A 57,671-nucleotide genomic window follows, 5' to 3' on the forward strand; every position below is an offset into this window, starting at 1 on the left:
TACATTTACAAAGAAACGAAGAAAGACGAAAAAGGCAATACAACGCATGTATACCGTCAAGTCGTAACAAGTTATGTGAATGAAGTAGGCAAAGAAATCAGCCCTTCAGACAAAGGAACGAAGGATAAGAAAGACATTCCAGAGTACATTTACAAAGAAACTAAGAAAGACGAAAAAGGCAATACAACGCATGTATACCGTCAAGTCGTAACAAGTTATGTGAATGAAGAGGGCAAAGAAATCAGCCCTTCAGATAAAGGAACGAAGGATAAGAAAGATATTCCAGAGTACACATTCAAAGAAACGAAGAAAGATAAAGATGGAAATACAATCCATGTATATACTAAGAAATCTTCTTCAACACCTTCAACTCCAAGTAATGAAGAAAGTAAATCAACAGTTTGGAAAGATACTGAAGGTAATGTTCTAAAACCTCAAGAAGATGGTACAAAAGATAAGGGAACATTTACTGGCTATGAATATGTCAAGACTATTTTAGTTGGAAATGTAACAACTCATATCTTTAAGAAAGTGATTACTCCAAGTCATGATGGAACACCTTCTCATTCAGATGTTCCTGGACAATCAGATAAGCCAAATCATCCAGAAGTGCCTGGACAATCAGATATCCCAACTCATTCAGATGTAACAGTGACATCAGATAAATCAACTCAAATAGAGACTTCAAATGAATCAACATTTGTAGATGGTAAACGGGAACTTCCGAATACAGGTACTCAATCATCAACTTCATCTCTCCTTCTTGGAGCTCTAGCAGCAATAACTGGCTTAGGTTTAGTGTCCAGACGTCGTAAAGATGATAAGGAGTAAGAAATGGTATAAAGCGTAATAAGTCGCTTATCTATCATTCTGAAGTTTATGATAATCAAGAAAAGCCTTTCCTCTATTCTTAGGGGAAGGGCTTTTTGAAGTAGGATATGTAAGTAAGGTAAACCCCAATAACGAAGTATATTGAAAAATCTCCAGACTAGAGAACTCACTGACAGTTCCTAATCTGGAGATTATTTTTTTAATCTTCTTTCAACTTAGCCAATTCTTGGGCAAGGAGTTTAAGGGCAACTTGTGGGTTGGCTTGGCCTTTGGTTGCTTTCATAAGGAAACCTGTGAAGGCCTTGTCTGCGTTACGTTTGCCTGACTTGAAGTCGGCAACTGCAGTTTCGTTATCCGCAAAGACTTGGTGGATAATTGGAATCAAGATTTCTGGATCTGAGATTTGAACCATGCCTGCTTTTTCCACGTATTCACGCGCACTGCCGCCATTTTTAGCAAGGTGGACAAAGACTTTCTTGGCAATCTTAGATGAGATAGTACCGTCTTCGATGATGGCAATCATTTCAACCAAGTTTTCTGGTGTTAATTCGATTTGTTCAAGTGTCTTGCCTTCAGCGTTCAAGAACTGAGCGACTTCGCCTTGGAGCCAGTTAGAGACTTGTTTGGCATCGCCACCGAGGGCAACAGCTTTTTCAAAGAAGTCAGAAGTGACTTTGTTAGCAGTCAACTGGTTAGCATCGTAGTCTGACAAGCCAAGGTCAGCCACGTAACGAGCACGGCGTTCTTTTGGAAACTCTGGCAACTCTGTCCGCATTTTCTCGATCCACTCGTCTGAGATTTCAAAGAGAGGTAGGTCTGGTTCTGGGAAGTAGCGGTAGTCTGCAGCCCCTTCCTTGACACGCATGAGGATGGTTGCTTTGTTAGCTTCATCATAACGGCGTGTTTCTTGGCGGATTTGACCACCTGAGCGAAGGATTTCAGCTTGACGTTGGACTTCGTATTCAAGACCTTTACGAACGTTTGAGAAGGAGTTGAGGTTTTTCAACTCAGTTTTGGTACCGAATTTTTCTTGACCATAAGGACGAAGAGAAATATTGGCATCCACACGCATAGAACCTTCTTCCATCTTAACGTCAGAAATGCCAGCGTATTGGATAACTTCCTTGAGGGCTGTCAGATAAGCGTAGGCTTCTTCTGGAGAACGCATGTCAGCTTCAGATACAATCTCAATCAATGGCACCCCTTGGCGGTTGAGGTCAACGTAAGAGTAGCCGTCTGTACCGTGGGTGTTTTTACCAGCGTCTTCTTCTAGGTGGGCACGTTCGATACCGATTTTCTTAGTTGTACCATCTTCTAGCTCGACTTCAATCCAGCCATTATAGCCGATTGGTTCATCAAACTGAGAAATTTGGTAGGCTTTAGGATTATCAGGGTAGAAGTAGTTCTTGCGGTCAAAGTGCATCTTTTTATGGATGTCCATGTTGAGGGCAAGAGCAGCCTTGATACCGGCATCGACAACACCTTTATTGAGAACTGGCAGAACTCCTGGGAAGGACCAGTCAATCACGTTAGTGTTGGCATTTTGGTCATTTCCAAAGTGGGCAGAAGTAGGTGAGAAGATTTTTGAATTGGTGTTGAGCTCTACGTGGACTTCAAGTCCAATGACTGTTTCAAAGTTCATTAGTTATCACCTCCAAAAATCACGGGTTGTTGTTTGTGGTAGTCTGTTGTTGCTTCAAAAGCAGCAGCAGCTTGGTAAATGGTTTCTTCAGAATACTTAGGACCAATCAATTGAAGACCGACAGGTAGACCTTGAGAGAAGCCAGCAGGAATCGAAATTCCTGGGAGACCTGCCAAGTTGACTGGGATGGTCAAAAGGTCAGCCAAGTACATGGCAACTGGGTCGTGGTTGAGTGAATCCAAGTCATAGGCAACACTTGGAGCAGTTGGTCCCAAAATCAAGTCATAATCCGCAAAAACTTTTTCGAAATCTTGAATGATGAGGGTACGGACCTGACCAGCTTTCTTGTAGTAGGCATCGTAGTAACCTGATGAAAGACTGAAAGTACCTAGCATGATACGACGTTTCACTTCTTCACCAAAACCTTGGCTACGACTGTTTACATAGATTTCATCAAGGTTGCTTGCATCTTCTGCGCGGTAGCCGTAACGGATACCATCAAAACGTTGCAAGTTTGATGAAGCTTCTGATGAAGCGATGATGTAGTAAACGGCAACACCGTATTTAGAGTGAGGCAGGCTGACTTCTTCGACGATAGCACCAAGTTTTTCAAAGTGTTTGGCTGCGTTCAAGATTGTTTCCTTAACCTCTGGGTCAATCCCTTCGCCAAGATATTCTTTAGGTAAAGCAATTTTCATGCCCTTGATGTCTTGACCGATTTTTGAAGTAAAGTCGGCAATGCGGACAGGGGCAGAAGTAGAGTCTTTAGCATCTTCGCTGGCAATAGCGTTGAGCAAGAGGGCATTTTCCTTAACTGTTGGTGCAAAAGGTCCAATCTGGTCTAATGAGCTACCAAAGGCAATGAGACCGAAACGAGAAACCGTTCCGTAGGTTGGTTTGAGACCAACGATTCCGTTGAAGGCAGCAGGTTGGCGGATGGAACCACCAGTATCAGAACCAAGTGACAAGCGAACTTGTCCAGAAGCTACAGCTGCGGCAGAACCACTTGATGAACCACCAGGAACCTTGTTTTGGTCCCAAGCGTTTTTAGTCGCACCGTAGTGTGAAGTTTCACCTGAACCACCCATGGCAAACTCGTCCATGTTGGTTTTACCAACGACAATCATGCCTTTAGATTTTGCATTGGCAACCGCAGTCGCATCAAAGATCGGCTCGTAGTTGTAGAGCATTTTTGAGGCTGCAGTTGTGAGAATGCCGTCTGTAGAGATATTATCTTTAACTGCAAGTGGAATTCCTGAAAGGACATTATCAGTGTCAATTCCAGCTTCATCAATAGCTTTAGCTTGAGCAAGGGCTTGCTCCTCAGCGATGGTAACAAAAGCGTTGATAGCTGTCTCGCGAGACTTGATATCTTCAAGCGTAGCTTGTGTCAATTCTGTTGCTGAAATTTCCTTAGAAACAAGGAGATTGTGCAAGTCTTCAATGGTTTTATTGTTGAAAGTCATTAGGCATCTCCTCCATCGTCTAGGATAGCTGGTACCTTGATATAGTAGTTGTCTTTTTCAGGTACGTTTTTAAACAGGCGATCGCGGTTTGTTCCTTCTTCGGCCACATCAGGGCGGAGTACGGTCTTGCGGTCAGCCATAGTCGTAGTGGGTGCGATACCAGTTGTGTCGACTTCGCCCAGCAATTCAACCATGTCAACAATTTTAGACAAGGTAGTCGCAAAGGCAGCAGTTTCTTCTTCAGAGAATCTTAATTTTGAAAGATTGGCAACGTGTGTTACCTCTTCTTGCGTAATTTTCATCTTGCATCCTTTCGTGAAATGATGATTTTTAGTCTGTTCTATTTTACCATATTTTCCTATAAATAAGGGAGGTAAAGCTGAAAAAAGACATCTGGCAAGTCGAGAAAGAGATTTTTAAAGAGACAAAAAATAGCCGTCCTAACTTTGGCGAGTTAACGAGCTATTTTTAGTTATGTAATTACAGCTACCGTCTTAAACGGCTCTGTGGGGTGTTGTTGACGCAACACCTTTTTCTATATTCATTGCAATATTTACTTTAAAAATTACAAGGGGAGTAGGATGGTTAGTACCTAAGTGGGGCAATAGTTGAATAGTAGGCATTAAAATTGCTAGATAGTTTTTGTTTGTTGTTTATTAGCAAACTAAGATTTTTTGGTTTTAATATGCACTCTTTTGGTATTCATTCCATAAAGCCTGAAGTTCATCCTTGAATTGGTAAAAGAGACAAAAAAATAGCCGTCCTAACTTTGGCGAGTTAACGAGCTATTTTTTAGTTATGTAATTACAGCCACCGTCTTAAACGGCTCTGTGGGGTGTTGTTGACGCAACACCTTTTTCTATATTTATTGTAACATTTATTTTAAAAATTGCAAGGGGAATTGTTCTACTTTAGCAGTGTCTGACATAAAATAGAAATTGAAAAAAATGCTAAAATCCGATATAATGGAATGTTGAAAGGAATGGTAAAATCCAATGTAGAAATCATTCTTAGCTATTGAACCAACTAAAAATAGAGAATCAAAGAAAGAGAACTTATGAATATTCAAGAAGAAATTAAGAAACGTCGTACCTTTGCCATCATCTCCCACCCGGACGCGGGGAAGACTACCATTACTGAGCAGTTGCTCTACTTTGGGGGCGAGATTCGTGAGGCTGGTACCGTAAAAGGAAAGAAAACTGGGACTTTTGCCAAATCTGACTGGATGGATATTGAGAAGCAACGTGGGATTTCTGTTACTTCATCTGTTATGCAATTTGACTACGATGGCAAGCGCGTGAATATCCTAGACACGCCAGGGCACGAGGACTTCTCAGAAGATACCTATCGTACCTTGATGGCGGTGGATGCTGCGGTCATGGTTGTGGACTCTGCCAAGGGTATCGAGGCTCAAACCAAGAAACTGTTTGAGGTTGTGAAGCATCGTGGCATTCCAGTCTTTACCTTTATGAACAAGCTAGACCGTGATGGTCGTGAGCCGCTGGACCTCTTGCAAGAATTGGAAGAAATCTTGGGCATTGCTAGCTATCCGATGAACTGGCCAATCGGGATGGGGAAAGCCTTTGAGGGCTTGTATGACCTCTATAACCAACGTTTGGAACTCTATAAAGGGGATGAACGTTTTGCTAGTCTAGAAGATGGGGACAAGCTTTTTGGAAGTAATCCTTTCTACGAGCAAGTCAAGGATGATATTGAACTTTTAAATGAAGCTGGGAATGAGTTTTCAGAGGAAGCGATTCTGGCTGGAGAATTGACGCCAGTCTTCTTCGGTTCAGCTTTGACAAACTTTGGTGTGCAGACCTTCCTTGAAACCTTCCTTAAGTTTGCTCCAGAACCACATGGACACAAGAAAACGGACGGTGAAATTGTGGATCCTTATGACAAGGATTTCTCAGGATTTGTCTTTAAAATCCAAGCCAACATGGACCCTCGTCACCGTGACCGTATTGCCTTTGTCCGTATCGTATCAGGTGAATTTGAGCGTGGTATGAGTGTCAATCTGCCTCGTACGGGTAAAGGGGCTAAACTGTCGAATGTTACTCAGTTTATGGCGGAAAGTCGTGAGAATGTAACCAACGCTGTAGCAGGTGATATTATCGGGGTTTACGATACAGGTACTTATCAGGTTGGGGACACTTTAACAGTTGGAAAAAACAAGTTTGAATTTGAACCCCTACCAACCTTTACTCCTGAGATTTTCATGAAAGTATCTGCTAAGAACGTTATGAAGCAAAAATCCTTCCACAAGGGGATTGAGCAATTGGTGCAAGAGGGAGCCATTCAGCTTTATAAGAATTACCAAACAGGCGAGTACATGCTGGGTGCTGTTGGTCAACTTCAGTTTGAAGTCTTTAAGCACCGTATGGAAGGCGAGTACAACGCAGAAGTGGTCATGAGCCCAATGGGTAAAAAGACCGTTCGCTGGATCAAGCCTGAGGACTTGGATGAACGGATGTCATCAAGCCGAAATATCTTGGCCAAAGACCGTTTCGACCAGCCAGTCTTCCTCTTTGAAAATGACTTTGCCCTCCGCTGGTTTGCGGACAAGTATCCAGATGTAGAGTTGGAAGAGAAGATGTAAATCGTTACAAATGACTAGCAACATAAAGTTGCTGTCATTTGACGGTAACCGCTATGGCGGTCTACCTAAACGCTTCACTAGGAAAAATCCACGAATATTATCGATTCGTGGATTTTTCCGTCGTAATGGTAAGGGAGCAAACTAGCTACCTGCCTCATTAACTACGTTTGGCAAATAGAATCGATTTGCCAAACTCCGTGTCGTGGATAATGTGACAGTAAGGTATACTGTATCTTATCTCAATTTCCTATGGAAAAGATGCTAAATTATATAGCTTATTCGTCCTGTTACTAACCTTTATGGTACTAACCTATAAATAAAAGAAAACTTCAGATATTCACCTTTTGTGATTGGTCTGAAGTTTTCTTTTTTATACTCAATGAAAATCAAAGAGCAAACTAGGAAGCTAGCCGTAGGCTACTCAAAACACCGTTTTGAGGTTGTGGATAGAACTGACGAAGTCAGCTCAAAACACCGTTTTGAGGTTGTGGATAGAACTGACGAAGTCAGTAACCTATATACGGCAAGGCGACGCTGACGTAGTTTGAAGAGATTTTCGAAGAGTATTACTGTCCATATTTTTTGTAAAAATCAACTTTTACTTGGATGAAGGTTTTGGCTTCGCGTAGGAGTTGAAGAAGGGTGGCGCGGGTTTCAAATTCTTCTCTTGTCTTGGGTAGACTGCGGTTTCGGAAGACTTCTAGATAGCGTTCAATTTCATCTAGCAAATCAGAAGCAGGATTGGTCTGGCTCAGTTGGCCTGCAATTTTTGAAAAAAGTTGGGCCAGAATCAGGCTTTCACTGGCAGCAAGGTGACAGGTGTTGATCTGCTGGGCCATGTTTCGCAGGATACGACTTTGACGCTGTCTCATCTCAAAGTAGTGGATATGGTAGTCGGTCTGATGAAAGAGATGGTCAGAGTGATCTAAATAGACCAGTCTAAGTGCTTCTTCCAAAAGGATGTCTAATTCTTCCACCAATTGTGCTCGATTACGCCCGTCCCCTTTGGATAAATAATATTTGAAGCGCTGGAGGATATCTTTTAACTTTTCTTCTACCAGCGTGTGGTAGTGCTGGATTTCCTCTTCTCGGGAAGGCATGTAGAGATTGACCAGTAGGGCAAATCCTGTACCGATTGCAAAGAGAAGGAATTCATTGACTAGAAGGTCTGGAGAGGTTGATTCTTGCACCAAGAGATGGCTGACCAAAACAGTGCTTGGTGTGATGCCAATTTCCCAGCCCATCTTATAGGCTAGAGGCACGTAGAGGGCAAGATAGAGGCCAAGGCTCCAGATATGAAATCCGCTCAAGTGAAAAGCCAAAACTCCGATAACCAGAGCCAGAAGCATGGAAAAGAGCCGATTGCGGGCTAGTTTTAAAGTACTTCTACGTGTATCAGATAGGCTTAGGAGGGCGATGATTCCAGCCGAGACAGCTGAGGAAAGATTGAGAAAATAAGCAAGCAGGCAGGCAAGGCAGGTAGCTAAGATGAGCTTGGTCGTACGTTGGCTAATAGACATAAGAATTTCCTAATAAGTTAGAATAAAAGCGTAAAAGACAAGACCTGAGCAGGCTTGTCTTTATGGATTATTTTTTACGGGCTGCTGCGTATTCGGCAACGGCAGTAAAGAGGACGTCTGTAGACGAGTTGAGGGCTGTTTCACATGAGTCTTGGATGACCCCAATTACAAAACCAACCCCAACAACTTGCATGGCAATATCGTTAGAAATACCGAAAAGACTACAAGCAACTGGGATAAGAAGGAGGGAACCTCCCGCAATACCAGAAGCACCACAGGCTGAGATAGCTGCTACCACACTGAGGACAAAGGCTGTCGCAAAGTCAACAGGGATTCCAAGAGTATTTACTGCAGCAAGTGTCAAAATGTTAATGGTAATCGCTGCTCCGGCCATGTTGATAGTAGAACCAAGTGGGATAGAAACAGAATAGGTATCTGGATCCAGTCCAAGGTCGTGACAAAGTTTCATGTTGACAGGGATGTTAGCCGCAGAACTACGAGTGAAGAAGGCTGTCACACCGCTGACACGCAAACATTTCCAAACGAGGGGATAAGGATTTCTCTTCATAAAGAGGAAGGCAATCAATGGATTGACTACTAGGGCCACAAAGAACATAGTTGTCACCAGGAGGGCAAGCAAGATTCCGTAGTTGGCTAGGCTTCCGATTCCCTTATCAGAGATGGTTTTAAATACGAGTCCTAAGATCCCAAATGGAGCTAGGTTGATGATCCATTCGACGATCTTAGAAGTCACATCAGCCATAGTTTTCAGCAATTCTTTACTATTTTTGCTGGCCTCTCTCATGGCAATCCCGAAAACAACTGCCCATGATAGGATACCAATGTAGTTGGCTGTGACAAGGGCATTGACTGGATTGTCAACCAATTTGAGCAAGAGGTTGCTGAGAACCTGTCCAATCCCGTCTGGTGGAGCAATATCGGTATTAGCGCTATTTAGGGTAATTTCAACAGGTACGATGAAACTTGCTAGTACAGCGATAAGGGCAGCGGCAAAGGTTCCTACTAAGTAAAGGAAGATAACGGTTTTCATGTTGCTATCTTGCCCTTTTTGATGTTGGGAAAGGGCATTGGCAACGAGGGCAAATACTAGAATCGGTGCGATGGCTTTGAGGCCACCAACAAAGAGATCTCCCAGCAGGCCAATTCCTGAAACGTTAGGAAGTGTCAGTCCTAGGGTTCCTCCAATCAGCATGCCAATCAAGATACGTTTGATTAGGCTTGCCTTATTCCAAGCATGAATGATTTTTTTCATAACAATCTCCTTTGTTGTGTAATGTTTATGATTATAGTATAAATATGAACTAAAATCAAGAATTTTCTGTCTATTTTTGAAATTATTTTTGAATATTTATGGAGAATGACACTTTATGAAAGTATGGTATAATAAATGAAAGGAGTTTTCTATGCAAGAATTTATTCAAACCTATCTCAATAAGCTTGATGTTACAGCGATTATCGAGAATATCTTAACCAAGTTACTTTCTCTTTTATTCTTATTTTTACTCTTTTATATAGCTAAGAAATTGCTCCATACCATGGTGCAGAGAATTGTTAAACCATCTCTAAAAATGTCTCGTCATGATGTTGGGCGTCAGAAAACCATCTCACGTCTGTTAGAAAATGTGTTTAATTATACCCTTTATTTCTTTTTACTCTACTGCATTTTGTCGATTTTAGGTTTGCCAGTTTCTAGTTTGCTGGCAGGTGCTGGAATTGCTGGGGTGGCTATTGGTATGGGAGCCCAAGGTTTTCTGTCTGATGTCATCAATGGCTTTTTCATCCTTTTTGAACGTCAACTGGATGTGGGAGATGAGGTTGTTCTGACAAATGGTCCTATTACTGTATCGGGCAAGGTTGTCAGCGTTGGCATTCGAACAACGCAACTCAGAGGAGAAGACCAGGTTCTGCATTTCGTTCCCAATCGGAATATTACCGTTGTCAGCAATTTCTCTCGTACAGACCAGGCCTGAAATTTTAGCAGATTTATGGTACAATAGAAAGAGTTTAATAAAGGAGAAAAGATGGTTTTAGAAAAGCAGTTGGGCAATGGTTGTACCTGGATTAACCTAGATTTGGATAAGTTGAAAAAACTAGAGGACCTTTCTGAAATCTACGGTTTGGACAAGGAAACCATCGAATATGCGCTGGATAGAAATGAGCGTGCCCACATGGATTATCACCGTGAAAATGGGACTGTGACCTTTATCTACAATGTCTTGAATTTGAAAAAGGATAAGGCCTACTACGAAGCCTTTCCCATGACCTTTATCGTGGAACATCGTCGCCTGATTACCATTAGTAATACCAAGAACGCCTATGTCATTGAACAGATGACCCGTTATCTGGAGAGTCATGACACGCTTTCGATTTACAAGTTTCTCTTTGCCAGTCTGGAAATCATCAGCAATGCCTACTATCCTGTCATCGAGCAAATGGACAAGAGTAAAGATGAGGTCAATGGGCTCTTGCGCCAGCGGACAACTAAGAAAAACCTTTTTGCCCTTTCCGACTTGGAAACCGGTATGGTTTATCTTACTGCGGCTGCCAAGCAAAATCGTATGTTGCTGGAACATATCCAAGGGCATGCTCTCTATCGCAGTTTTAATGAGATTGAGAGAGAACAGTTTGATGATGCCATGATTGAGGCTCATCAGCTGGTATCCATGACAGACTTGATTTCTCAAGTCCTCCAACAACTATCAGCATCTTACAACAACATCCTAAACAATAATCTGAATGATAATTTGACAACCTTGACCATCATTTCAGTCTTGCTAGCCGTTCTGGCAGTCGTGACAGGCTTTTTCGGAATGAATGTTCCGCTGCCTTTAACAGATGAGCCCCATGCTTGGCTCTACATCAGCTTGGCCAGTGCAGGTTTGTGGATTATCCTGTCATTATTACTAAGGAAAATTGCGAAAAAAAGTTAAGAAAAGGAGCCAGAATGGCGATTGAAAATTACATGCCAGATTTTGCTGTGGAAGCAGTCTATGATCTGACAGTCCCAAGCCTGCAGGCGCAGGGAATCAAGGCTGTTTTGGTCGATTTGGACAATACCCTCATTGCTTGGAACAACCCTGACGGGACGCCAGAGATGAAGCAATGGCTACATGATCTTCAGGATGCGGGCATTGCTATTATCGTAGTCTCAAATAATACCAAAAAACGAGTTCAACGCGCAGTTGAGAAATTTGGGATTGATTACGTTTATTGGGCCTTGAAGCCCTTCACATTTGGGATTGACCGTGCCATGAAGGAATTCCACTATGAGAAAAGTGAAGTGGTCATGGTAGGCGACCAGCTCATGACAGATATTCGAGCAGCCCACCGTGCTGGCATTCGCTCGATTTTAGTCAAACCCTTGGTCCAACATGACTCGATCAAAACGCAGATTAACCGAGCTCGTGAGCGCCGTGTCATGCGAAAAATCACTGAAAAGTACGGACCGATTACATATAAAAAAGGAATTTAACTATGGAAGAAATTCTCTGTATTGGTTGTGGAGCAACCATTCAGACGACAGACAAGGCTGGACTTGGCTTTACCCCCCAGTCGGCACTAGAAAAAGGTTTGGAGACTGGCGAAGTCTATTGCCAACGCTGTTTCCGTCTCCGCCACTACAATGAAATCACGGATGTCCAGTTGACGGACGATGATTTCCTCAAGCTCTTGCACGAGGTGGGAGACAGTGATGCCTTAGTGGTCAATGTCATTGATATCTTTGATTTTAATGGCTCTGTCATCCCAGGTTTGCCACGTTTTGTCTCAGGCAATGATGTCCTCTTGGTAGGAAATAAAAAAGATATCTTGCCCAAGTCGGTTAAGCCGAGCAAGATTAGCCAGTGGCTCATGGAACGTGCCCACGAAGAAGGGCTTCGTCCTGTGGATGTCGTCCTAACTTCAGCCCAAAACAAACATGCTATTAAGGAAGTCATTGACAAGATTGAACACTACCGTAAGGGCCGCGATGTCTATGTGGTCGGTGTGACCAACGTTGGAAAATCAACTCTCATCAATGCTATTATCCAAGAAATCACGGGTGACCAGAATGTCATCACGACTTCGCGCTTCCCAGGGACAACCTTGGACAAGATTGAGATTCCGCTTGACGACGGATCTTATATCTACGATACGCCGGGGATCATCCACCGCCACCAGATGGCTCATTACTTAACGGCTAAAAACCTCAAGTATGTCAGCCCCAAAAAGGAAATTAAGCCTAAAACCTATCAGCTAAATCCTGAACAAACCCTGTTTTTAGGTGGTCTCGGACGCTTTGATTTCATTACGGGTGAAAAGCAAGGTTTCACTGCCTTCTTTGACAATGAATTGAAACTCCATCGTACCAAGCTTGAAGGTGCTGGTACTTTCTACGACAAGCACCTCGGAACTCTTCTGACACCACCAAATAGTAAGGAAAAAGAAGATTTTCCAAAATTAGTCCAACATGTATTTAACATCAAGGACAAGACAGACCTAGTCATCTCAGGCCTAGGCTGGATCCGTGTAACAGGCACAGCCAAAGTCGCCGTCTGGGCACCAGAAGGCGTCGCCGTCGTCACACGAAAAGCAATAATTTAAAATAAAATCGCTGAGCGAACAAAGTGAGCTCATAAAAAGATAGTTATTGCCGTGGTGTCTTGCCAATCGATAGATTGGCAAGGGGCACAATTGAGACCAAGGCTCAATTGTGAGGTCAGGAAATCCATTTTTCAAAGATGAGATCTTTGGAAAATTAGTTCCGACCGTCCCTCACCACCTAAAATAACTATCAAAAAACAAGGAAGAAAATTATGTCATTAACATCAAAACAACGTGCCTTCCTCAACAGCCAGGCACACACCCTCAAACCCATCATCCAAATTGGGAAAAATGGACTTAACGACCAAATCAAAACCAGCGTCCGTCAAGCTCTTGATGCTCGCGAATTGATTAAAGTAACACTCTTGCAAAACACAGATGAAAATATCCACGAAGTAGCTGAAATTTTGGAAGAAGAAATCGGTGTAGATACAGTCCAAAAAATCGGACGCATCTTGATTTTGTTTAAACAGTCTAGCAAGAAAGAGAATCGCAAGATTTCTAAAAAAGTCAAAGAAATCTAAAAAACTACTCCAAACAACTGTTTTTACAGAGAAATAAAGGAGACTAGCCTATGGCAATCGAACTATTGACTCCCTTTACCAAGGTAGAGTTGGAGCCAGAAATCAAGGAGAAAAAACGCAAACAAGTCGGGATTTTAGGGGGGAATTTTAACCCTGTTCACAATGCCCATCTGATCGTTGCGGACCAAGTGCGCCAGCAGTTGGGACTGGACCAGGTCTTGCTCATGCCTGAATACCAACCTCCTCATGTAGATAAAAAGGAAACCATTCCTGAACACCATCGTCTCAAAATGCTTGAGTTGGCGATTGAGGGAATCGAAGGCCTAGCCATTGAAACCATTGAGTTGGAGCGCAAGGGCATTTCCTACACCTACGACACCATGAAGATTTTGACAGAGCAACATCCTGATACGGATTATTACTTTATCATCGGTGCCGATATGGTGGACTATCTGCCTAAGTGGTACCGAATTGATGAGTTGGTTGATATGGTTCAGTTTGTGGGGGTTCAACGCCCACGCTACAAGGCAGGGACTTCCTATCCCGTTATCTGGGTGGATGTGCCTCTCATGGATATCTCATCCAGCATGGTGCGTGACTTCCTTGCCCAAGGACGAAAACCCAACTTTCTCCTACCTCAGCCGGTGCTAGCCTATATCGAGAAGGAGGGGCTTTACTGATGGCCTATCAAGACTATATCAACTGCTCCCGTGAGGCTTTGTTGGAAAAAATGGCAGAGCTTCTACCTGAAAAACGTTTAACCCATTGCTTGGGTGTGGAGCGTGCAGCCATAGAACTGGCTCAGCGATTTGGAGTCGATACCGAGAAAGCAGGACTAGCAGGACTTCTTCATGACTATGCTAAAAAGCTGTCAGATCAGGAATTTTTAGACTTGATTGACCGTTATCAGCTAGACCCTGACCTCAAAAACTGGGGCAATAATGTCTGGCATGGTATGGTTGGCATCTACAAGATTCAAGAAGATTTGAATTTGCATGATCCAGAAATCCTACGAGCCATTGAAATTCATACAGTCGGTGCTGGTCAGATGGCAGCCCTAGATAAAGTCATCTACGTCGCAGACTATATCGAGCACAATCGTGCCTTTCCTGGAGTAGATGTGGCACGTGAGATTGCAAGTCTATCGCTTAATAAGGCGGTGGCCTACGAAACAGCTCGCACTGTGGAGCATCTAGTTCATCAGGGATTCCCCATCTATCCCCAAACCCTTGAAACCTATAACGCCTTTGTGCACTATTTGAAAGAGGACTAAATGAAGACGGCTTTTATAATCATTGATGTTCAGAATATTTTAGTGGAAACCGGTTTTCAGACAAATAGTCTATTGGAAAAAATTTCTTATTTACAAAACCAGGCTAGAAGTAAGAATATCGAAATTATTTATGTTCAACATATTGAGAACGCTGAAGCTCAAACATCAGAAGATTGGCAGTTATCTGAGCTTTTAAACCGAAAACCTGATGAAAAGGTCTTTCAGAAGAAGTATAACAGTATTTTCAAAGAAACTGGTTTAAAAGAATACTTGGATAAACAGGGGATTGAAAAATTAGTTTTATGTGGTATGCAGACAGAATATTGTGTGGATACCTCTGTCAAGGTTGCTTTTGAATATGGCTATCAGCTTATTATTCCAGAAGGAACTTGCACAACGTTTGATGGGAAAGACATTCCAGCAGAAACGATAAATGAATTTTATGAGGGCATTTGGGAGGGGCGCTTTGCAGATGTCCTAGATTACAAACATATTTTCTAGAAAGAGGACTAAATGAACGAAAAAGAATTACTAGAACTAGTCGTGAAAGCGGCTGATGAGAAACGTGCTGAGGATATCCTTGCACTTGATGTACAAGATTTGACTAGCGTGACGGATTACTTTGTTATTACTAGTTCAATGAATAGCCGTCAGTTGGATGCTATCGCTGACAATATCCGTGAAAAAGTAGCGGAAGCTGGTTTTAAAGGCAGCCATATCGAAGGCGATGCAGCTGGAGGATGGGTCTTGCTAGACCTTGGTGGTGTCGTTGTGCATATCTTCTCAGAAGAAATGCGTGCCCACTATAACTTAGAAAAACTATGGCATGAGGCGAATTCAGTAGATATTTCAGAAGCTCTTGCTTAGAAGATGAACTCAGTTGTATTCAACTGGGTTTTATTTGCTTATTTTTAAAAGGAATGTGATAGAAAGGTATAGGGCAAGTGGTGTTTGCCATGGAAGCTCTTGGTATCATGATTATGGCAACTTATGAAACCTTTGCGGCGGTCTATGATGCAGTCATGGACGATAGTTTATACGACAAATGGACGGATTTTTCGCTTCGTCATTTGCCTAAGACTAAGGAGAGAAAGAAGCTCTTGGAATTGGCTTGTGGGACAGGTATCCAGTCTGTTCGCTTTTCTCATGCTGGTTTTGATGTGACTGGCCTGGACTTGAGTGCTGATATGTTGAAAATTGCCGAGAAGAGAGCTTCTTCAGCCAAACAAAAGATTGATTTTATGGAAGGCAATATGCTGGATTTGTCTAAGGCAGGTCAATACGACTTTGTCACGTGTTATTCGGACTCAATCTGCTACATGCAGGATGAGGTGGAAGTAGGGGACGTCTTTAAGGAAGTCTATAATGCTCTCAACGAAGATGGCATCTTCATCTTTGATGTGCATTCGACCTACCAGACAGACGAAGTTTTTCCAGGCTATTCTTACCATGAAAATGCAGAAGAGTTCGCCATGCTCTGGGATACCTACGAGGATGCAGCGCCTCACTCTATCGTTCATGAGTTGACTTTCTTTATCAAGGAAGAGGATGGGTCCTTTAGTCGCCACGATGAAGTGCATGAGGAGCGGACCTATGAAGTCTTGACCTATGATATTTTGCTGGAACAGGCTGGATTCAAGTCCTTCAAACTCTATGCGGACTTTGAGGACAAGGAGCCAACAGAAACTAGCACCCGTTGGTTTTTTGTCGCGCAGAAGTAGGAGATTACCATGATAAAAGGACAAGTTTGGCTATTAGTATTTATCTTATTTTATTTTGGCTTTTACTGCATAAAATTTAGAGATAATATTAGACTTAAACCGTTAGTAGATATTAAAACTGAGTTTCAGAGTGATCTTGATTTATTTTATGAACATATATCTTTTAAAAACTGGAAAAAAGCAATTGTGTCAATCCTCTTGATTATAATAGGGATTATTATCTTAGTATTTTTATCAATATTAGGTCTGTTTCTACTAATTTTAAAAATATCTTTATTATTTTTGAAGAAGATTGTAATTTATGAAGCTGACAATAAATTTGAAATATTTAAATATGTGTTACTCCCTATGATATTAGCGTATTTGTTTGGTGAATATGCTAAGACTGTTGAGATAAGCAATACATCTTTAAATATAATAATTATTTTTGGAGATAAAATTATACAATTGTTTGGTGAATATTCAATTATTCCATTGACTTTGTTGATTTCTGCAACTGTATGTTATACATTCAAATTTTTAGTAAAAAATGATACAGATTTTATTAAGGAATTGTTTGAATATTTTTGGAACTGGATTAAAGTTCTTATAGTTACTTTGCTATTTATTTTAATTATTGGATCTTACTTACTCCTTTTAGATGAAGTAAAAAATAGTATCTCTAGTAAGGATCCATATACGATTATACCGATATTTATTGCTAGTTGTATTGTTACATCCAAGATAATTGTTAGATTAATAGTTGTTAAAAGTAATAATGTGCCAATGAAGGCTAAACGACATCCCTTTAGAATAAAAAGGAAATATAGACGTAGGAGATTAGCATGACCATCACGGGTATTATTGCGGAGTTTAATCCTTTTCATAATGGGCATAAATACCTGCTGGATCAGGCTGAGGGACTGAAAATTGTTGCCATGTCTGGGAATTTCATGCAGAGAGGCGAGCCTGCTATTGTGGATAAGTGGACACGGGCCCAGATGGCACTGGAAAATGGTGCAGATTTGGTAGTAGAATTGCCCTTTTTAGTCAGTGTTCAGGCGGCGGATTTCTTCGGTCAAGGAGCTGTGGATATCTTGACACGCTTGGGCATTGATAGTCTAGTTTTTGGGACGGAGAAAGTTCTAGATTACCAGAAAATCGCTGACTTATATACAGAGCAGGCTACTAAGATGGAGAAATTTGTGGAAAATCTGCCTGACTCTCTCTCTTATCCTCAGAAAACTCAGGTCATGTGGAAGGAATTTGCTGGTCTTGATTTTTCTGGCAATACGCCCAACCATGTCCTTGCTCTGGCCTATGCCAAGGCGGTTGCTGGACGAAACATCAAGCTGCATCCGATTCAGCGTCAGGGGGCTGGCTATCATTCTGTGGATAAGGATGTGGACTTTGCTTCGGCGACAGCCCTTCGTCAGCACCAAAGGGACAAAAATTTCTTAGAACGTTTTATGCCTTCGGTTGACCTCTTTGAAAATGCTAATAAGGTGAGTTGGGACGACTATTTTCCCTTGCTCCGCTATCAAATCTTGTCAAATCCAGACCTAAACACTATCTATCAGGTCAATCAAGAAATGGCTGTGCGCATCAAGGATGCTATCAAGATAGCCCAATCTGTGGAAGACTTGGTTGAGGTGGTTGCGACCAAGCGTTACACCAAGGCGCGTGTCAGACGCCTTTTGACCTATATTTTGGTTCAAGTTAGAGAAAGTGACTTGCCAGAAGGCATCCATGTCCTTGGCTTTACCGAAAAAGGCAGACAACATCTCAAGTCTCTGAAAGGGCAGGTCAATCTAGTCAGCCGAATTGGTAAAGAACCCTGGGATGCCATGACTCAAAAGGCAGACCAGATTTACCAACTGGGAAATTCAAGTATAGCAGAGCAGAATTTTGGAAGAGTGCCGATTAGAATAGAAACAAACTAAGTCTACTGAAAGGTGGACTTTTTGAGATTTTTTACGAATAAATAGATAGAAAAGAAAATCTTGTACAAGTTCCTGACAATTTCTTTCTTTTCGTGTATAATAGTGGAAAAGAGGTAAAACGAGGTATGGTTATGGAAGCAGTTCTTTACTCAACATTCCGAAATCATTTAAAAGACTACATGAAAAAGGTAAACGATGAATTTGAACCTTTGACGGTGGTCAATAAAAATCCAGACGAGGACATTGTAGTCCTTTCCAAGAGCGAGTGGGATAGTATTCAGGAAACTTTGAGAATTGCTCAAAACAAGGAGTTATCTGACAAGATCTTGCGAGGAATGGCTCAAGTTCGTGCTGGAAGTACTCAGGTCCATGTTATTGAGGAGTAAGAAATGCTGCTCAAGTTTACAAAGGATGCCTGGGCAGATTATTGCTACTGGCAAACTCAGGACAAGAAAACACTAAAAAGAATCAATAAACTAATCAAGGATATTCAACGCGATCCATTTACAGGAATAGGAAAACCAGAACCACTCAAGTATGACTACCAAGGAGCTTGGTCACGTCGTATCGACGCAGAAAATCGCTTGATTTATATGATGGATGGAGATAGCGTGGCTTTCTTGTCTTTCAAAGATCATTACTAAGTCTACTGAAAGGTAGGCTTTTTCTCAAATCTTTACTAAACTAGGATTTCTAAGAAATAGAGATTGCACTAATAAATTATAGGTAATTAAACTCCAATTTCCCCAAAACATATTCTATTTTAGGTTTGTGAAAATCACTTTTTTATGGTAGAATGTAAAAGAATGTATGTCATTCGGAATAACAATAAAATGAGGTAAAAACATGGAAATCATGTCGCTTGCGATTGCTGTTTTTGCCGTCATCATTGGTTTAGTCATTGGATATGTCAGCATCTCAGCTAAGATGAAATCATCTCAGGAAGCTGCGGAGTTGATGCTTTTAAATGCTGAACAAGAAGCAACTAATTTACGTGGACAAGCTGAGCGTGAAGCAGATTTACTTGTTAATGAAGCCAAACGTGAAAGCAAGTCTCTTAAAAAAGAAGCACTATTGGAGGCCAAAGAAGAAGCCAGAAAATACCGTGAAGAAGTGGACGCTGAATTCAAATCAGAACGTCAAGAACTCAAACAAATCGAAAGTCGTTTGACAGAGAGAGCTACTAGCCTCGACCGTAAGGACGACAATTTGACGAGTAAAGAACAAACACTTGAACAAAAAGAACAAAGTATTTCTGATAGAGCGAAAAACCTTGATGCGCGTGAAGAGCAATTAGAGGAAGTCGAAAGACAAAAAGAAGCTGAACTAGAACGTATTGGTGCTCTGTCTCAGGCAGAAGCGCGAGATATTATCTTGGCTCAGACAGAGGAAAACTTGACCAAGGAGATTGCCAGTCGTATTCGCGAAGCTGAGCAAGAGGTCAAGGAACGTTCTGACAAAATGGCCAAGGACATTCTGGTTCAAGCTATGCAACGTATCGCTGGTGAATATGTGGCGGAGTCAACCAACTCAACAGTTCACTTACCAGATGATACTATGAAGGGACGCATTATTGGTCGTGAAGGTCGTAACATTCGTACCTTTGAAAGTTTGACAGGGGTCGATGTGATTATCGACGATACACCAGAAGTGGTGACCTTGTCAGGTTTTGATCCGATTCGTCGCGAAATTGCCCGCATGACCATGGAAATGTTGCTTAAGGATGGTCGTATTCATCCGGCTCGTATCGAAGAGTTGGTTGAGAAAAACCGTCAAGAGATTGATAATAAGATCCGTGAATACGGTGAGGCAGCAGCCTATGAGATTGGTGCGCCAAACCTTCATCCAGACTTGATGAAGATTATGGGACGTTTGCAGTTCCGTACTTCTTATGGACAAAATGTCTTGCGTCATTCGATTGAGGTTGCTAAGTTGGCTGGTATCATGGCGAGCGAACTTGGTGAAAATGCGGCTCTTGCCCGTCGTGCTGGATTCCTTCATGATATCGGAAAAGCTATTGACCGCGAGGTTGAAGGTAGCCACGTTGAAATCGGTATGGAATTGGCCCGTAAGTACAAGGAACATCCAGTTGTGGTTAATACGATTGCTAGCCACCACGGCGATGTTGAAGCAGAAAGCGTGATTGCAGTGATTGTTGCTGCGGCAGATGCCTTGAGTGCAGCTCGTCCAGGTGCTCGTAGTGAGTCTCTTGAAAGCTACATCAAGCGTCTCCATGATTTGGAAGAAATTGCTAACGGCTTTGAAGGGGTACAAAATAGCTTTGCCCTTCAAGCAGGACGTGAAATCCGCATCATGGTAAATCCAGGACAAATCAAGGACGACAAAGTCACAATCTTGGCTCACAAAGTTCGTGAGAAAATTGAAAACAATCTCGATTACCCAGGAAATATCAAGGTAACCGTGATTCGCGAGCTTCGTGCAGTAGATTATGCTAAATAATAAAAAACTGAGGTCAGAAGAGAATCTGACCTCAGTTTTTTGAATAAATTATTTGAAAATAATTCGTTATATTATCGAGGTGAAATCTCAATTGGGGATATATAGATTAAATCTTGAGTAGTGTTATAATTTCCGATTTTTGCTTTTATATGTATATTCTGTCCTATCTTAATATCGTCACCATTAAATGAATTAAATATAGGGTTTGATATTATAGTAATTTGAGGAATTTTGAAATTAGGACCTGAAGCTTCATCGGGATGATAATCTCCAGAATGTATGAGAACATCATACTTTGATTTTAATTTGGATAGATAGGCAATATTTCCATCGAATTCAATAGTTTGATTTTTATGTTTTTGAACAAAATCTGTTATTGTGTTTGAATCTTCAGTCTGCAATAGTGCTTTAAATTCCTCATTGTTTTCAGTCGTGATGACAGCTGATTGGGCTGGACTTGTTGACGAGGATTCGGTAGAACTTGATGAGGTACTAGTTGAACTAGAGGAAATAGATGTAGAACTTTGTGATGTAGATGATACCTCATTTGTTTTTTCGACGGATTTTTCCACAATGGAACTAGTTTCTGTAGATGTAGAAGTAGGAACAGAAGTTGACTTATCTGAGTTTCCTCCAAATAGAACCAACAGAAGAATAATAAATATTACAGCAACACCAATTAAATATGGAATTAATTTTTTTACCTTCAATTCCAGTGGGCTTAATGGTGTAATTTCAACCTCAGCTTCTTTTTCAAAAAAACCAAATACTCCAGCATTTCCATGATCAATAATATTGATTTTAACCTCATTTTTTTTGAGATTGAGTTCATACAAGCCATTTTCAATAGCTTCATCAACGTTTTTTCCTTTATAAATTGGCATAAATCTCTCCTTTTATATTAGTAGTTTCATTATCTCTTAAATGGAATAGAAAGGCAAGTCTTTTTTAAGGGGGCTACCTTGTATAAATCATAGATTATGCTAAATAAATAAGAAAGAGCAGTTGAAAAATTACTGCTTTTTTGTTACACTAGATAGAAAGACTGTAAAGGATAATCTGGCTTTTTGCCATTATTCTAGAGAAATGTTATTTCACAGACTGACTAAAAGGAGACACAATGGCAGACCGAGGCTTACTAATCGTTTTTTCTGGTCCTTCAGGGGTTGGAAAAGGAACGGTTAGAAGAGAGATTTTTGAGAGTTCTGAAAACCAATTTCAATACTCTGTATCGATGACGACACGTGCACAACGTCCTGGAGAAGTGGACGGTGTTGACTATTTCTTCCGTACTCGTGAAGAGTTTGAAGAGCTGATTCGTCAAGGACAGATGTTGGAATACGCAGAATATGTCGGCAACTACTATGGAACTCCTCTGACCTACGTCAATGAAACCTTGGACAAGGGAATCGATGTTTTCCTTGAAATTGAGGTTCAGGGCGCTCTTCAGGTCAAGAAAAAGGTTCCAGATGCTGTCTTTATCTTCCTAACACCACCAGATTTGGATGAATTGCAAGATCGTTTGGTAGGACGTGGAACAGACAGCGCAGAAGTGATTGCCCAACGAATCGAAAAAGCTAAGGAAGAAATTGCCCTCATGCGTGAGTATGATTATGCGATTGTCAACGATCAGGTGCCCCTAGCTGCTGAGCGTGTCAAACGTGTGATCGAAGCAGAGCACTTCCGTGTGGATCGTGTCATTGGTCACTATCAGGAGATGTTACCAAAATCTCCAACTACCCGATAAAATTTAGAAAATAGGTACAAGCAAATGATGTTAAAACCCTCTATTGATACCTTGCTCGACAAGGTTCCGTCAAAATATTCACTCGTAATCTTGGAAGCAAAACGTGCCCACGAATTGGAAGCAGGTGCGCCAGCAACTCAAGGTTTCAAGTCTGAAAAATCAACTCTTCGCGCTTTGGAAGAAATCGAATCAGGAAACGTTACAATTCACCCAGATCCAGAAGGAAAACGTGAAGCAGTTCGTCGCCGTATCGAAGAAGAAAAACGTCGTAAAGAAGAAGAAGAAAAGAAAATTAAAGAGCAAATTGCTAAAGAAAAAGAAGATGGTGAAAAAATTTAAGGTTGGGGGGACTCAATCTTATTTTTTCTATTGCAAGAATGTACTGACAAGGAGGAGGTGAGAAGATGGCGATAGCCAAGATTATTGTAGATGTGCCCTTGATGCAGACAGACCAGCCCTATAGTTACAGGATTCCTGAGGAATTTGAGGGAATGCTGGAAGTTGGGATGCGGGTTCATGTGCCTTTTGGTAAGGGAAATCGTCTGATTCAAGGGATTGTTCTTGGTTTGGAGTTCCAATCGGATGAAGAAGAGGCTAATCAAGATTTAAAAGATATTGCAGAGGTGCTGGATTTTTCTCCTGTTCTCACGCAAGAACAACTCTGGCTGGCTGAGGAGCTCCGCAAGTCCGTCTTTTCTTATAAAATCTCTATCCTCAAGGCTATGCTGCCGGGATTTCTGAACTCCAGCTATGATAAGATTCTTTATCCTAAGGCAGGTCTGAGTCAGGCAGACAAAGAGCGCTTGTTTGGTTCAGAGGATTCGCTTGCCTTTTCTTCTCTGGATTTAGGTAAGCAAGCTGAAATGATGCGTTTGACTAGAAAAGGCCTGCTTGGTCTGGAGTATCAGGCAGTTGATCAAAAGAAGGTCAAGACCCAGTCTTGGTATGAGGTAGACCTTGCTCAATTAGAAGGTGTAGAGATTTCTGCACGTGCCAAGAAAAAGTTAGAACTGAGAGACTATTTGCTTTCTCATCCTGAGAGTGCTCCCTTGGCTAGTTTGTTAGAGTCCTACTCGCGAGAGCAAGTCAACTTCTTTGTGGAACAAGGTGCTGTGTCCATAGTCCAAAAGGAAGTGCAACGCTCGGCTGCTTATTTTGAAGGCATTGAGGCAAGTCGGCCTTTGGAGTTGAATCCAGAACAAAGACAGGCGCGTGATGCGGTTGTGAGTGCGATTGGAAGCCATCAACCTCCCTTCCTCCTTCAAGGGATTACAGGAAGTGGGAAGACCGAGGTTTATTTGCAGATTATCCAAGGAGCCTTGGACAAGGGTAAGACAGCCATCTTGTTAGTGCCTGAGATTTCCTTGACTCCACAAATGACGGAACGTTTTATTGCACGTTTTGGGGACAAGGTGGCCATTCTTCACTCAGGCTTATCTAATGGTGAAAAGTATGATGAATGGCGCAAGGTGGAACGCGGCGATGCCCAAGTTGTGGTTGGCGCCAGATCGGCCATCTTTGCTCCGCTGAAAAATCTAGGTGTTATGATTATCGATGAAGAGCATGAAGCGACTTATAAGCAAGACAGTAATCCCCGCTACCATGCTAGAGATGTGGCTCTTTTACGTGCCCGGTACAATCAAGCTGCCCTGGTACTTGGTTCAGCAACCCCTAGTCTGGAAAGCCGTGCGCGGGCTGGAAAAGGTGTTTATCAACACTTACATCTGACCCAACGTGCCAATCCTTTGGCTAGGATCCCTGAGGTTCAAGTAATTGACTTTCGAGACTATATTGGACAAAACGAGACATCAAACTTTACGCCTCCTTTGCTAGAAGCCATCCAAGACTGTCTGGCTAAAAAAGAGCAGGTGGTTCTCATGCTCAATCGTCGTGGTTATTCTAGCTTTGTCATGTGTCGGGAGTGTGGGACCGTGGATACTTGTCCCAACTGTGACATTTCCTTGACCTTGCACATGGATACCAAGACCATGAACTGCCATTATTGTGGCTTTTCGAAGGATATTCCTCAGGTCTGTCCTAACTGTAAGAGTCGAAGTATTCGTTACTATGGGACGGGGACACAGAAGGCTTATGATGAGCTGGCAGAACTCTTTCCGCAGGCCCGCATTTTGCGGATGGATGTGGACACGACTCGTAAGAAAGGTAGTCATCAAGCTCTGCTTGACCAGTTTGGTCGAGGGGAAGCAGATATTTTACTAGGTACTCAGATGATTGCCAAGGGATTGGATTTTCCCAATGTAACTCTAGTAGGAGTTCTCAATGCGGATACGGCCTTAAATCTGCCTGATTTCCGTTCTTCTGAGAGAACCTTCCAACTTTTGACTCAGGTGGCAGGTCGGGCAGGTCGTGCTGAAAAAGTTGGTCAGGTCCTGATTCAGTCTTACAATCCTCAGCACTACGCTATTCGATTTGCTAAGGATCAGGACTACGAAGGATTTTATGCCTATGAAATGGGTATTAGACGACAACTAGGTTATCCGCCTTACTATTTCACGATTGGCATTACCCTTTCTCATAAGAAAGAAGAAGAGGTTGTCAAACGTGCTTATGAGGTTATGAACATTTTGCGGTCAGGCTTGTCAGAGACCAGTCACATTCTGGGGCCAACGCCCAAACCCATCGCCCGTACCCACAACCTCTATCATTATCAGATTTTGATTAAATACCGTTTAGAAGATGAGCTGGGGCCGACCCTCAACCAGGTCTTGGCCTTGACTCAAGAAAGGGAAAATAGTGAGCTCCGTCTCAGCATTGACCATGAGCCGCAGCAATTTTTATAAGAAGGAGAAGATATGACAAAACTAATCTTTATGGGAACTCCCGACTTTTCAGCAACAGTCTTAAAAGGACTTTTGACAGATGACCGTTACGAAATTCTAGCTGTTGTGACCCAGCCAGACCGTGCTGTTGGCCGTAAAAAAGTGATCCAAGAGACACCAGTCAAGCAGGCTGCCAAAGAAGCAGGACTTCCTATCTACCAACCTGAAAAATTATCTGGAAGTCCAGAGATGGAATCTCTTATGAAACTAGGAGCGGATGGAATCGTGACTGCTGCTTTTGGGCAGTTTCTTCCAAGTAAATTCCTTGATAGCATGGACTTTGCGGTCAACGTTCATGCCTCTCTTCTTCCTAAACACCGTGGTGGTGCGCCTATCCATTATGCCTTGATTCAAGGGGATGAGGAAGCTGGTGTGACCATTATGGAAATGGTTAAGGAAATGGATGCAGGAGATATGATTTCTCGTCGTAGTATTCCGATCACAGATGAGGACAATGTTGGCACCTTGTTTGAGAAATTAGCTCTTGTTGGTCGTGATTTGCTTTTGGACACTTTGCCTGCCTACATTGCTGGGGAAATCAAACCTGAACCGCAGGATCCGAGTCAGGTTACCTTCTCTCCAAATATCAAGCCAGAAGAAGAAAAACTAGATTGGACTAAAAGCAATCGTCAACTCTTTAACCAAATCCGTGGGATGAACCCCTGGCCTGTTGCCCATACTTTCCTTAAGGGCGACCGCTTTAAGATTTATGAATCTTTAGCAGTAGAAGGTCAGGGAAATCCAGGAGAAATCCTCTCTATCGGCAAGAAAGAATTGATTGTCGCAACGGCAGAAGGGGCTCTATCCCTCAAACAAGTGCAGCCAGCTGGTAAACCTAAGATGGACATTGCTTCCTTCCTCAACGGAGTTGGACGTACATTGACTGTAGGAGAACGATTTGGTGACTAAAGTAGAAACGGCTAGAAGTTTAGCCCTAGCAGTATTAGAGGATGTTTTTATCACTCAAGCATACTCAAATATCGCCTTAAATAAGCATCTCAAGGGAAGTCAACTTTCGGCAGCAGACAAGGGCTTGGTGACCGAGTTGGTCTATGGAACGGTAGCCCGTAAACTGACTCTGGAATGGTACCTATCCCACTTTATCGAAGACAGAGACCAGTTAGACAGTTGGCTTTATGTCCTGCTTCTCATGAGTGCTTACCAGTTCCGTTATTTGGACAAGATTCCAGACCATGCTGTGGTCAATGAAGCAGTAGAATTGGCCAAAGTCCGTAAAAAAGGCAGTGAAAAATTGGTCAACGCCGTCCTTCGCCGTATCTTGCGTGAAGGGTGGCCAGATATTGCTAGCATCAAACGAAAAAACAAGCGTGACTCCATTGCCTATTCTCTCCCGGTTTGGCTAGTTGCCAAGCTCAAAGAAGAATACGGCGAAGAGCGAGCGCAAGCTATTTTTGAAAGTCTTTTGGTGCGCAACAAGGCCAGTATTCGTGTGACTGATTTAAGCCGAAAAGAGGAAATCCAAACCTTGTTGGAGGCTAGTGATTCATCCTTGTCTCCTTCTGGTCTTGTGAAGGAACAGGGCCACTTTGCAGGCCTTGATTTGTTCGCAGAAGGGGCTATAACCATTCAAGACGAGTCTAGTCAGTTGGTTGCTCCGACGCTTGATTTACAAGGTGATGAGCAGGTTCTAGATGCCTGTGCGGCTCCGGGTGGGAAAACAGCCCATATAGCCACTTATCTCACGACAGGTCAGGTTACTGCTCTGGATTTATATGACCATAAGTTGGACTTAATTCAAGAAAACGCCCAACGTCTAGGGGTTGCAGATCGGGTTCAAAGGAAAAAATTAGATGCCAGAAAGGTGCATGAGTTTTTTGGTCAGGATTCTTTTGATAAGATTTTGGTGGATGCTCCCTGTTCAGGAATTGGTCTTCTGCGTCGAAAACCAGACATTAAATACAATAAAGAAACGGCAGATTTCGCGTCCTTACAGGAAATTCAGCTAGAAATATTAGGTAGTGTTTGTCAAACACTACGCAAAGGTGGTATAATAACTTATAGTACCTGTACTATTGTCTCAGAGGAGAATTTTCAAGTCGTTGAGGCGTTTTTAGAAAGTCATCCTGAGTTCGAGCAGGTAAAACTAGAACATGAATGTAAGGATATCATGAAAGACGGCTGTATCCTCATTACACCTGAATTGTATGGAAGTGATGGATTCTTCATCAGTCAATTTCGCAAGATATCGGATTAGGAAGGAACTGACACATGGAAATTTCATTATTAACAGATGTTGGTCAGAAACGAACAAATAATCAAGACTATGTCAACCACTATGTCAATAGAGCTGGGCGTACCATGATTATTTTAGCTGATGGGATGGGAGGTCATCGCGCAGGGAATATCGCTAGTGAAATGGCGGTAACAGACCTAGGTATAGCTTGGGTTGACACCCAGATCGATACAGTCAATGAAGTGCGTGAATGGTTCGCCAATTACCTAGAAATTGAAAATCAAAAGATTCATCAACTTGGGCAAGATGATGCCTATAAAGGAATGGGAACAACTCTAGAAGCTGTTGCTATTATTGGCAATCAGGCTATTTATGCCCACATAGGAGATTCTCGTATCGGTTTGATTCGTGGAGAAGAATACCACCAGTTAACGAGCGACCATTCTTTGGTCAATGAATTGCTTAAGGCAGGTCAATTGACACCAGAAGAAGCAGCTAGCCATCCACAGAAAAATATTATTACTCAGTCAATCGGTCAAAAAGATGAAGTTCAACCTGATTTTGGAATGATTACCCTTGAGCCAGGAGACTATCTCTTGCTCAATAGTGACGGCTTGACCAACATGATTTCAGGCAGTGAGATTTGTGATATTGTAACCAGTGATATTCCTTTGGCAGATAAAACAGCGACGCTTGTGCGTTTTGCTAACAATGCAGGAGGTTTAGACAACATTACGGTTGCCCTTGTTTCTATGAACGAGGAGGATGCAGAATGATCCAAATCGGCAAGATTTTTGCCGGACGCTATCGGATTGTGAAACAGATTGGCCGAGGAGGCATGGCAGATGTCTATTTGGCCAAGGATTTAATTCTAGACGGAGAAGAAGTGGCAGTGAAGGTCCTGAGGACCAACTACCAGACGGACCCGATAGCTGTAGCTCGTTTTCAGCGTGAAGCGAGAGCTATGGCAGATCTAGACCATCCTCATATCGTTCGGATAACAGATATTGGTGAGGAAGACGGTCAACAGTATCTTGCAATGGAGTATGTTGCTGGACTAGACCTTAAACGCTATATCAAGGAACACTATCCTCTTTCTAATGAAGAAGCCGTCCGTATCATGGGACAAATTCTCTTGGCTATGCGTTTGGCCCATACTAGAGGAATTGTCCATAGGGACTTGAAACCTCAAAATATCCTTTTGACACCAGATGGGACTGCCAAGGTCACAGACTTTGGGATTGCTGTAGCCTTTGCAGAGACAAGTCTGACTCAGACTAACTCTATGCTGGGTTCGGTTCATTACTTGTCACCAGAGCAGGCGCGTGGTTCTAAGGCGACTGTACAGAGTGATATCTATGCCATGGGGATTATTTTCTATGAGATGCTGACAGGCCATATTCCTTATGACGGGGATAGCGCGGTGACCATCGCCCTTCAGCATTTCCAGAAACCACTGCCATCGGTTATAGCTGAAAATCCATCTGTGCCTCAGGCTTTGGAGAATGTTGTTATCAAGGCAACTGCCAAGAAATTGACAGATCGTTATCAGTCAGTTGCAGAGATGTATGTGGACTTGTCTAGTAGCTTGTCTTACAATCGTCGCAATGAGCCTAAACTGGTATTTAATGATACTACTAAGGCGGACACCAAGACTCTACCAAAAGTATCCCAGAGTACCTTGACTTCGATTCCTAAGGTGCAAACACAAAGTCCGAAGCCACAGACTGCCAAGCCGAGTCAGCAGGTTTCGGAAGACAATTACGCAAGCAAGCCTGTTAAGAAACGGAAATTTAGAGTTCGTTATATGATTTTGTTGGCCAGCATTGTATTGGTGGCAGCCTCTCTGATTTGGATATTATCCAGAACTCCTGCAACCATTGCCATTCCAAATGTGGCAGGTCAGACAGTGGCGGAAGCCAAGGAAACGCTCAAGAAAGCCAATTTTGAGATTGGCGAGGAGAAATCAGAGGCTAGTGAAAAGGTGGAAGAAGGGCGGATTATCCGTACAGATCCTGAAGCTGGAAAGACTCGAAAAGAAGGTTCGAAAATCAATTTGGTTGTCTCATCAGGCAAGCAATCTTTCCAATTGAGTAACTATATCGGCCGTAAATCGACAGATGTTATCGCAGAACTCAAGCAGAAGAAGGTTCCTGAAAATCTCATCAAGATTGAGGAAGAAGAATCAAGTGAGAGTGAAGCAGGAACCGTTCTCAGACAGAGTCCAGCTGCCGGAACAACCTATGATTTGAGCAAGGCCTCAACAATTACCTTAACCGTTGCTAAGAAAGTAACCAGCGTTGCTATGCCAAGTTATATAGGATCTAGTCTTGAATTTACTAAAAATAATCTCGTTCAAATTGTCGGTATTAAAGAAGCCAATATTGAAGTTGTAGAAGTGTCGACAGCTCCTGATGGAACTGCTGAGGGGACTGTTGTAGAGCAAAGTCCAAAAGCAGGCGAAAAGGTTGATTTGACTAAGACTCGTGTCAAGATTTCAATCTACAAACCAAAAACACCACCGTCAACGTCATCATCAGCACCAGCTCAACGTGGAAACCAAGGTTCTACTACGACACCAAGTCAGGGGAACCAACAAGGAAATCAACGAGGGAATGCACCTGCTACTACTCAATCAAGTAGTGAAGGCAACCACGAAAATTCTCGTGATTAAACGAATCTTTGTCATGATTTCATGGCAAAGATTTTTTTTGACTCCAGATTTGTGATAGAATAGAGGAAGTTGATAAAAGGAGGAAAGCATGGAAGAGTCAAAAGAATTAAATGCAGTTATTGATGTGATTATGTTAGCTGGAACCATTCTTCTCAAAAGTGGATCAGAGATTCATCGCGTAGAAGATACCATGATTCGGATTGCGCATTCGCAGGGGATTGTGGATTGCAATGTTCTTGCCATGCCTGCTGCCATCTTTTTTTCCATTGAAAATACCAATATTTCGCGAATGAAACGCGTGACCTCATCTTCTTATAACATCGAAAAAGTCTGCGATGTGAACCAGATTTCTCGTCAGCTGGTTGGGGGGCGGATTGATTTAGAGACAGCCTTCAAGCAATTGACTGCTTTGCAAGCCCAACCTCTTCCTTATACCAAGTTGCAGGTGACTCTGGCTGCGACCTTTAGTGCTCCTTTCTTTTCAATTATGTTTAGTGGAAATATCTACGACGCACTTGGGGCAGGAGTGGCTACCTTGTTTGGTTTTGCCTTTTCTCTCTATGTGGAAAAATTTATCCGAATTCCCTTTGTGACAGCCTTTGCTGGAGCCTTTGTCTTTGGGATGATAGCTCAGTTTTGGGCTCGCTACACAGGCTTTCCCTCAACGGCAGATTTGATTATAGCTGGTGCGGTCATGCCTTTTGTACCAGGAATTGCCTTGACCAATGCGGTCCGTGATATTATGACTAACCACATAAACTCTGGTATGAGTAAGATGTTTGAATCCCTACTCATTACCCTTGCTTTAGGGGCAGGAACTTCTGTCGCCTTAGTATTGATGAACTAATATGACACTAACAACCTTTTTATTACAAGCAGTAGCAAGTCTTCTTGCCATTATCACTTTTTTAATCGTACTCAATGTGCAACGCTCTATGCTCTTACCTGGAGGGATTTTGGGCATGGCTGTCTGGCTAATCTATCTCTTGCTCAAGGAACCAACCAATATTATTGTGGCTACTTTTATTGCAGCCATTATCGGTTCTTGTGTCAGCCAGATTTTGAGTATCCTTTATAAGACACCTGCTGTGGTCTTTATCTTAGCCATCTTGGCACCTCTGGTTCCGGGTTATCTTTCTTATCGGACAACTGCCTTTTTTGTGACGGGAGATTACAGTCATGCCATTGCTAGTGCAACCTTGGTTGTTATGTTGGCTTTGGTGATTTCCATTGGAATGGCTAGTGGAACAGTGATTCTCAGACTGTATCATTATATAAAAATACATTGAGTATTGTAGAGTTTTCAGAAACAAAAGAATTTTCTGAAAAATGAGACAAATAAATTGACAACGCTTTCTATATGTGCTATTCTATATATAGAAAGGAGGAAAAATCATGAAAAAATCACTATTTTCCTTATTGTCTGTAAGTCTACTGACTTTGTTGGTCAGTGCCAGTCCGGTGAGTGCATCATCTAGTTCAAATGAGGTTGATAAAGGCTACACCTCTTTTAGAAGTGTATTCTATATTAAGCGTAATAAAACTATAAGACACTATTATGGAACGGCTTCTGCTATTCCCACAACGTTTGATTATAAAGAAAATGTGGAGGGGAAATGGTACAGAGGGACTTTAACTTTAACATCAACCACTAGAACTGATAATGGGGGCTGGTACGCAACTTATTCTGGACAACTAGTTACAGCTATACATTAAATGAAAAGAGGTGCATCCCATGCAGAGGAAGCGTATGTTATTTTATGTATCTTTTTTAACTCTTTTTCTTTTAGCTATCCCAGTCATGGTTTCTAGTTCGAGCTCAGAGTTTCAAAGTGGATTGCAAGAGAATCAGTTTATTGCCGAAAAGGTTAGTAAAACACTTGACAAGACATTTGATAAGAATATCAGAGAAATTCCGACTAGTCAGTTTTATCAAGAATTTGTAGATGAGATGGGAAGGACTTACTCAGGAAATTTAATCCTCCAGGAACTGATAACTGAGAATGGGACTTATAAAGCTACTTATGTTGGTGAACTCTATAGCAACTAATCATTATTTAAAACTGTGACGAATAAGAGGCTTGGTTTGGTGAATCAAGTCTTTTTTCTCTCTTTTACTGCCATTTGTGATAAAATAGTATAGAACGATTTTTTACATGAATGATAAAACAGAGGTAAATATGACAATCGGTATTGATAAGATTGGTTTTGCGACCAGTCAATATGTCTTGAAATTACAAGACTTAGCAGAAGCGAGGGGAATTGACCCTGAAAAATTAAGCAAAGGACTCTTACTCAAGGAATTGAGTATTGCGCCCCTAACTGAGGATATCGTGACCTTGGCGGCCAGTGCAAGTGACTCTATTTTAACTGAGCAAGAAAGACAAGAAATCGATATGGTCATTGTGGCGACTGAGTCAGGAATTGACCAGAGTAAAGCTGCGGCCGTCTTTGTGCATGGTTTGCTGGGAATCCAGCCTTTTGCTCGTAGTTTCGAGATTAAAGAAGCCTGCTATGGAGCGACAGCTGCCCTTCATTATGCCAAATTGCATGTGGAAAATTCTCCAGAGTCCAAGGTCTTGGTCATTGCCAGTGATATTGCCAAATATGGTATTGAAACTCCAGGAGAACCCACTCAGGGTGCTGGAAGTGTGGCCATGTTGATTACACAAAATCCGCGCATTATGGCCTTTAATAATGACAATGTAGCTCAAACCCGTGACATCATGGATTTCTGGCGTCCAAATTACTCGACAACTCCGTATGTAAATGGTGTTTATTCTACCCAACAATATTTGGATAGTTTGAAAACGACTTGGCTTGAATACCAAAAACGCTACCAGCTTACTTTGGATGATTTTGCAGCTGTTTGTTTCCACTTGCCTTATCCTAAATTAGCCTTAAAAGGCTTGAAAAAAATCATGGATAAGAACTTGCCTCAAGTGAAAAAAGACCTCTTGCAAAAGCATTTTGACCAGTCTATTCTCTACAGTCAAAAGGTGGGGAACATCTACACTGGTTCACTTTTCCTAGGACTTTTGTCTCTCTTGGAAAATACAGATAGCTTGAAGGCTGGGGATAAGATTGCCCTTTATAGTTACGGAAGTGGTGCTGTGGCTGAGTTCTTCAGTGGTGAATTGGTTGAAGGATATGAAGCCTATCTGGATAAAGACCGCTTGAACAGGCTCAACCAACGAACTGCCCTGTCTGTTGCAGACTATGAAAAAGTCTTCTTTGAGGAAGTAGACTTGGATGGAACAAACTCTGCCCAGTTTGCTGGATATGAAAATCAAGATTTTGCCTTGGTTGAAATTGTTGACCACCAACGTCGTTATAGCAAGGTTGAAAAATAATGAAGATAAGTTGGAATGGATTTTCTAAAAAATCATACCAAGAGCGCCTCGAGCTGTTAAAAGCTCAGGCGCTCCTTAGTCCTGAGAGACAAGAGAGTTTGGAGCAGAATGAACAGATGAGTGTGACTGTGGCAGACCAGCTGAGTGAGAATGTGGTGGGAACTTTTTCTCTGCCTTATTCGTTGGTCCCAGAGGTTCTCGTTAACGGTCAGGAATACACAGTTCCCTATGTGACAGAAGAACCGTCCGTGGTTGCTGCGGCCAGCTATGCAAGTAAAATCATCAAGCGAGCAGGTGGTTTTACTGCGCAAGTCCATGAGCGCCAGATGATTGGGCAGGTAGCTCTTTATCAAGTTGCTAATCCTGAACAAGCTCAAGAGAAGATTGCAAACAAAAAGACTGAGCTCTTGGAACTTGCCAATCAAGCTTATCCTTCTATCGTAAAACGAGGAGGTGGGGCGCGTGATTTGCATGTAGAGCAGATCAAAGGTGAAACAGACTTTCTCGTTGTTTATCTCCATGTTGATACCCAAGAAGCTATGGGAGCCAATATGCTCAACACCATGCTGGAAACCTTGAAACCAGTCTTAGAAGAACTCAGTCAGGGACAGAGTCTCATGGGAATTCTGTCTAATTACGCGACCGATTCTCTGGTGACAGCAAGCTGTCGCATCGCCTTTCGCTACTTGAGCCGCCAGAAGGACAAAGGACGAGAGATTGCGGAGAAAATAGCTTTGGCTAGCCAATTTGCACAGGCTGATCCTTATCGAGCCACTACCCACAATAAAGGAATTTTTAACGGTATTGATGCCATTTTGATTGCCACTGGTAATGACTGGCGTGCCATTGAGGCGGGAGCCCATGCCTTTGCCAGTCGAGATGGACATTACCAAGGTATTAGCTCTTGGCGCCTAGACTTGGAAACAGAAGAATTGGTTGGTGAGATGACTCTGCCCATGCCTGTAGCGACCAAGGGTGGTTCTATCGGCCTCAACCCTCGTGTAGCCCTCAGTCATGAGCTACTGGGAAATCCTTCTGCCAAAGAATTAGCCCAGCTTATCGTTTCTATCGGTCTCGCCCAAAACTTTGCGGCCCTCAAAGCCTTGGTGAGTACAGGAATCCAGCAAGGCCACATGAAATTGCAGGCCAAATCCTTGGCACTCCTAGCAGGTGCCAGTGAGTCCGAGGTAGCTCCCTTAGTTGAGCGACTCATCGCAGATAAAAACTTTAACTTAGAGACAGCCCAGCGCTATCTCGAAAATTTAAGATCATAAAAAACTCAGACGAATTGGTCTGAGTTTTTTTGTGTTTAAATACTTTTTCCTGGTAATAATGTAACTGGTAAAAAGTAACCAGTTGTTGCGACTTCCTTGCCTTCGATCTTCTGTAAGAGAAGGTCAACAGTGAGTTGGGCAATCTCTTTCAAGGGTTGCTTGATAGTAGTCAATTGAGGGTAGTAATTCTCGATAAAGTAGGTTCCATCATAGCCGATGACCTTGAGCTCTTCAGGGACAGAAATGCCCAGCTCTTGAGCGATTTTAATGACCAGAATAGCTGTTAAGTCATCTGAAGCAAAAATGGCGTCTGGCTTTTGTCGAGTCAAGATATTCTTGATTTCCATTTCTTTTCTGACGGGCGAAAAGTCACTGGAAACATTGATAATAGGAGCTTGGGGGAGTACAGAAGCAAAGCCAGCGTGGCGCAGTCCAGTTGGCGAATTGGAATTGTCATTCCCTGTAATCATGATGATAGACTGGGCGCCTGTCTTAACCAAGGTCTGGGCAGCAAGAACTCCACCAGCATAGTTGTCAGAGGAGACGACTGGAATGTCTGGTGACAGATTTCGGTCAAAGGAAATAATTGGTGCTGTCACTCGATTGTAGTCTTCGATTCCCAAGTTGTGACTACCAGAAATGATGCCGTCCACCTGATTGGCTTCCAACATTTCGATGTATTCGCGTTCCTTCTCAGAATCGTGCTCACTGTTGCAGATGATGGTCTTGTAACCATTCTTAAAGAGTTGGTGTTCCAACTTATCAATCAATTCTGCATAGAAAACGTTGGAAATATTGGGGAAAATTAAACCGATTAACTTAGCTGATTTTCCTTGTAAACTGCGAGCCAGATTGTTGGGTTTGTAGCCCAATTCTCGCATGGCTTCATTGACTTTTTGGATGGTTTTCTCAGATAGATAACCCTTTTTATTGATAACCCGAGAAACGGTAGTAGGGCTGACGCCTGCAAGTTTGGCGACATCAGTTAGTTTTGCGACCATAATCTAATTCATAGTAAGTTCCAGTTGGGTTTCCAGACTTGATCAGGATACCATTTTGGTCCGCATGTGGGAAGACACGACCAGAAAATACTTTTTCTCCTTTATTGATGAAAATTTCAAAGACAGAGTTATCGATGAAAATCGTAGCAGTAGTAGCCTTGTTATCGATAGGGCAAGAACGAGTAGTCCCAAATTCTTGGGCGTACTGTTCACCAGCCTGGCTACGATCCACTGTCACTTGACCATTTACAAGGTCAAAGTTGATGGAAAGTCCCTTTCCTTCTTGATCAGCAAGTAAGATAATCTCGCTCTGGCTATTGGCTTCCAAGTTGAGTTCAAGTTCGTAGGTGTTATTGGTTTGAGCATGGTTTGAGAAGGCTTCTTCAGAAGCACGAAGGTCCTTGATAGCCGCAACTGGGTATTGGTAGAGTTTGCCATCTTTGATAGTCAGTTCTTTGACCAAAGAGAAGGTTCCTTGGTGGTCAAAACGGTCAGATGGGTAAGAAACATCTGGTAATCCAAGCCAGCTAACTGCTAGAGCACGTCCATCAGGAGCGTTGAAGGCTTGGGTAGCATAGGCTTCGAAACCGTAATCCATGTTTTGAAGTTGAGACACATCTACCATTTTAGCATTTTCAGGGTCAAAGGAAGCCCCAATTTTATACATATTTGGATAGATATTGTTGTAGTCTAGAACATCTTTATTCAATCCTTGTGGGCAGTAGAGAAGGACAGGTTGCTCTCCTACAAAGACAAGATTTGGACATTCCATCATATAGGCAGTTCGGTCGTTAGCAAAGTCAAGGTCACCAACAGCTTGCCAGTTTGTGTAGTCGTTGTCAATAGCTTTGTAGAGACGGACGAAGCCTTTTTTCTCCAAGTCCTGTCCACCGACGATAGCATAATATTGACCCTTGAAGTTAAAAATTTGTGGATCGCGGAAGTGGTCTGTAGAGTCTGCTGGCTGGTCAATCAAGATCTTGTCAATCTTCGTAATCTTACCATCCTTGTCCATCACAGCACCGATCTGGTATGGGTGACGGATCCAGTTTTCATCGCGGACATTTCCTGTATAAAATAGAAACAAGTTATCGCCAAACTGCATGGCAGAACCAGAGTAGGCACCGTGGCTATCTAATGGAGTATCAGGCAAAACTTTGACTCCAGTTTCTGTGAAGTGAACCAAGTCCTCACTTTCCAACTGCACCCAAGATTTCAAACCGTGGGCTGCACCAAAAGGAAAATTCTGGTAAAAGAGGATCCACTTGCCATCAAAGTAAGAAAAGCCATTTGGGTCGTTGAGAAGTCCTGTTTTTGGCTCAACATGGTAATGAGTATGCCATGGAGATTGTGCCATATTTTCCTTAATATTCTTAATTTCTTCTTGCGTCCAGTCTTGATAAAGTCTGTAACGACGCTCAGTAGTCCATTCCATTCTTTCATTCCTCCAAAAATCTTATCACTTTTAATAGTAACCGTTTTCGGAAAAAAAAGCAAGCCTTTTATGTTAAAAAAGAGAAAAAACTGTCAAACGTTTGTCATAAAATAAATGCAGAAAATCAATCACATTTTCACGAAAATATGAAAGATAATGAAAAAAAGCCTTTTAACTAAGATTTCAAACTTGTTTTTTAAGGAATTCCTGCTAAAACAGTCAAAATCAATCAATCTAAAGCGTGTCCACTAAGTGGATAGAATATTTTTTCTGCAAAACGCTTGACATATTTTTAAAACATGATAAAATAATAGTCGTAGGGCGGATAAAATCGCTTTCAAACAAGAACAAAATTTTTATAAGGAGATTTTTGCAAATGAACAATCAGGAAATTGCAAAAAAAGTCATCGATGCCTTGGGCGGACGTGAAAATGTCAACAGTGTAGCTCACTGTGCGACTCGTCTACGTGTCATGGTAAAAGATGAAGGAAAAATCAATAAAGAAGTGATTGAGAACTTGGAAAAAGTTCAAGGTGCTTTCTTTAACTCAGGTCAATACCAAATCATCTTTGGTACAGGTACAGTTAACAAAATGTACGATGAAGTTGTTGCACTTGGTTTGCCAACATCATCTAAAGATGACATGAAAGCAGAAGCTGCTAAACAAGGGAACTGGTTCCAACGTGCTATCCGTACTTTCGGTGACGTTTTCGTTCCAATCATCCCAGTTATCGTAGCGACAGGTCTCTTCATGGGTGTGCGTGGTCTTTTCAATGCTCTTGAAATGCCACTTCCAGGAGACCTTGCAACTTACACACAAATCTTGACAGATACAGCCTTCATCATCTTGCCAGGTTTGGTTGTTTGGTCAACCTTCCGTGTATTCGGTGGAAATCCTGCCGTTGGTATCGTTCTTGGTATGATGCTTGTTTCTGGCTCACTTCCAAACGCTTGGGCAGTTGCTCAAGGTGGTGAAGTAACAGCTATGAACTTCTTTGGTTTCATCCCTGTTGTTGGTTTGCAAGGTTCCGTTCTTCCAGCCTTCATCATCGGGGTTGTCGGAGCTAAATTTGAAAAACTTGTTCGCAAGGTCGTTCCAGATGTCATTGACCTCTTGGTAACACCATTCGTTACACTTTTGGTTATGTCTATCCTTGGACTCTTTGTCATCGGGCCAGTCTTCCACGTCGTTGAAAACTACATCCTTATCGCTACAAAAGCGATCCTTAACATGCCATTTGGTCTTGGTGGTTTCTTGATTGGTGGGGTTCACCAATTGATCGTCGTGTCAGGTGTGCACCACATCTTCAACTTGCTTGAAGTTCAATTGCTTGCTGCTGACCATGCTAACCCATTCAACGCTATCATCACAGCTGCTATGACAGCTCAAGGTGCTGCAACTGTTGCGGTTGGTGTTAAAACTAAAAATCCAAAACTAAAAACACTTGCTTTCCCAGCTGCTCTTTCTGCCTTCCTAGGTATTACAGAGCCTGCTATCTTCGGGGTGAACTTGCGCTTCCGTAAACCATTCTTCCTTTCATTGATTGCTGGTGCAATCGGTGGTGGATTGGCTTCTATCCTCGGACTTGCTGGTAATGGTAGTGGTATCACCATCATCCCTGGTACAATGCTTTATGTTGGTAACGGACAACTTGCCCAATACCTTCTTATGGTAGCTGTATCATTTGCACTTGGTTTTGCCCTTACTTACATGTTTGGTTATGAGGATGAAAAAGAAGTTGCTACTGAAGTAGAGACAGAACGTTTGGTCCAAGAAGAAACAACTGGTAACATTCCAGCAGCTCTTCAAAATGAAACACTTGTAACTCCTATCGTTGGTGACGTTGTAGCTCTTGCTGATGTTAATGATCCAGTCTTCTCAAGTGGAGCTATGGGACAAGGTATCGCTGTGAAACCTAGCCAAGGTGTGGTTTATGCACCAGCTGATGCTGAAGTTTCAATCGCCTTTGCAACAGGTCACGCCTTCGGTTTGAAAACAACTAATGGTGCTGAAGTCTTGATCCACGTTGGTATCGACACTGTAACAATGAACGGTGAAGGTTTCGAACAAAAAGTTGCCCAAGGTGACAAGGTTAAAGCTGGCGATGTTCTTGGAACATTTGACTCAAACAAAATCGCTGCAGCTGGACTTGATGATACAACAATGGTTATTGTTACTAACACAGCTGACTTCTCTTCAGTAGCTCCAGTCGCAACAGGTTCAGTTGCGAAGGGGGATGCACTTATCGAAGTGAAAGCCTAATCTTTCCTAGCTAAATGAAAACGAACAAATGATATGTTTGTTCGTTTTTGCTTGAATGGTAAGATTTACAGAGGAAAATCTAAAAAATAGAGAAATTTAGACTTTCGAAATATGCTATAATAAAGAAAATAAAAACAAGAGGTTTATCATGACAAAATTATATGGAAGCTTGGAAGCTGGCGGTACAAAGTTTGTCTGTGCTGTCGGTGATGAAAACTTTAACGTTGTGGAAAAAACACAATTTCCAACAACAACTCCAATCGAAACAATCGATAAAACCATCGAGTTCTTCTCAAAATTCGATAACCTTGCTGGTCTTGCAGTTGGTTCATTTGGTCCCATTGATATTGACAAAAATTCAAAAACCTATGGCTTTATCACAACAACTCCAAAACCTCACTGGGCAAATGTAGACTTGCTTGGTGCCCTTCGTCGCGCCCTAAACGTGCCAATGTACTTCACTACAGACGTAAACAGCTCTGCTTATGGTGAAGTGGTTGCCCGTAACAATGCTGGTGGCCGTATCGAAAACTTGGTATACTACACAATCGGTACAGGTATTGGTGCAGGTGTTATCCAACGTGGTGAGTTTATCGGCGGTGTGGGTCACCCTGAAATGGGTCATTACTATGTGGCTAGACACCCAATGGATATTGAAAAAGAGTTTAAGGGTGTTTGTCCTTTCCATAAGGGATGTCTGGAAGGCTATGCAGCTGGTCCAAGTTTGGAAGCTCGTACAGGTGTACGTGGGGAAAACATTGAACTCAACAACCCTGTTTGGGATGTCCAAGCCTATTACATTGCTCAAGCTGCGGTTAATGCGACAGTGACTTTCCGCCCAGACGTGATTGTCTTTGGTGGAGGGGTCATGGCTCAACAACACATGTTGGACCGTGTCCGTGAGAAATTCACAGCTCTTCTCAATGGCTACCTACCAGTACCAGATGTGCGTGACTACATCGTGACTCCAGCAGTCGCAGGAAATGGTTCTGCTACACTTGGGAACTTTGTTCTTGCAAAAGAAGTTTCAAAATAAAGCACAAAATCCGCTTGGGAAACCAAACGGATTTTTTTATATGTCAAAGCATTTGCCAGAAAAAGTCGATAATGTAGGTCAGACCGTAGGTGTAAACCACGAGGGTAAAGGGCTTGGTCAGAATGATGATGATCATGTAGCGCTTGAAGCTCATCTTGGTCAGGGCAGCCAGCATACAGAGAAAGTCAGCTGGACTAATGGGCCAAATCATCATAAAGATAAAGAAACGGTCAAAACGATTGCCCTTATCCAACCATCCGATATACTTGTCATAGGTGCGTTTGCTGACGACAGACTGGACAAAGGCAGCGCCGTAGAGGCGCACAAGATAAAAGATAATGGCACAGCCAATCACAATACCGATATAGTTGTAGATCGTACCGATGATGTGCCCGTAAATAAAGACGCCAGCCACTGAGGTTAAGGCCCCAGGAATGATAGGGACGACCGTCTGTAAAATCTGTAAAAAGATAAAGAGCGGTGGCCCCCAGATGCCTGCCTGCTGGATAAAGGCAGAGAGGGTTTCCTTAGACTGTAAAATCCCGGCCTGATAAGCCCAAATACAGAAAATCAAACTTCCAACGCCACCGACAATCGATGAGATATTTATAACTTGCTGCAAAAGGGGAGAAACAGCTTTCATTTGTTTATCCTGTGACATGTAAACTCCTCATAGATAGTATAACTCTACTATACCATATTTTGGAGGAGAAAGGGGGAATGAGTCTTTTTGCTATGGGAAGAGTGATGGATTTTGAGCCTAAACATGCTATAATAAAGGGAGCAGACAAGTAGCAAAGGAGAGAGTATGATACAGGTAAAACCAGAACTGGAGATAGAAAAACAACTGATCAACCAACTGGTGACTGGGGAAAGTCAATGGACTTACAGAGATGACCTTAAAACAGAAGAGCAATTATGGGAAAACTTCTTTGAAAAGCTAGCCCAGAACAATGTGGCTCTATTGGCAGATCATCCCCTGACAGAACAGGAAAAACGCCAGATAAAGAATCAACTGAACTTTGTTAGCTACTATGATGCGGCCAAGTGGTTGGTCGGCGAAAATGGCATTGCCAAGGTTGAGGTTCAAAGAGAAGATGCTAGTTTAGGGACTATCCGTTTATCCGTCATCTGGCGAGACAATATCGCAGCTGGTAAGTCTAGTTATGAGGTTGTCAACCAAGTCGAGAGAGATAAGATAAATCCTCAGGATCAAGACCGCAGGCTAGATGTGACCCTCTTGATCAATGGCCTTCCAATGATTCAGATCGAGCTTAAAAGTCCCAGAGTTGCTTTTCTAGATGCCTTTCATCAAATCAAGAAGTATGATAGAGAAGGAAAGTTCCGTGGCATTTACTCTAGCTTACAGATGTTTGTTGTGACCAATAAGGTAGATACACGCTATATCGCTGCGGCTAGGGAAAATAAACTCAACAAGCAATTTCTAACCAAGTGGGTGGATAAAGACAACCAACCCATAACGAGCTTGACCAGCTTTGCCCACGAAGTTCTTTCCATCCCTCGTGCCCACCAGATGGTTATGCAGTATTCTGTCCTTGATGATAGCAAGAAGGCTCTTATCCTCCTGCGTCCCTACCAGATCCATGCAATCGAAGCAGTGCAAGAAGCCTCTCGCCAGCAAGCATCAGGCTATGTTTGGCATACGACAGGTTCAGGTAAGACCCTGACTTCTTATAAGGTAGCTCGGAATCTCCTCCAGATTCCATCCATCCAAAAGACGATTTTTGTCGTTGATCGTAGAGACTTGGACCAACAGACTACTTCGTCCTTTCTCTCCTATGCGACCAATGATGTCATTGATATTGATGAGACGGATAATACCCATGATTTGGTCAAGCGACTAGGAAGCAATGATAAGCGTGTGGTGGTAACGACCATCCAGAAAATCACCACCATGATGCGCAAGTTTGAACAAGGACTTTACCAGCGTGATGCTGATAAAATCAGGGGCTTTCGAGTGGCCTTTGTCGTGGATGAATGCCACCGTGCCGTGACGCCACAAACACAAAAAGACATTAAGGTCTTTTTCCCACAGTCTCTCTGGTATGGTTTTACAGGCACACCTATCTTTAAGGAAAATAAACGCCAACAGTACGGTGACCTAGCTCAGACCACCCAGCAACAGTACGGTGACCGTCTTCATGAGTATACAGTCAAGGAAGCCATCCATGATGGAGCAGTTTTAGGCTTTAAGGTGGATTATCGCAATACCCTCATCACGGATAAATCCGAAAATGACATACCAGATACTGTCTACGAGGATGAGGAGCATATGCTGGAAGTCTTGGATGCCATTATCAATAAATCCCGTCAACAGCTAGGCTTCCAAAAAGGAGTGGGTAAGACCTATAATGCTATCCTGACCGTCAAGTCAATTCCTCAAGCCCAGGCCTACTATGACTTGCTCAAACGAGTCAAGGCTGGGGAGACGAGAGTCAAGGTATCGGAGAGGGTCAAGCAGGTCCTTCCTGATTTTCCAAAGATGACCATCACCTACTCGGTCACTGAAAATGAAGAAGAGTCAAGAGCTAATCAAGACCACATGAAGCAGGTTTTAGAAGACTATAACCAAGAGTTTGATACCCACTTTACTATGGCGGATCTTCGTGGCTTTAATACGGATGTCAATAACCGTCTAGCTCGAAAGCAGGACAAATACCTCTATCGCAAGGAGCAGTTGGACTTAGTCATCGTAGTCAATCGTCTCCTAACGGGATTTGATGCCCCTTGTCTGTCAACTCTTTTTATCGACCGCAAGCCTATGCAACCGCAGGACTTGATTCAGGCTTTTAGCCGAACTAACCGTATTTTTGATAGCAGTAAGACCTATGGTCATATCATCACCTTCCAAAAGCCCCTAGCCTTTAAGGAAGCAGTAGATAATGCCCTCAAGCTCTACTCAAATGGTGGTGAAAACGAGGTTCTAGCTCCAAGCTGGGAAGAGGAAAAGAGAAACTTCTTGAGGAGTTGCAGTGATTTCAAAAATCTTGCTACTGATGACTATGTGAATGGTCTAGATTTCGAGCAAGTCTCTACGCCTGAGTTGAGGAAACTAGCTAAAACCTATCAAGCCTTTGATAAATACCTAGCCTCTATCCGAGTGTATAAAGAGTATGATGAGGAAGAAGTTTACAGTCAGACAGAACTTGATGGAGAAAAGTTGGAAAGGTATCTGGGCCTTTATCGAAATGTCCTTGCAGAATTAAAAAGCCGAGTAGAGGATGATGACGATGGAGAGCCACTTGATATCCACTATGAACTGGAGTCTATCCAAGTAGACGAAATCAACTATGCCTATATCCTAACCTTGATTCAAAGCCTAATTGAACAAGGTCAAAGTCAAGAAAAGAACTTAAACGCTCAAGATAGGGAAGTCGTGGATAACTATATTCAGAGTCTTGAGAAGACCAATCCCAATCTTGCCCAGATCATCACTGAACTTTGGAGAGAGGTACAAGAACATCCGGAAAGCTATCGTGGTCAGTCTATCGCAAATATCTTGGATCAGATGATCGAGGCGGTCATCCAGCAACACATCCAAGTCTTTAGCAAACGCTGGTATGTCGGTGAGGATGAGCTCCGTTACTATGTCGAACACTACCGTAAGGGTGCTAAAAAACAACTAGGAGAAAGCCAGCTGACCAAGAGCCAGCGCTATCAGGACTATAAGCTAGAGGTGGCAGATGCCCTCAATCCTCTCCTCTATAAAAAACAAATCAAGGAAGCCTATACCCAGCTAGTAGAGGAAGTCATTGAGCCATTGAGGGTTGGGAGGTAAGTCTTCGAGACTTAGAATAGATCTGTTTCCTAAAGTTTACATGTATTCTAGCTTTAGAACAATCCTTATTCCATAAATACACAAGTATTCTACGTTTCGAATAGCTTATCTGAGAAAGTTTTGAGGTCTTCGAACTTTCGAATAGTCGCCTTTCCTAAAGTTTAGATGTATTCTAAAGCTAGAAAGGTTAAAATCTAAAAATAGTAAGAGTCTCTATCTGATGGACGGAATGTGTTTCCAGTCAGATAGGGATTTTTTAATACTCTTCGAAAATCCAATTCAAACTACGTCAGCGTCGCCTTGCTGTACTCAAGTACAACCTGCGGCTAGCTTCCTAGTTTGCTCTTTGATTTTCATTGAGTATTATTTTGAACTGTCTGATTTGTCCTGAAAAGTACCTTTTAGATGGAAATAATGACAGTTGAGAAGATGAAGGTAAAAATAGTTTGGGAAACTGTTAGAATGAATGTATCAACTTAAAGGAGAAAAATCGATGAAGAAAGTTAGAGATGATGAGGAGAGTATGCTATCGACACTTCCTTTATGGGGGCTTCTATTTTTAGTCTGTGCATTGTTTCAAGTCTTTGTATTTAAGGATAGACCTTTGATTCAAACTCATAGGCAAGGAAGCATTGTAAAAACAGATCAAAAACAGGTCTATCTTCCAGAACTAATCCAGTCTTGGTTTGATAGAGAAGATAATAAATGATTCGTTGAATAGAAAGGATATCATCATGACAAAAACATACGCTATTCGCCCACTTAGTTACAGCAACTTTACCAACCGTGAATTTGAGAGCCTGATGATGGATACTCATCAAAGTTTGGCCACCTTTTCTAAGGCAAACAAGGATGAAGCTATGTATGCCAAACATTTGGAACCCTTCAAGACCAGGCTGGATGATTTTCAAGCTCAACTTGCTGCAGTGGAGACGAAAGAGTCTAGTAATCTGACAGAAGTCGATCGCAATCGTGATAGTGCCTTGGTCGGTCTCTTTACCCTCCATAGAGGATTTGCTAAGATTAAGGATGCTAAGCTCAAAGAAGCTCATGAAACTCTGAAACCAGTCTTTGCCAAGTACAAGGACATCACTAAGCACAGCAATGATGTAGAAACGGCAGAGATTAAGAGCCTGCTCAAAACGCTTAGTGAGACACCCTATCATGAGGCAGTTACCAGCCTAGGACTGACACCTATGCTGACGGCTGTGATCAATGCTCAAGAGGAATATGATCAAGTGGAGAGTAAGGCGCGTGCTTCTAAGTCTGCCAAGGAAGTTGGCAAGACTAGACAACTCCGTACCGAACTTTCAACCAGCTACGACCTCTTTATGCACTATACCGCAGCCAGTGCAGAAGCCTATCCTGAAAAGGAACATTTGACTCAACTCCTCAAGGAACTCAATAGCATCCGAGATAGCAAACGCCGTCTCATTACTAGTAGCAAGAAAGATAAAAAGACCAAACCAGCAGAACCAGCCCAAGCAGCAGGATAAAGACAACCCCTTAGAAGTGGATTTCTAAGGGGGATTTTTATAGTTTCGTGGTATAATTTTAGTAGAAGATAATGGAGGAATTGAATGTCAGATAATTTCCCTAGTGAATCAATTTTTGATGATTTTTTTAAAGATGATATGCTAAAAGAATTAGGTGTAAATTCAAGAGAAGAATTAAAATATGAGCAAGGTTCTTTTTCCATGGAACATTCAAGTAATAAAAGATATTTTTCTAATTTAAATATTAGCTGTCCAAAAAATTTTGAATTGAGGGGTGATTTGCCGATAGGTGGTAATGGTTTAATTACATTAAAAACAATCAGCAAAGTTAAAGGGAGAGGACCTAAAGGTAAATCTCCATTTCCAAGTTCAGGTTTTGATGCTGGACATATTTTAGGGCGACAATTGTTTAAAGGAACTTGTTTTAATACTAGTAAAAAGAATAAGATGAATATATATAAGCAAACGAAGTGGTCTAATAGGGGGAATCACTATACAGCAGTTCACGGATATAATCAGACTTATTTTGAGAATCTAATAGTCAAAAAGATTGTTAACAATCCGAGTTTAATTGTAAAATACGAGGCAAAGTTAATTTATCATATAGATGAAAATATACCAAGAGGAATACATTTGAGAACTTTTTGTGAAAAATCCGCTTGTCTTAATGTAAATGTCTTTGTGCCAAATGTTGAGGTAGAAGGACTTATAGATTATAAAAATGATAAAAGGATAATTGTAAACTAATAGGAGGTTGCTAGAAATGAAAATTCAATATTTTAATGTTTTTTTGTGTAGAAATGGTGAGAAGACAAATTATGATTTGTCCAAATTAATTGATATAATTCGAGTTTCCTCCCCCATGGAAAGAACTGTTAAATTAGGTAGCCAACAAACGATTTTTATGAATGATAGCAGAGAACCTTTATGCAGTAGAACGAGTGGTTCTTCTTTGGATGGTTTTGAGTATCTCCCAAGTAATAGAACAGTCTGGATTGGAAAGTATCGAAGCGAAAAACCATACGAAGGAAAAATAGGTGAAGAGGAGATTAGGCAAATTGATGGTGATCTTTTTGAACCAAGTGTTTGTTTGATTATCCCTACCTCATACCTCTTTTTGATGGAAAGAAAGTTCTTAGGCCCTTCTATTAATCAAATAGGAGAGTATTTATCGAGCTTTATAAAAAGTCTTAATCCTCAAGTAAAGTACTCTATAAAATTTGAACCAATTACGAAAGAAAGTTTAAAACCACTTATTGTAGATTCCGAAAGTATTAAAAAAATCACATTTCAAATAAAAAATGAGGGTTTTCAGCTTTCAAATTTGTTTACTAATATTGAACAAGAAGATAAGTCGCTTTTAGAAAAATTAGTAGAGTATCCAGTCGAGGCTACCGAAGAACTTGGAGGAAATTATACTGAAATAGTCTTAAAAAAAGGGCGAATAAAAGGTGATATGAGAATTCAAAAAATATATGAAATCTTAAATTTTTTAAATATTGATGATAAAAATCTTATATCGGCTAAAGTTGAATTTAAAAATCCTAATTCTGGAAACCTTGAGAAAATTGATTTAAAAACGGATGGTTTTTATATTCTTGAACAAAACTCCTTAAAAACAGACGATTTTCAAAGACTATCTACTTTAATGACTGAACATTATTATGACTTATGTGACAGAGATAAAGATGATCATTATTTGTCACACGGAAATCTTTTATCTGTTGATGAGACTGAATTTGAAATCAAAATTATGGATAATATATAATTTGAAGAAAAGGAGATGACGATGTGTTAAGAATTATCGATAAGCATTTTTGGATTATATATAGTGCTATAATAATAGTGATAATCATTTCATCTCTTGGATTAGGTAGTGTAGAAAAAATATACTGTTGGTTTTTTGATATTGTTTATAAGGATAATACAAATTTAGTGACAATATCCACAGTTTTTATAGGGATTTACTTTTCACTTTATAGTACACTGACAACATCTAATTCTAGTTCTTTTGTCTCTAAACTATCTTTTAAAGAGATAAAAAAACTAGCTGCTATGGTAAATATAGGTTTTTTATCAAGTTTTATAATTGTTTTAACCTCATTTGTTAATGTAATATTTTATTCATTATTTAATGTCTTTTATATCGTGTTTTTATTTACAGTTTGTTTCTTTCTCTGGGGTTCAGCTATTCAAGTGGCTTTATATTATACCTTTCTTTTTAGAAACGATATAAATAATAAGTATAATAGTATTCAAAAAGAAGAAAGAAACGAGGTATTGGATAATGAATTGCGTAAAAAGTTAAAACAATTTTTAGACAGAGAGTTATAAGAGTTGGGGAGAAAAATGAAGCCTAAAATCAGTTTTAGTGAAGAACAGAAAGATTGGATTAAAAGACCTTTGTTATCTAATATAGAAAAAATTTTAGATTACAGGGGTAGAACACCTAAAAAATTAGGTTTAAGTTGGAGTGATACAGGTTATCTAGCTTTATCGGCATTAAATGTAAAAAATGGCTATATTGATTTCAATGTTGATGCTAATTATGGAAATCAAGACTTGTATGAGCGATGGATGGGGAATAATAATCTTCATAAAGGACAGGTTGTTTTTACTACTGAAGCACCAATGGGAAATGTAGCTCAGATTCCTAATGACGATTTGTATATCCTAAGTCAACGTACTATAGCATTTGAAGTTAAACATGATTTAATTAGAGAAGATTTTTTAGCAACTTTATTGCGTAGTCCAAAAATATTTAACGAGTTAACTTCTTTATCTAGTGGAGGAACTGCAAAAGGAGTTAGTCAAAAATCCTTATCAAATCTAAAGATTTGTTTGCCTACATCGTTAGAAGAACAAGCTGCAATCGGATCTCTTTTCCGCGCTCTAGACAACCTAATAACAGGCTACAAAGACAATCTCGCCAACTACCAATCCCTCAAGGAAACCATGCTTTCCAAGATGTTCCCCAAAGCTGAACAAACAGTCCCTGAGATCCGTTTGGATGGATTTGAGGGCGAGTGGGAAGTAGTTAACTTAGGAACATTGATTGACAATTATGACGAGATAATATCAGGTGAGTCAGGTTTTCCTATTGCAACATCTTCTAGAAAAGGTCTTTATTTACAGAATGATTATTTTGAAGGTGGGAGGACTGGAATAGATTTGACACTTGATTTTCATAGAGTTCCAATGGGATATGTCACTTATCGTCATATGTCAGATGATTCTATTTTTAAGTTTAATAAGAATAATTTTGAAACTGATGTTCTGGTTTCTAAAGAATATCCTGTTTTTATTAGTAATGGTAGATCCGATATCGATTTTCTACTTTATCATTTGAATAACTCTAGGTTGTTTTTAAGATTTTCAACTATGCAAAAATTGGGTGGTACACGTGTTCGGTTGTACTATAAAAATCTTATTACCTATAAGCTTGCAGTACCGACAGTAAAAGAACAACAAGCCATCGGTGCCTATTTCTCAAACCTAGATAACCTCATCAACTCTTATCAAGAAAAAATTTCTCAGTTAGAAACACTGAAAAAGAAACTCTTGCAGGATATGTTTATATAGGTAAATCAAAATGGAAAAGAATTATATAAAACTAGAGAAAATCGATACCTCAACAGCAGCAAAAAATTTTGCTGAACTACTGCAAGAAGATAAAACATATTTTCTTAATGGAAACTGGGGGTCAGGGAAATCAACATTTTTACAGGATGTAAATAAGAATAAAAAGATAAAACTAATTACTATGGATTTTTGGAGATTAACAGATAATCGTTCAATGATTGAAGTAACATTTTCAAAACTCCACCCAATTTTTTACTTAGTTTTGATGAGGTTAAGTCTTGTTGTATTTGTGATAGTTTCTATTTTGATGACTAATGTTGTGGATTTAGGATTGGGTGAGTATTTTGATTCTGAGAAATCAGTGGTTTTGAAAATTGGAGGATTGGTATCTCTAGGGGTTGCAGTTTGGAATGTTTTTAAATATAAATCTGATGAATTGTATAGCTTCTTACTAACTAGATTACATAAATTTTCTAAAATTTTAGTTATTGATGATTTTGATAGAATGTTGGAAAAGCAGCAAGAAGACTGTTATAAGCTTTTTAGTTTGATAAATGGAAAGCTACCTATTATTTTTGTTGGTGATATGACACTACTTTATAAGAGAGGAGATAACTATCTATCAAAGATAATTGATAGGCAAGTTGAGTTACCTTTTGTACTACATTCTTCAAATATTTGGGATAGTTATTTTCATTTATTAGAAAAAAAGCTTGGCGTTTATTTATCAGAGAGTTTTAAAAAAAGAGTTAAAAGTGACCAGAGAAATTTACGTGATAGGGAACATTTTAATGATTATGTAAATAAAGAATTTTTTACAAGAAGGAAGTTTGGTCGTGTTCAAGTGGAACAACAGTTGTTAATTATCTATGCTTACTTATTTTATCCAGAACTCTATAAGAAAATGCTCAACAATATACAAATAGTTATAGAAGAGAATGAGAAAACAAAGCTAGAAGATTTTCTCCGTAAAGGCCACACAATAAAAGAGCTGTTATCTGAAATCCAAAAAGTTGATAATGAGCAATATCCACTAAGTTTTAATAAGAATAGTATAGAATATTTTCTTTATGAAGTGCCTATGAATCGTACAAAAGATGAATTAGATACCTTATTCGTGGAACAGTCAGATAAATTTATACAAGAGTTAATAGATTCGGATCAAAAAACTGATTTTTATCAATATTTGAATAATCAATTTGCAGATTTTTCTGATATTCAGAAAAAAAGTTTACTAAATATTGTTATTAATGAATCTATGAAGTTTAAAAATAGTCCCTCTATGATTCTTATTGTACAAGAAAAGTACAATGAGATAGTGCCTCCGTATGAAAGAAATTATCCCCTAACAAAAGATGTGATTTCTAAAATTGTTGAAATGTGGGAAAATATTTTAAAACCTGCAGGATTAGATCAATCTGAGATTATATATTTTTTAGAAAAGCATAGAGTATTGAGCTTCCATGATTTAGGGTGCCATTTTCATGATTTAGATATTGGTTGTCAAACTTTTACAAAGTATCGTAGAAAAGATTTTCTTCTGTTGACTTATTTAGCTTCAGTGGAAAAATTTAGCAAATTTGATAGTTGGGATAGCAGTATATGGGATTTTATAAATCATTTCAACGATGTAGAATTCCTATCATTCTGGACATTTCAGTCTATTCTATCGAATGAATATGGCTTTGATGGATTTGATATTATTCCTGAAAATAAGAAATATATTCTTTGGACAGGAAGATATATGTTTGCACCACCAAAAGAATACGTAAATTATGAAAAGACAGTAATTTTAAATATTCGGGAAAAACTAAATCAAATGGAGTCAAATGGATTTGTATTTGAAGAAAAAGTTGATAAACGATAAACTAAAGAAAGCATGATTAATCAAGACTTAGAAAGAAACATTATGGAAACAACACAAACTTCCCAGTCGCTCTACCAAGCCCTGTGGAACTCAGCGGATGTTCTCCGCTCTAAGATGGATGCTAATGACTACAAGTCCTATCTATTGGGGATGGTCTTTTATAAGTACCTGTCAGATAAGATGCTCTTTTTCGTGGTGGAGACTATGGAGGAGGGGAGTGAGAGTCTAGAGGCTGCCCTTGAGGTCTATCGCTCCTACTATGAGGATGCGGACACCCACGAGGATCTTCTTGCAGTCATGAAGGACGAACTCAACTATAGTATCAAACCTGAGTTGACCTTTACGGCTCTAGTAGCACGTGTCAATGATGGGACTTTCCAGTTGGAAGACTTGGCTCAGGGTTTTCGAGATATCGAGCAGAGTGATGAACTCTATGAAAACCTCTTTGAAGATATTGACCTCTATTCCAAAAAGTTAGGGGCGACTCCGCAAAAGCAAAACCAAACGGTGGCGGCAGTCATGAAGGAGTTGGCTGTGCTAGATGTGGCTGGTCATGCTGGTGATATGCTGGGAGATGCCTATGAGTATCTAATTGGTCAGTTTGCGACGGACTCGGGGAAGAAAGCTGGTGAGTTCTATACACCTCAGCCTGTTGCCAAACTCATGACTCAGATTGCCTTTTTGGGTCGTGAGGACCAGCTAGGCTTTACCATCTATGATGCGACTATGGGGTCTGGCTCCCTTTTGCTCAATGCCAAGAAATACTCTCATAAACCTCAGACAGTAGTCTACTTTGGTCAGGAGCTTAATACTTTGACTTATAACTTGGCTCGGATGAACATGATTCTACACGGTGTTCCTGTTGAAAATCAATTTCTCCACAATGCTGATACACTAGATGAAGACTGGCCGACTCAAGAACCGACTAACTTTGATGGTGTTCTCATGAACCCTCCCTACTCTGCCAAGTGGTCAGCAAGCTCTGGCTTTATGGCGGATCCTCGTTTCTCTCCTTTTGGGAAACTAGCGCCCCAGTCCAAGGCTGACTTTGCCTTTCTCTTGCACGGTTACTACCATCTCAAGCAGGATAATGGGGTTATGGCTATCGTCCTTCCTCACGGTGTTCTTTTCCGTGGCAATGCGGAGGGAACCATTCGCAAGGCCTTGTTAGAAGAAGGGGCCATTGACACGGTTATCGGTCTACCTGCTAATATCTTCTTTAATACCAGCATACCGACCACGGTTATCATTCTCAAAAAGAATCGTACCAACCGTGATGTCTACTTTATTGATGCTTCTAAGGAGTTTGATAAGGGAAAAAATCAGAATATCATGACGGATGCTCATATCGAGAAGATTCTGGAAGCCTACAAGTCACGTGAGGAGATTGACAAGTTTGCCCATCTGGCAAGTTATGAAGAAATTGTCGAAAATGACTATAACCTCAATATCCCTCGCTACGTAGATACCTTTGAGGAAGAAGAAGTCGAACCACTGACAGACATCGTCAGCAAGATTAACACGACCAATCAAGCAATCCAAAACCAAACCGCTTCTCTACTTGAAATGCTCGGTCAACTACACGGAACCACACCAGAAGCCGATGCTGAGCTTAAAGGGTTTTTGAAAGAGTTTAAAGGGTGATGGAGAAGATTGTTTAGCTCAGATTTAAGATAAAACTTTAGCTAGGCTGATATAGTTGTATTTTCTAACATTAGCGAGGAGGGGCTTTTTTCAAGCATGATAGAAGAGAGAACTGTGAAATTGTATAACGAGCTTAAAGATTTAATATGGTAGAATAGAGTGTATAGATTTTACTTGAAGCTTTGTTTAGAAAGGAAAACCATGACACCGACCTATGAAATTGATAATCCCAGATTCTCTTATCAGACCAAATTAGACCTATGGGAAACGGGATTTGGTTTACAAAAGGTAGATAATCTAGAGCCGTCTCCGTATATGAGAGAACTAGCAGAGCAAAATTCTCAAGGAAAGTTGACTTATCAAGAAGTTTATGATCAAGTAACGGCTTATCACCAAGAGATCGATGATAGCACAAGAGAAGCAGACCTTGTTGCCATGAGAATTGTGGAACTCTTGTCCTCTAATGCCTTTAAATTTGCTCCAACAACATTGAAATTGATTCATAGGGAGCTTTTCTTTGGCCTCCTGCCACAAGGCATTCCCTTGGGAGAATACCGCTCTTATAACATTACAAAAAGTGAGGCTGTTTTAAATGGAGACAGTGTCATTTATGATGATTTTCGCACGGTAGCAGATAGTTTGATCTATGATTTTCAGCAGGAAAGTCAATTTGACTATCGAGGAAAATCCGATATTGAAGTAGTGAAACATATTAAGACTTTTATTTCAGGTATTTGGCAAATTCATCCTTTTGGAGAAGGAAATACTCGAACGATAACAGTATTTTTGATTAAGTACCTTAGAACTATGGGATTTCAAGTAGACAATAAACCCTTCCAAGAAAATGCAAAGTATTTTCGAGATGCTCTTGTTCTTGATAATGCGAAGCTACTCCAGAAAAAAACAGAATATTTGGAGCGATTTTTTGAAAATCTCTTTTTAGCTGGGCAACATGATTTAGAAATAGACTAAAGAGATGAACGGTTTATTGTGCATTTTGAGTTAGAAATTATTCCCTCTTTTGAGGATGGGAGTGGTCGTATGGGGCGAATGGGTTAGAGTCTTATCTTGAAGAGCATTATCAGATAACAAATGCAGTGGCACAAGAACTAACAGGTTTGAGTGCAGCAACCATGCGTCGTTATCTCCAACTATTTGTAAACCAAGGTTTGTTAGAAAAATCGGGAACTACAAAAAACACTCTTTATTCGCTCATATTCCGCTCATAATTCGCTCATTTTTTCAAAAAATACATAGATCTAAAAGAAAGAGGGGTAAGTGATGAAGAATAGTGCTATTGGAAGTAACTGGAAGGATGTCCGGTCAGAACTCTTTACCAAGGAGGAAATTCTTGAAAGTGATATGCGAGTGGCTATCATGAGCGAGTTGATTGAGGCCAGACATGAGCAAGGAATCAGTCAGAAAAAGCTAGAAGAACTTAGTGGAGTAAGCCAGCCTGTCATAGCTAGGATGGAAACAGGCAAGACAAGTCCTCAGTTGGACACAGTCTTAAAAGTCCTAGCTAGTCTAGGAAAGACATTAGCAGTCGTCCCCCTCGAACAGAGAAAGAGTTGATAGGAAGAAGTTGGAAATTTTTAACAAATTTAACAGTTATAGTGCCTCAAGTGTATAATATAGAAAAATTATGCTTTATTTATATCAAGTGCGAACGAAGTGAGCTTTTAGCGGATATTTCCCGCTATAGTGGTATTCTAGATAATAATTTATTATCTAGAACGGAATTTTTGAGACATTCTGGCTCAAAAATTAGGGATGAAATTACGAAGTAAGTTGCTCCCGTCCGCACTTTTCAGGGAAATATCAGAATTACAAAAGAAAAATCAACTTATAGTCTTTTCTAATAACAAGTCATAGTCACTTATAAGAATTACTAATAACGCGTTTGACCAGTCTAACTGAAATATAGTTATAAAACAAGCTACACAAAGGATTTGAGGCATTTTTCTCAAGTCTTTTTCTTTTGTCTAAAATAGAGATATAGTTTCAAACTATATCAAAGCCTAATTTTTTACAATTATACAGATGATTCCTTTTCTGTTAAGATAGTTTCAACAACAAATTTTGGAGGACACATCATGTCAACTACAATCATCGGTTTCCCTCGTTTGGGCGAATTCCGCGAATTAAAATTTACAACTGAAAAATACTTTAGAAAAGAAATCTCAGAAGAAGAACTCTTGGCAGTCGCAAAAGATTTGCGTGCTAAACACTGGAACATTGTCAAAGAAAAAGGCATCACTGAAATTCCATCAAATGACTTTTCTCACTATGACAACTTCCTAGATGCAGCTTTCCTTTTCAACGTGGTACCTGCTTCAGTTCAAAACTTGGACTTGTCTGACCTTGAGCGCTACTTCGCTTTGGGTCGTGGTTACCAAGGAGAAAAAGGGGATGTTCGCGCCCTTCCAATGAAGAAGTGGTTCAACACCAACTACCACTACATCGTTCCTAAGTTTGAAAAAGACACTCAAGTAAAATTGGCTGGTCACAAAATCTTCGATGAGTTCCAAGAAGCAAAAGAACTTGGATTGAACACTCGCCCAGTTCTTGTAGGTCCATTCACTTTCCTTCAATTGTCAGACTTTGAAGAAGGCGTGAAAGCAGAAGATTTCGTAGACAGCTTAGTTGCTGCTTACCAAGAAGTTTTTGCAAAATTGGCTGAACTTGGTGCGACTCGTATCCAATTGGATGAAGCTGCTCTTGTAAAAGATTTGACAGCTGAAGAAAAAGCTCTCTTCTTGAACCTTTACAACAAACTTTTGGCTGACAAAAAAGGTCTTGAAGTCTTGCTTCAAACTTACTTCGGTGACGTTCGTGACGTCTACGCTGACCTTGTGAAATTGCCAGTAGATGCTATCGGTCTTGATTTCGTTGAAGGTAAGAAAACTCTTGAATTGGTTAAAAGTGGCTTCCCAGCTGACAAGACTCTCTACGCAGGTATTGTCAATGGTAAAAACATCTGGCGCAACAACTACGAAAAGAGCTTGGCTATTCTTGAACAAATCCCAGCTGAAAACATTGTCTTAACAAGCTCATGCTCACTTCTTCATGTGCCATTTACAACTGCTAATGAAGAATTTGAACCAGCTATCTTGAACCACTTTGCCTTTGCAGTTGAAAAATTGGATGAGATTCGTGATTTGGATGCTATCCGCAATGGCCAAGGTGAAGAAGCACTTGCAGCTAACAAAGAACTCTTTGCGACTGAGCGTGTTGGTGAAAATGCGGAACTTCGTGCGCGTATCGCTGGCTTGACAGACGCAGACTACACTCGTTTGCCAGCCTTTGCAGAACGTGAAGCTATCCAAGAAGAAGCTTTCAAACTTCCAGCTCTTCCAACAACAACTATCGGTTCATTCCCTCAAACAAAAGAAGTTCGTGCGAAACGTTTGGCTTACCGTAAAGGTGAATTGTCTCAAGAAGAGTACGATGCTTTCCTTGCTGAAACGATCGATGAATGGATCAAATGGCAAGAAGATATCGACTTTGATGTCCTTGTTCACGGTGAATTTGAGCGTAACGACATGGTTGAGTACTTCGGTCAAAACTTGTCAGGTTACCTCTTCTCTAAAAATGGTTGGGTACAATCATACGGTATGCGTGGGGTGAAACCACCAATCATCTGGGGTGATGTCACTCGTCTTAACCCTATCACTGTTAAATGGTCTAGCTATGCACAAAGCCGTACAAACAAACCTGTTAAAGGTATGTTGACTGGACCTGTTACCATCCTCAACTGGTCATTCCCACGTGAAGACATCTCTATCAAGGATTCTACTCTTCAAATCGCTCTTGCTATCAAGGATGAAGTTCTTGACCTTGAAGCTGCTGGCGTGAAGATCATCCAAATCGACGAGGCTGCTCTTCGTGAAAAATTGCCACTCCGTCGTAGCGACTGGTACGAAGACTACCTTGACTGGGCAATTCCTGCCTTCCGCTTGGTACACTCAACAGTAGCGCCAGATACACAAATCCACACTCACATGTGTTACTCAGAATTTACAGATATCATTCCAGCTATCGACAACTTGGATGCGGACGTTATCTCATTTGAGGCTAGCCGTTCAAACCTTGAAATCTTGGACGAACTCAAAGCGAAAAACTTCCAAACAGAAGTGGGACCTGGGGTTTACGATATCCACTCACCTCGTGTGCCGAATGAAGGCGAAATCGACAACACAATCGAAGCTATCCTTGCTAAAGTGCCAAGCAAGAAAGTTTGGATCAACCCAGACTGTGGTTTGAAAACACGTGGTATTCCAGAAACAAAAGAAAGCTTGATCCGCCTTGTGGAAGCAGCGAAAGCTGCGCGTGAGAAATTGTAAGATAAGGATTTCTCAAGAAGCGCTGTTTGGTCAATCTGCCTGTTTCACTTGGATTCTAGGAATCCAGCTAACGAAAAAATCAACTAGAAAAGGATAATGACTATGTCACGCCAAACACCGTCACTCTCATTTGAAGTGTTCCCTCCAAACCCAGCCGTGGGTAATGATAACATTATTTCTGCTCTTCAAGATATGCAGGAGTTGGCTCCTCACTTTATCAGTGTAACTGCCAGCAATAATAAATTTAATATCAAGGAAACGACGGTTCGTTTGGCTGACTTTATCCAAAATGACTTGGCGATTCCGACTATTGCTCACTTGCCAGCCATTTATTTGACCAAGGACAAGGTTGCTGAAACTATTGCAGACTTGGACAAGGTTGGGGTGCAGAAAATCTTGGCTCTTCGTGGGGATATTATTCCTGATGTGGAACCACAAAAGGATTTCCGCTACGCAACGGACTTGATTGAGTTCATCAAGGAACAAGCTCCTCACTTTGATATTGTTGGTGCTTGTTATCCAGAAGGGCATCCAGATTCGCCAAATCAGATTTCAGA

The 57,671-nt window shown here is 41.1% G+C and carries 56 protein-coding genes (1 of these 56 running past the window's edge); 47 read left to right on the top strand and 9 right to left on the bottom strand.

What is annotated here, in order from left to right:
- Positions 1 to 831 (top strand): LPXTG cell wall anchor domain-containing protein (locus tag N8M20_RS04060; RefSeq protein ID WP_261079158.1); only part of this gene is annotated, 831 nt, incomplete at its 5' end.
- Positions 832 to 1,030: 199 nt separating this feature from the next.
- On the opposite strand, the gene gatB is transcribed toward N8M20_RS04060, so the two are convergent.
- Genes gatB through gatC form a run of 3 tightly spaced genes read right to left on the bottom strand, consistent with a single transcriptional unit; the run spans position 1,031 to position 4,241 of the window.
- Positions 1,031 to 2,473 (bottom strand): Asp-tRNA(Asn)/Glu-tRNA(Gln) amidotransferase subunit GatB, encoded by a 1,443-nt coding sequence (gene gatB / locus N8M20_RS04065; RefSeq protein ID WP_261079159.1) that lies wholly within the window; start codon positions 2,471 to 2,473, stop codon positions 1,031 to 1,033.
- On the bottom strand, positions 2,473 to 3,939 hold the full coding sequence (gatA, locus tag N8M20_RS04070; RefSeq protein ID WP_261079161.1) for an Asp-tRNA(Asn)/Glu-tRNA(Gln) amidotransferase subunit GatA: 1,467 nt from the start codon (positions 3,937 to 3,939) through the stop codon (positions 2,473 to 2,475). Before gatA ends, gatB begins: the two co-directional genes overlap by 1 nt.
- On the bottom strand, positions 3,939 to 4,241 hold the full coding sequence (gene gatC, locus N8M20_RS04075) for an Asp-tRNA(Asn)/Glu-tRNA(Gln) amidotransferase subunit GatC (RefSeq protein WP_261079162.1): 303 nt from the start codon (positions 4,239 to 4,241) through the stop codon (positions 3,939 to 3,941). The genes gatA and gatC overlap by 1 nt, the downstream gene beginning before the upstream one ends.
- 755 nt (positions 4,242 to 4,996) lie before the next feature.
- Here gatC and N8M20_RS04080 point away from each other — a divergent pair.
- Together N8M20_RS04080 and N8M20_RS04085 are read left to right on the top strand one after the other, a co-directional pair.
- Positions 4,997 to 6,541 (top strand): peptide chain release factor 3, encoded by a 1,545-nt coding sequence (locus tag N8M20_RS04080; RefSeq protein ID WP_001025428.1) that lies wholly within the window; start codon positions 4,997 to 4,999, stop codon positions 6,539 to 6,541.
- Between the two features lie 10 nt (positions 6,542 to 6,551).
- Entirely contained in the window at positions 6,552 to 6,686 is a 135-nt protein-coding gene (locus tag N8M20_RS04085; protein ID WP_261079163.1) for a hypothetical protein, read from the top strand.
- 421 nt (positions 6,687 to 7,107) lie between these two features.
- On the opposite strand, the gene N8M20_RS04090 is transcribed toward N8M20_RS04085, so the two are convergent.
- The gene (locus N8M20_RS04090) at positions 7,108 to 8,061 is read right to left on the bottom strand and encodes an aromatic acid exporter family protein (RefSeq protein WP_261079164.1); all 954 of its coding nucleotides are present in this window, start codon (positions 8,059 to 8,061) and stop codon (positions 7,108 to 7,110) included.
- 67 nt (positions 8,062 to 8,128) lie between these two features.
- Entirely contained in the window at positions 8,129 to 9,334 is a 1,206-nt protein-coding gene (gene sstT, locus N8M20_RS04095; RefSeq protein WP_261079165.1) for a serine/threonine transporter SstT, read from the bottom strand.
- Positions 9,335 to 9,485: 151 nt separating this feature from the next.
- Between sstT and N8M20_RS04100 the strand changes: the two genes are divergently transcribed.
- The 15 genes from N8M20_RS04100 to N8M20_RS04170 all read left to right on the top strand — a co-directional run bounded on the left by N8M20_RS04100 (position 9,486) and on the right by N8M20_RS04170 (position 20,563).
- On the top strand, positions 9,486 to 10,052 hold the full coding sequence (locus N8M20_RS04100; RefSeq protein WP_001154854.1) for a mechanosensitive ion channel family protein: 567 nt from the start codon (positions 9,486 to 9,488) through the stop codon (positions 10,050 to 10,052).
- Between the two features lie 51 nt (positions 10,053 to 10,103).
- Complete coding sequence (locus N8M20_RS04105; RefSeq protein ID WP_261079166.1) at positions 10,104 to 11,012, top strand: magnesium transporter CorA family protein; 909 nt, start codon at positions 10,104 to 10,106, stop codon at positions 11,010 to 11,012.
- A 14-nt stretch (positions 11,013 to 11,026) separates the two neighbouring features.
- Positions 11,027 to 11,554 (top strand): YqeG family HAD IIIA-type phosphatase, encoded by a 528-nt coding sequence (locus tag N8M20_RS04110; RefSeq protein ID WP_261079167.1) that lies wholly within the window; start codon positions 11,027 to 11,029, stop codon positions 11,552 to 11,554.
- Positions 11,555 to 11,556: 2 nt separating this feature from the next.
- Positions 11,557 to 12,663 carry a ribosome biogenesis GTPase YqeH gene (gene yqeH, locus N8M20_RS04115; RefSeq protein WP_261079168.1) on the top strand — a complete coding sequence of 369 codons (1,107 nt, stop codon included), beginning with the start codon at positions 11,557 to 11,559 and terminating at the stop codon, positions 12,661 to 12,663.
- 212 nt (positions 12,664 to 12,875) lie between these two features.
- Positions 12,876 to 13,187 (top strand): ribosome assembly RNA-binding protein YhbY, encoded by a 312-nt coding sequence (gene yhbY / locus N8M20_RS04120; RefSeq protein WP_000060169.1) that lies wholly within the window; start codon positions 12,876 to 12,878, stop codon positions 13,185 to 13,187.
- A gap of 50 nt (positions 13,188 to 13,237) precedes the next feature.
- Positions 13,238 to 13,867 (top strand): nicotinate-nucleotide adenylyltransferase, encoded by a 630-nt coding sequence (locus N8M20_RS04125; protein WP_261079170.1) that lies wholly within the window; start codon positions 13,238 to 13,240, stop codon positions 13,865 to 13,867.
- Positions 13,867 to 14,460, top strand: a complete 594-nt coding sequence (gene yqeK, locus N8M20_RS04130; RefSeq protein WP_261079172.1) for a bis(5'-nucleosyl)-tetraphosphatase (symmetrical) YqeK — start codon at positions 13,867 to 13,869, stop codon at positions 14,458 to 14,460. The genes N8M20_RS04125 and yqeK overlap by 1 nt, the downstream gene beginning before the upstream one ends.
- A complete protein-coding gene (locus N8M20_RS04135) occupies positions 14,461 to 14,961 on the top strand; it encodes a cysteine hydrolase family protein (protein WP_173219932.1) in 501 nt (166 codons plus the stop codon).
- A gap of 12 nt (positions 14,962 to 14,973) precedes the next feature.
- Positions 14,974 to 15,327, top strand: coding sequence for a ribosome silencing factor (gene rsfS, locus N8M20_RS04140; RefSeq protein WP_261079173.1), 354 nt, complete (start codon positions 14,974 to 14,976; stop codon positions 15,325 to 15,327).
- A 113-nt stretch (positions 15,328 to 15,440) separates the two neighbouring features.
- Positions 15,441 to 16,181 (top strand): class I SAM-dependent DNA methyltransferase, encoded by a 741-nt coding sequence (locus tag N8M20_RS04145; protein WP_314726175.1) that lies wholly within the window; start codon positions 15,441 to 15,443, stop codon positions 16,179 to 16,181.
- 9 nt (positions 16,182 to 16,190) lie between these two features.
- Positions 16,191 to 17,009, top strand: a complete 819-nt coding sequence (locus N8M20_RS04150) for a hypothetical protein (RefSeq protein ID WP_261079174.1) — start codon at positions 16,191 to 16,193, stop codon at positions 17,007 to 17,009.
- On the top strand, positions 17,006 to 18,103 hold the full coding sequence (locus N8M20_RS04155) for a nucleotidyltransferase (protein ID WP_261079175.1): 1,098 nt from the start codon (positions 17,006 to 17,008) through the stop codon (positions 18,101 to 18,103). Before N8M20_RS04150 ends, N8M20_RS04155 begins: the two co-directional genes overlap by 4 nt.
- A gap of 131 nt (positions 18,104 to 18,234) precedes the next feature.
- A complete protein-coding gene (locus tag N8M20_RS04160) occupies positions 18,235 to 18,489 on the top strand; it encodes a type II toxin-antitoxin system Phd/YefM family antitoxin (protein WP_180958189.1) in 255 nt (84 codons plus the stop codon).
- 3 nt (positions 18,490 to 18,492) lie between these two features.
- A complete protein-coding gene (locus N8M20_RS04165) occupies positions 18,493 to 18,747 on the top strand; it encodes a Txe/YoeB family addiction module toxin (RefSeq protein WP_261079176.1) in 255 nt (84 codons plus the stop codon).
- Positions 18,748 to 18,949: 202 nt separating this feature from the next.
- Positions 18,950 to 20,563 carry a ribonuclease Y gene (locus N8M20_RS04170; RefSeq protein WP_000404934.1) on the top strand — a complete coding sequence of 538 codons (1,614 nt, stop codon included), beginning with the start codon at positions 18,950 to 18,952 and terminating at the stop codon, positions 20,561 to 20,563.
- Between the two features lie 71 nt (positions 20,564 to 20,634).
- Here N8M20_RS04170 and N8M20_RS04175 read toward each other — a convergent pair whose 3' ends face one another.
- The gene (locus tag N8M20_RS04175; RefSeq protein ID WP_261079177.1) at positions 20,635 to 21,447 is read right to left on the bottom strand and encodes a DUF4839 domain-containing protein; all 813 of its coding nucleotides are present in this window, start codon (positions 21,445 to 21,447) and stop codon (positions 20,635 to 20,637) included.
- Positions 21,448 to 21,683: 236 nt separating this feature from the next.
- On the opposite strand from N8M20_RS04175, the gene gmk reads away from it, so the two are divergent.
- The 13 genes from gmk (at position 21,684) to N8M20_RS04240 (ending at position 34,645) form a co-directional block, all read left to right on the top strand.
- The gene (gmk, locus tag N8M20_RS04180) at positions 21,684 to 22,310 is read left to right on the top strand and encodes a guanylate kinase (RefSeq protein WP_000775041.1); all 627 of its coding nucleotides are present in this window, start codon (positions 21,684 to 21,686) and stop codon (positions 22,308 to 22,310) included.
- 24 nt (positions 22,311 to 22,334) lie between these two features.
- Positions 22,335 to 22,649 (top strand): DNA-directed RNA polymerase subunit omega, encoded by a 315-nt coding sequence (rpoZ, locus tag N8M20_RS04185; RefSeq protein WP_000979235.1) that lies wholly within the window; start codon positions 22,335 to 22,337, stop codon positions 22,647 to 22,649.
- A gap of 65 nt (positions 22,650 to 22,714) precedes the next feature.
- Positions 22,715 to 25,111, top strand: coding sequence for a primosomal protein N' (locus N8M20_RS04190; protein WP_261079178.1), 2,397 nt, complete (start codon positions 22,715 to 22,717; stop codon positions 25,109 to 25,111).
- A gap of 12 nt (positions 25,112 to 25,123) precedes the next feature.
- A complete protein-coding gene (gene fmt / locus N8M20_RS04195) occupies positions 25,124 to 26,059 on the top strand; it encodes a methionyl-tRNA formyltransferase (protein ID WP_261079179.1) in 936 nt (311 codons plus the stop codon).
- On the top strand, positions 26,052 to 27,365 hold the full coding sequence (rsmB, locus tag N8M20_RS04200) for a 16S rRNA (cytosine(967)-C(5))-methyltransferase RsmB (protein WP_261079180.1): 1,314 nt from the start codon (positions 26,052 to 26,054) through the stop codon (positions 27,363 to 27,365). Before fmt ends, rsmB begins: the two co-directional genes overlap by 8 nt.
- Before the next feature lie 14 nt (positions 27,366 to 27,379).
- Positions 27,380 to 28,120, top strand: coding sequence for a Stp1/IreP family PP2C-type Ser/Thr phosphatase (locus N8M20_RS04205; protein ID WP_000406242.1), 741 nt, complete (start codon positions 27,380 to 27,382; stop codon positions 28,118 to 28,120).
- Complete coding sequence (pknB, locus tag N8M20_RS04210) at positions 28,117 to 30,018, top strand: Stk1 family PASTA domain-containing Ser/Thr kinase (protein WP_261079181.1); 1,902 nt, start codon at positions 28,117 to 28,119, stop codon at positions 30,016 to 30,018. Before N8M20_RS04205 ends, pknB begins: the two co-directional genes overlap by 4 nt.
- Before the next feature lie 88 nt (positions 30,019 to 30,106).
- The gene (locus tag N8M20_RS04215; protein ID WP_138703651.1) at positions 30,107 to 30,865 is read left to right on the top strand and encodes a threonine/serine exporter family protein; all 759 of its coding nucleotides are present in this window, start codon (positions 30,107 to 30,109) and stop codon (positions 30,863 to 30,865) included.
- A gap of 1 nt (position 30,866) precedes the next feature.
- Positions 30,867 to 31,307, top strand: coding sequence for a threonine/serine exporter family protein (locus N8M20_RS04220; RefSeq protein ID WP_261079182.1), 441 nt, complete (start codon positions 30,867 to 30,869; stop codon positions 31,305 to 31,307).
- 106 nt (positions 31,308 to 31,413) lie between these two features.
- A complete protein-coding gene (locus tag N8M20_RS04225) occupies positions 31,414 to 31,734 on the top strand; it encodes a hypothetical protein (protein ID WP_049521918.1) in 321 nt (106 codons plus the stop codon).
- A gap of 85 nt (positions 31,735 to 31,819) precedes the next feature.
- A complete protein-coding gene (locus tag N8M20_RS04230; protein WP_261079184.1) occupies positions 31,820 to 32,068 on the top strand; it encodes a hypothetical protein in 249 nt (82 codons plus the stop codon).
- A gap of 130 nt (positions 32,069 to 32,198) precedes the next feature.
- Entirely contained in the window at positions 32,199 to 33,371 is a 1,173-nt protein-coding gene (locus tag N8M20_RS04235; RefSeq protein WP_261079246.1) for a hydroxymethylglutaryl-CoA synthase, read from the top strand.
- A complete protein-coding gene (locus tag N8M20_RS04240) occupies positions 33,371 to 34,645 on the top strand; it encodes a hydroxymethylglutaryl-CoA reductase, degradative (RefSeq protein ID WP_261079185.1) in 1,275 nt (424 codons plus the stop codon). The genes N8M20_RS04235 and N8M20_RS04240 overlap by 1 nt, the downstream gene beginning before the upstream one ends.
- A 35-nt stretch (positions 34,646 to 34,680) precedes the next feature.
- Here N8M20_RS04240 and N8M20_RS04245 read toward each other — a convergent pair whose 3' ends face one another.
- Both N8M20_RS04245 and N8M20_RS04250 read right to left on the bottom strand, forming a co-directional pair.
- Positions 34,681 to 35,646 (bottom strand): LacI family DNA-binding transcriptional regulator, encoded by a 966-nt coding sequence (locus N8M20_RS04245; RefSeq protein WP_261079186.1) that lies wholly within the window; start codon positions 35,644 to 35,646, stop codon positions 34,681 to 34,683.
- A complete protein-coding gene (locus N8M20_RS04250) occupies positions 35,627 to 37,081 on the bottom strand; it encodes a glycoside hydrolase family 32 protein (protein WP_261079187.1) in 1,455 nt (484 codons plus the stop codon). The genes N8M20_RS04245 and N8M20_RS04250 overlap by 20 nt, the downstream gene beginning before the upstream one ends.
- Before the next feature lie 376 nt (positions 37,082 to 37,457).
- On the opposite strand from N8M20_RS04250, the gene N8M20_RS04255 reads away from it, so the two are divergent.
- Together N8M20_RS04255 and scrK are read left to right on the top strand one after the other, a co-directional pair.
- Complete coding sequence (locus tag N8M20_RS04255; RefSeq protein WP_261079188.1) at positions 37,458 to 39,344, top strand: sucrose-specific PTS transporter subunit IIBC; 1,887 nt, start codon at positions 37,458 to 37,460, stop codon at positions 39,342 to 39,344.
- 148 nt (positions 39,345 to 39,492) lie between these two features.
- Positions 39,493 to 40,380, top strand: coding sequence for a fructokinase ScrK (gene scrK / locus N8M20_RS04260; protein WP_261044124.1), 888 nt, complete (start codon positions 39,493 to 39,495; stop codon positions 40,378 to 40,380).
- Positions 40,381 to 40,423: 43 nt separating this feature from the next.
- On the opposite strand, the gene N8M20_RS04265 is transcribed toward scrK, so the two are convergent.
- On the bottom strand, positions 40,424 to 41,041 hold the full coding sequence (locus N8M20_RS04265; RefSeq protein WP_000076167.1) for a TVP38/TMEM64 family protein: 618 nt from the start codon (positions 41,039 to 41,041) through the stop codon (positions 40,424 to 40,426).
- A 147-nt stretch (positions 41,042 to 41,188) separates the two neighbouring features.
- Between N8M20_RS04265 and N8M20_RS04270 the strand changes: the two genes are divergently transcribed.
- The 14 genes from N8M20_RS04270 to metF all read left to right on the top strand — a co-directional run.
- Positions 41,189 to 44,179 carry a type I restriction endonuclease subunit R gene (locus tag N8M20_RS04270; protein WP_261079189.1) on the top strand — a complete coding sequence of 997 codons (2,991 nt, stop codon included), beginning with the start codon at positions 41,189 to 41,191 and terminating at the stop codon, positions 44,177 to 44,179.
- Positions 44,180 to 44,672: 493 nt separating this feature from the next.
- Positions 44,673 to 44,888 (top strand): hypothetical protein, encoded by a 216-nt coding sequence (locus N8M20_RS04275; RefSeq protein WP_261079190.1) that lies wholly within the window; start codon positions 44,673 to 44,675, stop codon positions 44,886 to 44,888.
- A 25-nt stretch (positions 44,889 to 44,913) separates the two neighbouring features.
- Entirely contained in the window at positions 44,914 to 45,675 is a 762-nt protein-coding gene (locus tag N8M20_RS04280) for a DUF6261 family protein (RefSeq protein WP_261079191.1), read from the top strand.
- A gap of 84 nt (positions 45,676 to 45,759) precedes the next feature.
- The gene (locus tag N8M20_RS04285) at positions 45,760 to 46,422 is read left to right on the top strand and encodes a DNA/RNA non-specific endonuclease (protein WP_261079192.1); all 663 of its coding nucleotides are present in this window, start codon (positions 45,760 to 45,762) and stop codon (positions 46,420 to 46,422) included.
- A gap of 16 nt (positions 46,423 to 46,438) precedes the next feature.
- Complete coding sequence (locus N8M20_RS04290) at positions 46,439 to 47,443, top strand: DUF6731 family protein (protein WP_261079194.1); 1,005 nt, start codon at positions 46,439 to 46,441, stop codon at positions 47,441 to 47,443.
- A gap of 23 nt (positions 47,444 to 47,466) precedes the next feature.
- The gene (locus N8M20_RS04295; protein WP_261079195.1) at positions 47,467 to 48,009 is read left to right on the top strand and encodes a hypothetical protein; all 543 of its coding nucleotides are present in this window, start codon (positions 47,467 to 47,469) and stop codon (positions 48,007 to 48,009) included.
- 15 nt (positions 48,010 to 48,024) lie between these two features.
- Entirely contained in the window at positions 48,025 to 49,257 is a 1,233-nt protein-coding gene (locus tag N8M20_RS04300) for a restriction endonuclease subunit S (RefSeq protein WP_261079196.1), read from the top strand.
- A gap of 10 nt (positions 49,258 to 49,267) precedes the next feature.
- Positions 49,268 to 51,124 (top strand): KAP family NTPase, encoded by a 1,857-nt coding sequence (locus tag N8M20_RS04305; protein ID WP_261079197.1) that lies wholly within the window; start codon positions 49,268 to 49,270, stop codon positions 51,122 to 51,124.
- Between the two features lie 42 nt (positions 51,125 to 51,166).
- Entirely contained in the window at positions 51,167 to 52,768 is a 1,602-nt protein-coding gene (locus N8M20_RS04310) for a type I restriction-modification system subunit M (protein WP_261079198.1), read from the top strand.
- A gap of 201 nt (positions 52,769 to 52,969) precedes the next feature.
- A complete protein-coding gene (locus N8M20_RS04315) occupies positions 52,970 to 53,740 on the top strand; it encodes a Fic family protein (RefSeq protein ID WP_261079199.1) in 771 nt (256 codons plus the stop codon).
- A gap of 125 nt (positions 53,741 to 53,865) precedes the next feature.
- Positions 53,866 to 53,997, top strand: a complete 132-nt coding sequence (locus tag N8M20_RS04320; protein ID WP_261079200.1) for a helix-turn-helix domain-containing protein — start codon at positions 53,866 to 53,868, stop codon at positions 53,995 to 53,997.
- 52 nt (positions 53,998 to 54,049) lie between these two features.
- The gene (locus N8M20_RS04325) at positions 54,050 to 54,343 is read left to right on the top strand and encodes a helix-turn-helix domain-containing protein (protein WP_000797746.1); all 294 of its coding nucleotides are present in this window, start codon (positions 54,050 to 54,052) and stop codon (positions 54,341 to 54,343) included.
- 521 nt (positions 54,344 to 54,864) lie between these two features.
- A complete protein-coding gene (gene metE / locus N8M20_RS04330; RefSeq protein ID WP_261079201.1) occupies positions 54,865 to 57,114 on the top strand; it encodes a 5-methyltetrahydropteroyltriglutamate--homocysteine S-methyltransferase in 2,250 nt (749 codons plus the stop codon).
- 102 nt (positions 57,115 to 57,216) lie between these two features.
- On the top strand, positions 57,217 to 57,671 hold the 5' portion of the coding sequence (gene metF / locus N8M20_RS04335; protein WP_261079202.1) for a methylenetetrahydrofolate reductase [NAD(P)H]. 400 nt of this gene lie beyond the right edge of the window; only the first 455 of its 855 coding nucleotides appear in the window; its start codon is at positions 57,217 to 57,219; the stop codon falls past the right edge of the window.

This window comes from Streptococcus mitis (assembly GCF_946190275.1).
Lineage (GTDB): Bacteria > Bacillota > Bacilli > Lactobacillales > Streptococcaceae > Streptococcus > Streptococcus mitis_DC.

What these genes read in the sequence shown, in the direction of transcription:
- scrK (WP_261044124.1), top strand. Translation starts at nt 39,493, where the DNA reads ATGACAAAATTATATGGAAGCTTGGAAGCTGGCGGTACAAAGTTTGTC.
- N8M20_RS04110 (WP_261079167.1), top strand. Translation starts at nt 11,027, where the DNA reads ATGGCGATTGAAAATTACATGCCAGATTTTGCTGTGGAAGCAGTCTAT.
- N8M20_RS04165 (WP_261079176.1), top strand. Translation starts at nt 18,493, where the DNA reads ATGCTGCTCAAGTTTACAAAGGATGCCTGGGCAGATTATTGCTACTGG.
- metE (WP_261079201.1), top strand. Translation starts at nt 54,865, where the DNA reads ATGTCAACTACAATCATCGGTTTCCCTCGTTTGGGCGAATTCCGCGAA.
- N8M20_RS04285 (WP_261079192.1), top strand. Translation starts at nt 45,760, where the DNA reads ATGTCAGATAATTTCCCTAGTGAATCAATTTTTGATGATTTTTTTAAA.
- gatA (WP_261079161.1), bottom strand. Translation starts at nt 3,939, where the DNA reads ATGACTTTCAACAATAAAACCATTGAAGACTTGCACAATCTCCTTGTT.
- N8M20_RS04150 (WP_261079174.1), top strand. Translation starts at nt 16,191, where the DNA reads ATGATAAAAGGACAAGTTTGGCTATTAGTATTTATCTTATTTTATTTT.
- N8M20_RS04240 (WP_261079185.1), top strand. Translation starts at nt 33,371, where the DNA reads ATGAAGATAAGTTGGAATGGATTTTCTAAAAAATCATACCAAGAGCGC.
- N8M20_RS04155 (WP_261079175.1), top strand. Translation starts at nt 17,006, where the DNA reads ATGACCATCACGGGTATTATTGCGGAGTTTAATCCTTTTCATAATGGG.
- N8M20_RS04280 (WP_261079191.1), top strand. Translation starts at nt 44,914, where the DNA reads ATGACAAAAACATACGCTATTCGCCCACTTAGTTACAGCAACTTTACC.
- gmk (WP_000775041.1), top strand. Translation starts at nt 21,684, where the DNA reads ATGGCAGACCGAGGCTTACTAATCGTTTTTTCTGGTCCTTCAGGGGTT.
- N8M20_RS04305 (WP_261079197.1), top strand. Translation starts at nt 49,268, where the DNA reads ATGGAAAAGAATTATATAAAACTAGAGAAAATCGATACCTCAACAGCA.
- N8M20_RS04255 (WP_261079188.1), top strand. Translation starts at nt 37,458, where the DNA reads ATGAACAATCAGGAAATTGCAAAAAAAGTCATCGATGCCTTGGGCGGA.
- N8M20_RS04190 (WP_261079178.1), top strand. Translation starts at nt 22,715, where the DNA reads ATGGCGATAGCCAAGATTATTGTAGATGTGCCCTTGATGCAGACAGAC.
- fmt (WP_261079179.1), top strand. Translation starts at nt 25,124, where the DNA reads ATGACAAAACTAATCTTTATGGGAACTCCCGACTTTTCAGCAACAGTC.
- N8M20_RS04225 (WP_049521918.1), top strand. Translation starts at nt 31,414, where the DNA reads ATGAAAAAATCACTATTTTCCTTATTGTCTGTAAGTCTACTGACTTTG.
- yqeH (WP_261079168.1), top strand. Translation starts at nt 11,557, where the DNA reads ATGGAAGAAATTCTCTGTATTGGTTGTGGAGCAACCATTCAGACGACA.
- N8M20_RS04145 (WP_314726175.1), top strand. Translation starts at nt 15,441, where the DNA reads ATGGCAACTTATGAAACCTTTGCGGCGGTCTATGATGCAGTCATGGAC.
- N8M20_RS04245 (WP_261079186.1), bottom strand. Translation starts at nt 35,646, where the DNA reads ATGGTCGCAAAACTAACTGATGTCGCCAAACTTGCAGGCGTCAGCCCT.
- N8M20_RS04205 (WP_000406242.1), top strand. Translation starts at nt 27,380, where the DNA reads ATGGAAATTTCATTATTAACAGATGTTGGTCAGAAACGAACAAATAAT.
- pknB (WP_261079181.1), top strand. Translation starts at nt 28,117, where the DNA reads ATGATCCAAATCGGCAAGATTTTTGCCGGACGCTATCGGATTGTGAAA.
- N8M20_RS04135 (WP_173219932.1), top strand. Translation starts at nt 14,461, where the DNA reads ATGAAGACGGCTTTTATAATCATTGATGTTCAGAATATTTTAGTGGAA.
- N8M20_RS04265 (WP_000076167.1), bottom strand. Translation starts at nt 41,041, where the DNA reads ATGTCACAGGATAAACAAATGAAAGCTGTTTCTCCCCTTTTGCAGCAA.
- N8M20_RS04250 (WP_261079187.1), bottom strand. Translation starts at nt 37,081, where the DNA reads ATGGAATGGACTACTGAGCGTCGTTACAGACTTTATCAAGACTGGACG.
- N8M20_RS04230 (WP_261079184.1), top strand. Translation starts at nt 31,820, where the DNA reads ATGGTTTCTAGTTCGAGCTCAGAGTTTCAAAGTGGATTGCAAGAGAAT.
- N8M20_RS04275 (WP_261079190.1), top strand. Translation starts at nt 44,673, where the DNA reads ATGAAGAAAGTTAGAGATGATGAGGAGAGTATGCTATCGACACTTCCT.
- N8M20_RS04290 (WP_261079194.1), top strand. Translation starts at nt 46,439, where the DNA reads ATGAAAATTCAATATTTTAATGTTTTTTTGTGTAGAAATGGTGAGAAG.
- rpoZ (WP_000979235.1), top strand. Translation starts at nt 22,335, where the DNA reads ATGATGTTAAAACCCTCTATTGATACCTTGCTCGACAAGGTTCCGTCA.
- N8M20_RS04170 (WP_000404934.1), top strand. Translation starts at nt 18,950, where the DNA reads ATGGAAATCATGTCGCTTGCGATTGCTGTTTTTGCCGTCATCATTGGT.
- sstT (WP_261079165.1), bottom strand. Translation starts at nt 9,334, where the DNA reads ATGAAAAAAATCATTCATGCTTGGAATAAGGCAAGCCTAATCAAACGT.
- N8M20_RS04220 (WP_261079182.1), top strand. Translation starts at nt 30,867, where the DNA reads ATGACACTAACAACCTTTTTATTACAAGCAGTAGCAAGTCTTCTTGCC.
- gatB (WP_261079159.1), bottom strand. Translation starts at nt 2,473, where the DNA reads ATGAACTTTGAAACAGTCATTGGACTTGAAGTCCACGTAGAGCTCAAC.
- N8M20_RS04235 (WP_261079246.1), top strand. Translation starts at nt 32,199, where the DNA reads ATGACAATCGGTATTGATAAGATTGGTTTTGCGACCAGTCAATATGTC.
- N8M20_RS04300 (WP_261079196.1), top strand. Translation starts at nt 48,025, where the DNA reads ATGAAGCCTAAAATCAGTTTTAGTGAAGAACAGAAAGATTGGATTAAA.
- N8M20_RS04080 (WP_001025428.1), top strand. Translation starts at nt 4,997, where the DNA reads ATGAATATTCAAGAAGAAATTAAGAAACGTCGTACCTTTGCCATCATC.
- N8M20_RS04215 (WP_138703651.1), top strand. Translation starts at nt 30,107, where the DNA reads ATGGAAGAGTCAAAAGAATTAAATGCAGTTATTGATGTGATTATGTTA.
- N8M20_RS04310 (WP_261079198.1), top strand. Translation starts at nt 51,167, where the DNA reads ATGGAAACAACACAAACTTCCCAGTCGCTCTACCAAGCCCTGTGGAAC.
- yqeK (WP_261079172.1), top strand. Translation starts at nt 13,867, where the DNA reads ATGGCCTATCAAGACTATATCAACTGCTCCCGTGAGGCTTTGTTGGAA.
- N8M20_RS04125 (WP_261079170.1), top strand. Translation starts at nt 13,238, where the DNA reads ATGGCAATCGAACTATTGACTCCCTTTACCAAGGTAGAGTTGGAGCCA.
- rsfS (WP_261079173.1), top strand. Translation starts at nt 14,974, where the DNA reads ATGAACGAAAAAGAATTACTAGAACTAGTCGTGAAAGCGGCTGATGAG.
- gatC (WP_261079162.1), bottom strand. Translation starts at nt 4,241, where the DNA reads ATGAAAATTACGCAAGAAGAGGTAACACACGTTGCCAATCTTTCAAAA.
- N8M20_RS04085 (WP_261079163.1), top strand. Translation starts at nt 6,552, where the DNA reads ATGACTAGCAACATAAAGTTGCTGTCATTTGACGGTAACCGCTATGGC.
- N8M20_RS04160 (WP_180958189.1), top strand. Translation starts at nt 18,235, where the DNA reads ATGGAAGCAGTTCTTTACTCAACATTCCGAAATCATTTAAAAGACTAC.
- N8M20_RS04105 (WP_261079166.1), top strand. Translation starts at nt 10,104, where the DNA reads ATGGTTTTAGAAAAGCAGTTGGGCAATGGTTGTACCTGGATTAACCTA.
- N8M20_RS04325 (WP_000797746.1), top strand. Translation starts at nt 54,050, where the DNA reads ATGAAGAATAGTGCTATTGGAAGTAACTGGAAGGATGTCCGGTCAGAA.
- N8M20_RS04100 (WP_001154854.1), top strand. Translation starts at nt 9,486, where the DNA reads ATGCAAGAATTTATTCAAACCTATCTCAATAAGCTTGATGTTACAGCG.
- N8M20_RS04090 (WP_261079164.1), bottom strand. Translation starts at nt 8,061, where the DNA reads ATGTCTATTAGCCAACGTACGACCAAGCTCATCTTAGCTACCTGCCTT.
- N8M20_RS04175 (WP_261079177.1), bottom strand. Translation starts at nt 21,447, where the DNA reads ATGCCAATTTATAAAGGAAAAAACGTTGATGAAGCTATTGAAAATGGC.
- yhbY (WP_000060169.1), top strand. Translation starts at nt 12,876, where the DNA reads ATGTCATTAACATCAAAACAACGTGCCTTCCTCAACAGCCAGGCACAC.
- N8M20_RS04315 (WP_261079199.1), top strand. Translation starts at nt 52,970, where the DNA reads ATGACACCGACCTATGAAATTGATAATCCCAGATTCTCTTATCAGACC.
- N8M20_RS04270 (WP_261079189.1), top strand. Translation starts at nt 41,189, where the DNA reads ATGATACAGGTAAAACCAGAACTGGAGATAGAAAAACAACTGATCAAC.